This window comes from Achromobacter sp. 2789STDY5608615, assembly GCF_001298995.1.
GTDB lineage: Bacteria > Pseudomonadota > Gammaproteobacteria > Burkholderiales > Burkholderiaceae_B > Achromobacter > Achromobacter insuavis.
Window position 1 is genome coordinate 94,036 of sequence record NZ_CYTY01000009.1, and the last position, 46,868, is coordinate 140,903.

Annotated in this window: 42 protein-coding genes and 1 pseudogene; 26 read left to right on the forward strand and 17 right to left on the reverse strand. The window is 69.3% G+C overall.

What is annotated here, in order from left to right:
• A partial coding sequence (locus AOZ49_RS32950; RefSeq protein WP_082380385.1) for an ABC transporter permease occupies window positions 1-608 on the forward strand: 608 nt, incomplete at its 5' end.
• Window positions 609-621: 13 nt separating this feature from the next.
• Here the strand turns inward: AOZ49_RS32950 and AOZ49_RS10130 are convergent.
• A complete protein-coding gene (locus AOZ49_RS10130; RefSeq protein WP_197286716.1) occupies window positions 622-1,086 on the reverse strand; it encodes a surface-adhesin E family protein in 465 nt (154 codons plus the stop codon).
• Window positions 1,087-1,371: 285 nt separating this feature from the next.
• Between AOZ49_RS10130 and AOZ49_RS10135 the strand changes: the two genes are divergently transcribed.
• Window positions 1,372-2,748 carry a beta propeller repeat protein gene (locus tag AOZ49_RS10135; RefSeq protein WP_054430578.1) on the forward strand — a complete coding sequence of 459 codons (1,377 nt, stop codon included), beginning with the start codon at window positions 1,372-1,374 and terminating at the stop codon, window positions 2,746-2,748.
• 37 nt (window positions 2,749-2,785) lie between these two features.
• On the opposite strand, the gene AOZ49_RS10140 is transcribed toward AOZ49_RS10135, so the two are convergent.
• Window positions 2,786-3,475, reverse strand: a complete 690-nt coding sequence (locus tag AOZ49_RS10140; RefSeq protein WP_054430576.1) for a GntR family transcriptional regulator — start codon at window positions 3,473-3,475, stop codon at window positions 2,786-2,788.
• 157 nt (window positions 3,476-3,632) lie between these two features.
• On the opposite strand from AOZ49_RS10140, the gene araD reads away from it, so the two are divergent.
• From araD to AOZ49_RS10155, 3 genes are all read left to right on the forward strand, one after another.
• Entirely contained in the window at window positions 3,633-5,363 is a 1,731-nt protein-coding gene (gene araD, locus AOZ49_RS10145) for an L-arabinonate dehydratase (RefSeq protein ID WP_054475066.1), read from the forward strand.
• 47 nt (window positions 5,364-5,410) lie between these two features.
• Window positions 5,411-6,121 carry a ribonuclease activity regulator RraA gene (locus tag AOZ49_RS10150; RefSeq protein WP_054430574.1) on the forward strand — a complete coding sequence of 237 codons (711 nt, stop codon included), beginning with the start codon at window positions 5,411-5,413 and terminating at the stop codon, window positions 6,119-6,121.
• A gap of 64 nt (window positions 6,122-6,185) precedes the next feature.
• Window positions 6,186-7,175 (forward strand): Bug family tripartite tricarboxylate transporter substrate binding protein, encoded by a 990-nt coding sequence (locus AOZ49_RS10155; RefSeq protein WP_054430573.1) that lies wholly within the window; start codon window positions 6,186-6,188, stop codon window positions 7,173-7,175.
• A 101-nt stretch (window positions 7,176-7,276) separates the two neighbouring features.
• On the opposite strand, the gene AOZ49_RS10160 is transcribed toward AOZ49_RS10155, so the two are convergent.
• Complete coding sequence (locus tag AOZ49_RS10160) at window positions 7,277-8,251, reverse strand: tripartite tricarboxylate transporter substrate binding protein (RefSeq protein WP_054416944.1); 975 nt, start codon at window positions 8,249-8,251, stop codon at window positions 7,277-7,279.
• Window positions 8,252-8,264: 13 nt separating this feature from the next.
• Window positions 8,265-9,168, reverse strand: a pseudogene (locus tag AOZ49_RS33950) (dihydrodipicolinate synthase family protein).
• 278 nt (window positions 9,169-9,446) lie between these two features.
• Here AOZ49_RS33950 and AOZ49_RS10170 point away from each other — a divergent pair.
• The gene (locus AOZ49_RS10170) at window positions 9,447-10,169 is read left to right on the forward strand and encodes a GntR family transcriptional regulator (RefSeq protein ID WP_231690294.1); all 723 of its coding nucleotides are present in this window, start codon (window positions 9,447-9,449) and stop codon (window positions 10,167-10,169) included.
• 1 nt (window position 10,170) lies between these two features.
• Here AOZ49_RS10170 and AOZ49_RS10175 read toward each other — a convergent pair whose 3' ends face one another.
• Window positions 10,171-11,157 (reverse strand): tripartite tricarboxylate transporter substrate binding protein, encoded by a 987-nt coding sequence (locus tag AOZ49_RS10175; RefSeq protein WP_054430571.1) that lies wholly within the window; start codon window positions 11,155-11,157, stop codon window positions 10,171-10,173.
• An 82-nt stretch (window positions 11,158-11,239) separates the two neighbouring features.
• Window positions 11,240-12,364, reverse strand: a complete 1,125-nt coding sequence (locus tag AOZ49_RS10180; protein ID WP_054475068.1) for a muconate/chloromuconate family cycloisomerase — start codon at window positions 12,362-12,364, stop codon at window positions 11,240-11,242.
• A 107-nt stretch (window positions 12,365-12,471) separates the two neighbouring features.
• Here AOZ49_RS10180 and AOZ49_RS10185 point away from each other — a divergent pair, with 107 nt between their 5' ends.
• Window positions 12,472-13,356 (forward strand): LysR family transcriptional regulator, encoded by an 885-nt coding sequence (locus AOZ49_RS10185; protein ID WP_054475069.1) that lies wholly within the window; start codon window positions 12,472-12,474, stop codon window positions 13,354-13,356.
• An 82-nt stretch (window positions 13,357-13,438) separates the two neighbouring features.
• Here the strand turns inward: AOZ49_RS10185 and AOZ49_RS10190 are convergent, their stop codons facing one another.
• From AOZ49_RS10190 to AOZ49_RS10215, 6 genes are all read right to left on the reverse strand, one after another.
• Window positions 13,439-16,576, reverse strand: a complete 3,138-nt coding sequence (locus AOZ49_RS10190; protein ID WP_054475072.1) for a CheR family methyltransferase — start codon at window positions 16,574-16,576, stop codon at window positions 13,439-13,441.
• Between the two features lie 148 nt (window positions 16,577-16,724).
• The gene (locus tag AOZ49_RS10195; RefSeq protein WP_054475074.1) at window positions 16,725-17,393 is read right to left on the reverse strand and encodes a class I SAM-dependent methyltransferase; all 669 of its coding nucleotides are present in this window, start codon (window positions 17,391-17,393) and stop codon (window positions 16,725-16,727) included.
• A gap of 179 nt (window positions 17,394-17,572) precedes the next feature.
• Complete coding sequence (locus AOZ49_RS10200; protein ID WP_054475076.1) at window positions 17,573-18,754, reverse strand: hypothetical protein; 1,182 nt, start codon at window positions 18,752-18,754, stop codon at window positions 17,573-17,575.
• Window positions 18,755-18,989: 235 nt separating this feature from the next.
• Window positions 18,990-20,108 (reverse strand): siderophore-interacting protein, encoded by a 1,119-nt coding sequence (locus AOZ49_RS10205; protein ID WP_054475077.1) that lies wholly within the window; start codon window positions 20,106-20,108, stop codon window positions 18,990-18,992.
• 3 nt (window positions 20,109-20,111) lie between these two features.
• Window positions 20,112-21,227: an ABC transporter substrate-binding protein gene (locus AOZ49_RS10210; RefSeq protein WP_054475080.1), complete on the reverse strand. Its 1,116-nt coding sequence runs from the start codon at window positions 21,225-21,227 to the stop codon at window positions 20,112-20,114.
• Window positions 21,228-21,237: 10 nt separating this feature from the next.
• On the reverse strand, window positions 21,238-23,388 hold the full coding sequence (locus AOZ49_RS10215) for a TonB-dependent siderophore receptor (protein WP_054430563.1): 2,151 nt from the start codon (window positions 23,386-23,388) through the stop codon (window positions 21,238-21,240).
• Window positions 23,389-23,598: 210 nt separating this feature from the next.
• On the opposite strand from AOZ49_RS10215, the gene AOZ49_RS10220 reads away from it, so the two are divergent.
• Both AOZ49_RS10220 and AOZ49_RS10225 read left to right on the forward strand, forming a co-directional pair.
• Window positions 23,599-24,300: a TetR/AcrR family transcriptional regulator gene (locus AOZ49_RS10220; protein ID WP_231690295.1), complete on the forward strand. Its 702-nt coding sequence runs from the start codon at window positions 23,599-23,601 to the stop codon at window positions 24,298-24,300.
• A 4-nt stretch (window positions 24,301-24,304) separates the two neighbouring features.
• On the forward strand, window positions 24,305-24,913 hold the full coding sequence (locus AOZ49_RS10225; RefSeq protein WP_231690296.1) for a class I SAM-dependent DNA methyltransferase: 609 nt from the start codon (window positions 24,305-24,307) through the stop codon (window positions 24,911-24,913).
• A gap of 26 nt (window positions 24,914-24,939) precedes the next feature.
• Here the strand turns inward: AOZ49_RS10225 and AOZ49_RS33430 are convergent, their stop codons facing one another.
• Together AOZ49_RS33430 and AOZ49_RS10235 are read right to left on the reverse strand one after the other, a co-directional pair.
• Window positions 24,940-25,233 (reverse strand): hypothetical protein, encoded by a 294-nt coding sequence (locus AOZ49_RS33430; protein ID WP_231690297.1) that lies wholly within the window; start codon window positions 25,231-25,233, stop codon window positions 24,940-24,942.
• A gap of 338 nt (window positions 25,234-25,571) precedes the next feature.
• Window positions 25,572-26,531: a LysR family transcriptional regulator gene (locus AOZ49_RS10235; protein ID WP_054475085.1), complete on the reverse strand. Its 960-nt coding sequence runs from the start codon at window positions 26,529-26,531 to the stop codon at window positions 25,572-25,574.
• Between the two features lie 136 nt (window positions 26,532-26,667).
• Here AOZ49_RS10235 and AOZ49_RS10240 point away from each other — a divergent pair, with 136 nt between their 5' ends.
• Window positions 26,668-27,066, forward strand: a complete 399-nt coding sequence (locus tag AOZ49_RS10240) for a RidA family protein (RefSeq protein ID WP_054430560.1) — start codon at window positions 26,668-26,670, stop codon at window positions 27,064-27,066.
• Between the two features lie 84 nt (window positions 27,067-27,150).
• Here AOZ49_RS10240 and AOZ49_RS10245 read toward each other — a convergent pair whose 3' ends face one another.
• Together AOZ49_RS10245 and AOZ49_RS10250 are read right to left on the reverse strand one after the other, a co-directional pair.
• Window positions 27,151-28,692: a hypothetical protein gene (locus AOZ49_RS10245; protein ID WP_054430559.1), complete on the reverse strand. Its 1,542-nt coding sequence runs from the start codon at window positions 28,690-28,692 to the stop codon at window positions 27,151-27,153.
• A gap of 247 nt (window positions 28,693-28,939) precedes the next feature.
• Window positions 28,940-29,506: a hypothetical protein gene (locus tag AOZ49_RS10250; protein WP_054430558.1), complete on the reverse strand. Its 567-nt coding sequence runs from the start codon at window positions 29,504-29,506 to the stop codon at window positions 28,940-28,942.
• Window positions 29,507-29,810: 304 nt separating this feature from the next.
• Between AOZ49_RS10250 and AOZ49_RS10255 the strand changes: the two genes are divergently transcribed.
• Complete coding sequence (locus AOZ49_RS10255) at window positions 29,811-30,644, forward strand: DUF4189 domain-containing protein (protein ID WP_054430557.1); 834 nt, start codon at window positions 29,811-29,813, stop codon at window positions 30,642-30,644.
• Between the two features lie 84 nt (window positions 30,645-30,728).
• Here AOZ49_RS10255 and AOZ49_RS10260 read toward each other — a convergent pair whose 3' ends face one another.
• Window positions 30,729-31,655, reverse strand: coding sequence for a LysR family transcriptional regulator (locus AOZ49_RS10260; RefSeq protein ID WP_054475086.1), 927 nt, complete (start codon window positions 31,653-31,655; stop codon window positions 30,729-30,731).
• Between the two features lie 93 nt (window positions 31,656-31,748).
• On the opposite strand from AOZ49_RS10260, the gene pcp reads away from it, so the two are divergent.
• The 15 genes from pcp to AOZ49_RS10335 form a co-directional block, all read left to right on the forward strand.
• Window positions 31,749-32,396, forward strand: a complete 648-nt coding sequence (gene pcp / locus AOZ49_RS10265; protein WP_054430555.1) for a pyroglutamyl-peptidase I — start codon at window positions 31,749-31,751, stop codon at window positions 32,394-32,396.
• Between the two features lie 13 nt (window positions 32,397-32,409).
• Window positions 32,410-33,297 (forward strand): alpha/beta fold hydrolase, encoded by an 888-nt coding sequence (locus AOZ49_RS10270; RefSeq protein ID WP_054475088.1) that lies wholly within the window; start codon window positions 32,410-32,412, stop codon window positions 33,295-33,297.
• A gap of 124 nt (window positions 33,298-33,421) precedes the next feature.
• The gene (locus AOZ49_RS10275; protein ID WP_082380386.1) at window positions 33,422-34,447 is read left to right on the forward strand and encodes a Bug family tripartite tricarboxylate transporter substrate binding protein; all 1,026 of its coding nucleotides are present in this window, start codon (window positions 33,422-33,424) and stop codon (window positions 34,445-34,447) included.
• Between the two features lie 105 nt (window positions 34,448-34,552).
• A complete protein-coding gene (locus tag AOZ49_RS10280; protein ID WP_054430553.1) occupies window positions 34,553-35,392 on the forward strand; it encodes a transporter substrate-binding domain-containing protein in 840 nt (279 codons plus the stop codon).
• Between the two features lie 31 nt (window positions 35,393-35,423).
• Window positions 35,424-36,284, forward strand: a complete 861-nt coding sequence (locus AOZ49_RS10285; RefSeq protein ID WP_054475091.1) for a transporter substrate-binding domain-containing protein — start codon at window positions 35,424-35,426, stop codon at window positions 36,282-36,284.
• The gene (locus AOZ49_RS10290; protein ID WP_054430551.1) at window positions 36,281-37,702 is read left to right on the forward strand and encodes an FAD-binding oxidoreductase; all 1,422 of its coding nucleotides are present in this window, start codon (window positions 36,281-36,283) and stop codon (window positions 37,700-37,702) included. The genes AOZ49_RS10285 and AOZ49_RS10290 overlap by 4 nt, the downstream gene beginning before the upstream one ends.
• On the forward strand, window positions 37,699-38,943 hold the full coding sequence (locus AOZ49_RS10295; RefSeq protein ID WP_054475093.1) for an aminotransferase class I/II-fold pyridoxal phosphate-dependent enzyme: 1,245 nt from the start codon (window positions 37,699-37,701) through the stop codon (window positions 38,941-38,943). Before AOZ49_RS10290 ends, AOZ49_RS10295 begins: the two co-directional genes overlap by 4 nt.
• The gene (locus tag AOZ49_RS10300; RefSeq protein WP_054430549.1) at window positions 38,940-39,677 is read left to right on the forward strand and encodes an amino acid ABC transporter permease; all 738 of its coding nucleotides are present in this window, start codon (window positions 38,940-38,942) and stop codon (window positions 39,675-39,677) included. The genes AOZ49_RS10295 and AOZ49_RS10300 overlap by 4 nt, the downstream gene beginning before the upstream one ends.
• On the forward strand, window positions 39,667-40,485 hold the full coding sequence (locus AOZ49_RS10305; protein WP_054475095.1) for an amino acid ABC transporter permease: 819 nt from the start codon (window positions 39,667-39,669) through the stop codon (window positions 40,483-40,485). Before AOZ49_RS10300 ends, AOZ49_RS10305 begins: the two co-directional genes overlap by 11 nt.
• The gene (locus AOZ49_RS10310; RefSeq protein WP_054416963.1) at window positions 40,472-41,323 is read left to right on the forward strand and encodes an amino acid ABC transporter ATP-binding protein; all 852 of its coding nucleotides are present in this window, start codon (window positions 40,472-40,474) and stop codon (window positions 41,321-41,323) included. Before AOZ49_RS10305 ends, AOZ49_RS10310 begins: the two co-directional genes overlap by 14 nt.
• 26 nt (window positions 41,324-41,349) lie before the next feature.
• Window positions 41,350-41,976 carry a cysteine dioxygenase family protein gene (locus tag AOZ49_RS10315; protein WP_054430546.1) on the forward strand — a complete coding sequence of 209 codons (627 nt, stop codon included), beginning with the start codon at window positions 41,350-41,352 and terminating at the stop codon, window positions 41,974-41,976.
• Window positions 41,973-43,178: a cystathionine beta-lyase gene (gene metC, locus AOZ49_RS10320; RefSeq protein ID WP_054475097.1), complete on the forward strand. Its 1,206-nt coding sequence runs from the start codon at window positions 41,973-41,975 to the stop codon at window positions 43,176-43,178. The genes AOZ49_RS10315 and metC overlap by 4 nt, the downstream gene beginning before the upstream one ends.
• A 122-nt stretch (window positions 43,179-43,300) precedes the next feature.
• Entirely contained in the window at window positions 43,301-43,648 is a 348-nt protein-coding gene (locus AOZ49_RS10325) for a VOC family protein (protein WP_054430684.1), read from the forward strand.
• A 40-nt stretch (window positions 43,649-43,688) separates the two neighbouring features.
• The gene (locus tag AOZ49_RS10330) at window positions 43,689-44,618 is read left to right on the forward strand and encodes a CysB family HTH-type transcriptional regulator (protein ID WP_054475099.1); all 930 of its coding nucleotides are present in this window, start codon (window positions 43,689-43,691) and stop codon (window positions 44,616-44,618) included.
• Between the two features lie 148 nt (window positions 44,619-44,766).
• Window positions 44,767-46,868: rhodanese-like domain-containing protein (locus AOZ49_RS10335; RefSeq protein WP_054475167.1), on the forward strand; the 2,102-nt coding region annotated here is incomplete at its 3' end.

The following is a 46,868-nucleotide window of genomic DNA, read 5'->3' on the forward strand; positions in this document are numbered from 1 at the left end:
GGGCCCTGCTGACCGGCTCGGACCTGCCGCTGCACGTGCTGGTGAGCCTGCGCCGCGTGGCGGTGGGCCTGGGGCTGGCGCTGGCGATCGGCGTGCCGCTGGGCCTGGCCATCGGCAGCTACCGGCGGCTGGAGGCGGCGCTGTCGCCCGCGATGCAGTTCCTGCGCATGATCTCGCCGCTGTCGTGGATGCCCATCGCGGTGATGGTGTTCGGGGTGGGCGACGACCCGGTTTATTTCCTGCTGGCCTTCGCTGCCGTCTGGCCGATCGTGCTGAACACGGCCGCCGGCGTGCAGCAGCTGGACGCGCGCTGGCTGCTGCTGGCGCAAAGCGTGGCCGCGACCCGCTGGGAGACCCTGCGCCACGTGATCCTGCCGGGCGTGCTGGGCCACATCCTGACGGGCGTGCGGCTGGCGATCGGCATTCTCTGGATCGTGCTGGTGCCGTGCGAGATGCTGGGCGTCTCGGCCGGCATGGGCTATTTCATCCTCGACACCCGCGACCGCCTGGCCTATTCCGAGCTGATGGCCATGGTGCTGCTGATCGGCGCGCTGGGCTTCCTGCTGGATGCCGCCGCCCGGGGCCTGTACCGCTACTGGCGCGGGTAGGCCGGCGCCGCCGCTATTTGCGCGAGGACTTGCCGGCCGGGCAGATCACGCCGCGCAGCTGCCGCTGCACCGGGTCGCGCGCCACCGGCGCGTTGGAAATGCCGGCCACCGGCAGCGATTCCACCAGTTCCCCGGTGGCGTTGGGGCCGGCGTAGTGCTGGGTTTCGGTGATGGTGTAGGTGTTGTTGCTGCAATTGATGGTCACGGGCTGCGTCACCGAGCCGTAGGGCTGGCCATTGGCCTCGGAGACCCGCGGCTGCGCATAGAACCACGCCACCGTCGCCAGCATCACCAGCGGCCGCTCGGTCAGCTGCACGATCGAGTCGCGGTCGTAGAACACCCCGGGCATCGACTGCGGCGCCAGCGGCTGCCAGGCCGGCGCGCCGCCGAAGACGATGCCGCCGGTATCCGGCGTGGCCGGCGCGATGCTGACGGCGCAGGCGTCGGGCGGGACCGGATCGCCTTGGCGGACCGTCACCACCGCGCAGGTATCGGCCGGCGTGGCCGGCTCCGCGCTGCCCGCCTGGGCCCAGGCAGGCCCCCCCCAATACCGCCAGGACGAGGGTGAGTTGCGCTTGCCTTGCTGTCATGGGGCCTTCCCTGTGGGACATCGGTGTGGAGTCACCCCAGTATAGAGAAAGAAATCATGACGGCCGGAACCCGGCGGCAAGCGCGGCGCGGGGGTATAGTCTCGTCCGTTCGACAAGCGATGCCGACGCCGTGCCACGGGGCGCCGGCCGGGGTCGGAGGAGAGGCGACGACGATGAATATCAGGGTGCTCGCCGGCGCGGCGGCCATCGCCGTGACCGGGGTGCTGGCTTACGGGTTCTACCAGCTCATGCCGGAAGGCGAGCCGCTGGCGCGCAGCGAAGTCATCGGCGAGCTCGATGGCCCGCCGCTGGCCGGCTACTCGCGTACGCGGCTGTACCGCTATGGCGAGCATCAGTTCCTGGTCGGGCAGCTGATCGCGGGCGACAAGGATATCGCCGGCCTGGCCAAGGCGCCGGTGCTGGACGCGCTGCTGCCGTCCGCGGCGGACTGCTGCCAGGCGGACGGGGCCGCGCGCGCCGAGGCCGCGTCGGCCGATCCGACGCAGGGCATGCTGCAGGCGGCCGCCTCGGCGCGTGATGTGCGCAACCTGGTCTATGGCGGCCGTGACAATGGCCGCTACGCGCTGCTCGGCTCGATCGGCGGCGACACCGGCGTCACGCTCCTCGGCGGGCCGCAGGGGCAGACCATCTACCTGGTGGGCGGCAGCCAGCGCCGCGGCCATGACGGCGACGCTTCCAGCGGGTGGGACGTCTGGCGTTCCGACGACCAGGGCGCCAATTGGCGCTACGCGCCTGACTTGCAGCTGGGCGCGCCACGGCGGTTCACCGTGTTCCTGACCGATGAGCGGGCCATGGCGCTGACCGACGGCAGCAATGGCGCCGGCGACGAACGCCTGCTGGTCAGCGAGGACGGCGCGCGCCACTGGTCGGCGCTGTCCTTGCGCGAGCAGGTCTGGCCCGACGCCGACAGCTATGGCCGGGCGTTCCTGGAACACCTGGGCCCGGGCCGAGCCGCCACCGATCAGCTGGTGTACGGCTGGTCGCTCTATCCGCTGGCCGCCGACCGCGCCGTCGGCTGGAGCTGGCGCGACCGCGTCACGGTCGGCGTGGCGCGCCGCATCGAGACCCGGCGTTTCGAGGTGCGGTTCCAGGACGGCGCTTCGCCCGCGTTCCGCATCACCCACGACGTGCCGCCGGTGCCGCCGCAGGATCCGCGCTCGCAGCCGCGGGTGGGGCAGCCTGAATACGCCACCGACGACAACCGCATCTATCGGCTCGATCCGGCCGACAGCAACTGGCATGAGCTTGCCGCCATGCCGGCCGTGCGCGGCCAGCGCACCTGGATCGGGCAGGCCTGGTTCGGCCGCAACGGCTGGGTGGTGCAGACCTATGCCGACCACCTGTTCTCGTTCAAGGATTACACCCGCACCTACTTCCACACGCGCGACCAGGGCAGGACCTGGCGGCCGTTCCAGCTCTCGCCCGACCAGGAGCGCGGCCTGCTCGGCCTGGACGCGGCGGGCGAGGGCGTGCTGGTGCACGTCGATCGCGGCGGCAAGACCATCATCGTGCGCTATGCGCTGGAGTGAGGCATGACGCTGACGATACGCGCGGCGGCCGTCGGCCTCAGTCGGCCTGCACGTAGTCCGGATAGCGCTTGCAGATCTCGGCCACCTGGCTGAGCGTGCCCGACAGGTGCTCGCGCAACGCCTGCTGCGCGCGCGGCGCATCGCCCGCCGCGATGGCGTCCAGCACCCGCTGGTGGTCGTCCATGATGCGTTCGGCCTTGCCGGCTTCCGGCAGGTGCAGGCGGCGCAGGCGGTCGACGTGGCCGCTGTAGCGCTGTTCCATGTCCCACAGCGCCGTGACGCCCGCGGCCGCGTGCATGTCGCGGTGGAAGGCCTGGTCGGCCGCCATGAATTCCTGGTACTGGCCGGCGGCGTGGCAGACGCGCTGGCGGTCGATGCTGGCCTGCAGCCGCTGGACCAGCAGGGGATCGGGTTGCTGCGCCAGCACGTGCACGATTTCCAGCTCGATCGACCGTCGCAGGAAGTGCGCCTGGCGCGCCGCGGCGATGTCGATGCGGCTGACCACCGTGGTGTGCTGCGGATAGATCTCGACCAGGGCTTCCTCGGCCAGTTTCATGAGCGCGTCGCGGATCGGCGTCTGGCTCAGGCCGTAGGCCTCGGCCAGCGTCACGCGCGACAGCGGCGCGCCGGGCGCCAGTTCGAGGGACATGATCTGTTCGCGCAGATGTTCGAAAACCTGCGGCGCGGCGTGCCGCGAGCGATCCAGTCTGAGCTTGTGGCTGGGCATCGGAGCGAAGTTCGGTAAAGGGTCGGAACGGTCGGTGGTGGAAGCGGAGTGTAGCGGGTTTTCACCTAGCTGACGCACTAATGTATTAGTGTTTAAATGGTCCGGTCAATGATTTCGTCAGTTTCATTCCACCGCCTTCCTGGACCCCGCTTCCCCTATGAAACGCACCTACGAAAGCCTGCGCAGCGCCGCCTGGATGGCCAAGGACGACCTGCGTTCCTTCGGTCATCGTTCCCGCATGATGCAGATGGGCTACGGCCCCGACGACTGGGTCGGCCGCCCGATCATCGCCATCATCAACACCTGGTCCGACCTGAACCCCTGTCACAGCCACTTCAAGCAGCGCGTCGAGGACGTCAAGCGCGGCGTGTTCCAGGCTGGCGGCTTTCCGGTGGAACTGCCGGCGATCTCGGTGTCCGAATCGTTCGTCAAGCCCACCACCATGCTGTACCGGAACATGCTGGCGATGGAGGCCGAGGAACTGCTGCGCAGCCACCCGGTGGACGGCGCGGTGCTGCTGGGCGGCTGCGACAAGACCACGCCGGGCCTGCTGATGGGCGCCATCAGCGCCGGGCTGCCCTGTGTCTACGTGCCCGCCGGCCCGATGCTGCGCGGCAACTGGAAGGGCAAGATCCTCGGTTCCGGCTCCGACGCCTGGAAGCTGTGGGACGAGCGCCGCGCCGGCAAGATCACGCAGGAACAATGGACCGAGGTCGAAGGCGGCATCGCCCGCAGCTACGGCACCTGCATGACCATGGGCACGGCCAGCACCATGACCGCCATCGCCGAGGCCATCGGCATGACCCTGCCGGGCGCCTCGTCGATCCCGGCGGCCGACGTCAACCACATGCGCATGTCGGCCGAATGCGGCCGCCGCGTGGTCGAGATGGTCTGGGATGACCTGACGCCGCAGCGCATCCTGAGCCCGGCCTCGTTCCACAACGCCATCAACGTGGCCATGGCCATGGGCTGCTCGACCAACGCCATCATCCACCTGGTGGCCATGTCGCGCCGCGCCGGCCATCCGGTGGGCCTGGACGACTTCGACGCCGCCAGCCGCAAAGTGCCGGTCATCGCCAACATCCGGCCCAGCGGCGACAAGTACCTGATGGAAGACTTCTTCTACGCCGGCGGCCTGCCGGCGCTGATGTCGCGCCTGGAAGGGCACCTGGACCTGTCGGCCATGACCGTCACCGGCAAGACGCTGGGCGAGAACATCGCCGGCGCCGAGGTCTACAACGACGACGTCATCCGCAAGCTCGACACCGCCATCTACGATGAGGGCGCGCTGGCGGTCCTGCGCGGCAACATCGCGCCGGACGGCTGCGTCATCAAGCCCAGCGCCTGCGCGCCGCAATACCTGCAACACACCGGCCCGGCGCTGGTGTTCGACGACTATCCCAGCATGAAGGCCGCGGTCGACGACGAGAACCTGGACGTCACCGCCGACCACATCATGATCCTGCGCAACGCCGGCCCGCAGGGCGGCCCCGGCATGCCGGAATGGGGCATGCTGCCGATCCCCACCAAGCTGGTCAAGCAGGGCGTGCGCGACATGCTGCGCCTGTCCGACGCCCGCATGAGCGGCACCAGCTACGGCGCCTGCATCCTGCACGCCGCGCCCGAAGCCTACATCGGCGGCCCGCTGGCGCTGGTCAAGACCGGCGACCTGATCACCGTCGACGTGCCGGCCCGCAGCATCCACCTGAACGTCAGCGACGAGGAACTGGCCGCGCGCCGCGCCGCCTGGACGCCGCCGCCCAGGCGCTACGAGCGCGGCTACGGCTGGATGTACTCGCAACACATCCTGCAGGCCGACGAGGGCTGCGACTTCGACTTCCTCGAGACCAGCTTCGGCGCGCCCGTGCCGGAACCGGAAATCTTCTGAACCCGCCATCCCCTGAATCGCTTTCCCTGGAGTTTTCCGTGTCAGACATGAATCCCGCCACCCGCGCCAAGCTGGCCGGCATCAGCACCGCCACGCTGTGCACCGCCTTGTTCAAGCGCGGCCTGCGCAACCAGTTCATCCAGGACGTGCGGCCGCTGAACGCGACGCTGCCCAACATGGTCGGCCCGGCCTTCACGCTGCGCTACATCCCGGCGCGCGAGGACCTGAACACCATCAAGGTGTTCGAGGACCGCGCCCACCCGCAGCGCGCCGCGGTCGAGACCTGCCCGCCCGGCGCGGTGCTGGTGATGGACAGCCGCAAGGACCCGCGCGCCGCCTCGGCCGGTTCGATCCTGGTGACCCGCCTGATGAAGCGCGGCGTGGCCGGCGTGGTCACCGACGGCGGTTTTCGCGACTCGCCCGAGATCGCCGAGCTCGGCTATCCCGCGTACCACAACCGTCCGTCCGCGCCGACCAACCTGACGCTGCACCAGGCGCTGGACATCAACGCGCCCATCGGCTGCGGCGACGTGGCCGTGTTCCCCGGCGACATCGTGGTGGGCGACCGCGAGGGCGTGGTGGTGATCCCCGCGCACCTGGCCGACGAGATCGCGGACGAAGCGGTGGAGATGACCGCGTTCGAGGACTTCGTCACCAGCCAGGTGCAGGCCGGCGCGTCGATCCTGGGCCTGTATCCGCCCACCGATCCGGGCACCAAGGACAAATTCGCCGCCTGGCGCAAAGAACAGGGCCGTTGAGCCTTGGCGCCGGCCGACCGGCCGGCGACCCATGCCTATAAAACACAGAGGGCAGGAGACAAGCATGAACAAGCAACGTCGCAGCGCGCTGGCCGCGCTGCTGGCAGGACCGCTGCTGGGCGCGTGGGCGCTGCCGGCCACGGCCGCCGAATGGCCGGCGCAGAAGCCGATTTCCTACGTGGTGCCGTTCACCGTGGGCGGCTCCACCGATGTGGTCGGCCGCGTGCTGGCGCAGAAGCTGGGCGACAGGCTGCACCAGAACGTCATCGTCGAGAACAAGCCTGGCGCGGCCGGCGGCATCGGCGCCACCTACGTGGCCAAGGCCGCGCCCGACGGCTACACGCTGTTCGGCGGCACCATCAGCACCCACGCCATCAACGCCAGCCTGTACAAGAACCTGAAGTACGACCCGGTCAAGGACTTCGAGCCGGTCTCGCTGATCGCCTATCTGCCGAACGTGCTGCTGGTCGATCCGAACCTGGGCGTGAACTCGGTGGCCGACCTGATCGCGCTGCTCAAGAAGGATCCGTCCAAGCGCACCTTCGCGTCTTCCGGCGCCGGCACCTCCACCCACCTGGCCGGCGAACTGTTCGCCAGCATGATCGGCGTGCCGCTGACGCACGTGCCGTACAAGGGCACGCCGCCCGCCATGGTCGACGTGTCCTCGGGCGCGGTGACGTTCATGTTCGACCAGATGACCGCCGCCTTGCCGCTGCTGCAGACCGGCAAGCTCAAGCTGCTGGCCGTCACCACCAAGGACCGCATCTCGCTGGCCCCCGACGTGCCCACCATGCAGGAGGCCGGGGTGCCCGGCTTCCAGATGGCCTCGTGGCAGGCGGTGTATGCGCCCAAGGGCACGCCCAAGCCCATCCTCGACAAGCTCGCCGCCGAGATCGCGCTGATCCTGAAGGAACCCGACGTGCAGGAAAAGCTCGGCAAGACCATGGGCATGGAACTGGTCGGCAGCACCCCCGACGAACTGCGCGCCCTCATGGCCACGGAGATTCCGCGCTGGGCGGAGGTGGTGAAGAAGTCGGGGGCGACGGTGGAGTGATGGCTGCCAATGGGCGCAAGCCTACGCCCCATCATGTAAGACCTGATTCCCACCCCGGCCTGGAGCCGGGGCTTTTGTTTTCCGCGCCCGGATTCGCCGCGTCAGGGTTTCAGGTTCAGCTTCGGCACCAACGCATTGAAGGCCTGTTCCTGCCGCGCCACGTCGGCCGCGAATTGCGGTTGGTCGGCGTATGACGGCGTCAGGTTCTGCTTGCGCATCAGCGCCTGGAAGTCCTGCGACTGCGCCACCTGGCGCGCGGCGGCGCGCCATTTTTCGATGGCGTCGGCCGGGGCCGACTTCGGCAGGCCGATGCCGCGCCAGACGCTGAACTGCAGGTCAGCGCCGCGTTCCTTCATGGTCGGCACGTCCGGCAGGGTGTCGAGCCGCTTCGGCGCCATCACGGCCAGGGTGCGCAGCTTGCCGGTGTCCACGTGCTGCTGCAACTCGGCATAGGCCACCGTGGTGGCCTGCACGTCGCCGGACAACAGGCCCATGATGGCCGGGGCCGATCCCTGATAAGGCACGTGCACGAACTTCACGCCGGTCTGCTCGCCCAGCGCCGCGGCCGCCATGTGCGGCACGGTGCCGATGCCGGCGTTGGACACCGCCACCCGTTCCGGATTCTTCCGGGCGTAGTCGAGGAATTCCTCCACCGTCTTCCACGGCGCGTCGGCGCGCACCGTGACCGACGACGGATCGTCGGTGAAGCGGGCGATGGGCTGGAAGTCCTTGACGGTGGTCTTGCCGATGCCCATCAGCGGCACCACCAGCATTTCCGGCGTCATCAGCACCAGCTTGTAGCCGTCGGGCTGGGCGTTGGCCACGTACGACCAGCCGATCGAGCCGCTGGCGCCGGGCTTGTTGATGACCACGGTCGGTTGCGCCAGCAGGGGCGGCCGGACCGCCTCGGCGATGGCGCGGGCGGTGTTGTCGCTGCCGCCGCCGGGCTGGTAGGCGACCACCAGCTCCATCGAGCGGCTGGGGTAGTCGGCCGCCATCGCGGCGGGGGCGGCCGCGACGCAGGCCAGGAAGGAGAGGGCGCTGAAGGCCAGCGCGGGCAGGCGGGTGCGGGTCATGGTGGCTCCGGTATCAGTAGCCCAGGGCTGAAAGATCCGCCAGTGTCTGGCGGGTGATGGCGAGGGTGCGTTCGCGTTCGGCGCCGGCCAGGTCCAGGCGCGGCGGCTTGACGGTTTCGGCGCTGCCGGTGATCAGGTGTTCGGCCAGCTTGATGTGCTGCACCAGCTTGACCACGGTGTCCAGATGGAACAGCGGCGTCAGCGCGGCATACAGCTTGCGAGCCCGGACGAAATCGCCCTCGGCCGCCAGCCGCAGCAGGTCCACCGAGGCCTTGGGCACGGCGTTGGCCATGCCCGAGACCCAGGCGGTGACGCCCAGCGCGGCGCTTTCCAGCACCAGGTCGTCGACGCCGCAGACCACCGCCAGGCGGTCGCCGAAGCGCGTGATCAGGTCGGTTACGCGGGTGGTGTCGTAGGACTCCTCCTTGATCGCGACGATGGTCGGTTCTTCCAGCAGTTGCGCCACCAGGTCGGGCGTCAGGTCGACGCCGTAGCCGCGCGGGTTGTTGTACAGCAGGATCGGCAGGGGGGCTGGCCTGCGCCACGCTGCGATAGAACGCCACCGTTTCGCGCTCGTCCGACTTGTACGTCAGGCCGGGAAACACCATCAGCCCGTCGACGCCGATCTCCGCCGCCTGGCGCGCGAAGGCGGCGGCGCGCGCGGTGCCGGTCTCGGCCACGCCCGACACCACCGGCACGCGGCCGCGCACGGTCTCGACCGCGAGGCGCAGCACCGCCTGTTTTTCTTCGGGGGCGAGCTGGGCGTTCTCGCCCACCATGCCCATCATCACCACGCCGCCCACGCCGTTGGCGATCAGGCGCTCCAGGCCCTGGCGGATGGCATCCGGGTCGAGCGAGAAATCGGGCTTCAGTTTGGTGGTGACCGCGGGAAATACGCCTTGCCATTGAATGCTCATGCTGCCGCTCCTGTTGCGTGATCCGCCCGGTTTGTACTGTCGGGCTATTGATTGGATATTGGATCCAAAATAAAAAGGCCAGAAAAACGAGGCGCGCGGCCTCGAACCATCGCCCGGGTCAGGGCGCTGATATCAACTGGATCATGGATCCAATATACTCACATTAAACGGGCTGCGGATGCCGGCTGTCTCTCGGGGTTTTCCTGGGCGTGGCGCACGGTTTCCGCGATTCCGTCGCCCCCCGGCATCCGCCGGACGGCAACGCCACCGGATGTGACGTGTCCCAGAATTCCTCTTCCGCCAGCGCTCCCCAGCCTCGTTCCGCCGCCGGATCCGCCGGCCGGCTGATCCGCAAGACCGCCGTCGACCTGGTGGTCGACGCCTTGCGCGACCGCATCCTGTCCGGCGCGATTCCGCCCGGTTCCGCCTTGCGCCAGGAACTGCTGGCCGAGGAACTGGGGGTGAGCCGGCTGCCGGTGCGCGAGGCGATCCGGCAGCTCAGCGCCGAAGGGCTGGTGGACATGATCGCGCACCGCGGCGCGTACGTCTCGATGCTGTCGCGCGCCGAAGTGCAGGAGTTCTTCGATATCCGCCTGCGGCTGGAGCCCTGGCTGCTGCGCCTGGCGGTCTCGCAGCACGCGCCCGAGGACCTGGACGAGGCGGCGCGCATCGTGGCGCTGATGGACAGCGCCGAGCCGCAGCAGTGGGGCCGGCTCAACTGGCAGCTGCACGAGTTGCTGTACCGCGCCGCGCAGCGCCCGGCGGCGCTGGCCATGGTGCGCGCGCTGCATGAAAAATCCGAACGCTATTTCCGCTTCCAGATCGTCAACGCGCCGATCCGCCAGCAGGCCCACGACGAGCACAGCGCCCTGATCGCGTTCTGTCGCCAGGGCCGCGCCGGCGAGGCCGAGGCGGCGCTGGAACGCCACATCGCCGAAGCCGCCGAGCAGATCCTGGCGATCGTCGATCACCTGCTGGATACGACCGCTGCGTCGGCGTAACTCAGTTGATCTTGATATTGCGTTCCTTCACCAGGACCTTCCACTGCGCGGTTTCCTTGGCCAGGTAGTCGCGCAGTTCGTCGGGCGTGCCGCCGATGGATTCGGCGCCGATCGAGTCCAGCGTCGCCTTGACCTTGGGCTCGTTCAGGGCCTGGCGCATGGCGGCGTTGAGCTTGGCCACGACCTCGGGCGGCGTGCCGGCCGGCGCGAAGGCGGCGAACCACGGCATCAGCTCGTAGCCGGGCAGGCCGCTTTCGGCCACGGTGGGCACGTTGGGCAGCGCGGCCGAGCGCTTCGCGGTGGTCACCGCCAATGCGCGCAGCTTGCCGGCCTCGATGTGCGGCTTGGCCGACGTCACGCTGTCGAACATGTAGTCCACCTGGCCGCCCAGCAGGTCGGCGATGGCCGGGCCGCTGCCCTTGTAGGGCACGTGCAGCATGTCGATCTTGGCCATGGAGACGAACAGCTCGCCCGCCAGGTGGATCGAGGTGCCGACGCCGGCCGAGGCGTAGGTGTAGTGGTTGGGCTGCGCCTTGGCCTTGGCGATCACTTCGTCCACGCTCTTCACATCGTTGCGCGCGGGGTTGGTGACCAGCACGTTCGGCACCACCGCCAGCAGCGAGATCGGCGCGAAGTCCTTGATCGGGTCGTAGTTCAGGTCGGCGTACAGCGCCGGGTTCACGGCCATGCCGTTGGCCACGATCAGGATGGTATAGCCGTCCGGCTTGGAACGCGCCACGCTGGCCGCGCCGATGTTGCCGCCGGCGCCGGCGCGGTTCTCGACGATGAACGAGGTGTTCAGTTGCTTGCCCATCGACTCGCCCAGGGTGCGGGCGATGCTGTCCATGGCGCCGCCCGGCGGGAACGGCACGATCCACTTGACCGGCCGGTCGGGGTAGCCGTCGGCCATCGCGCCGCTGGCGGCGCCGAGCAGGGCCAGGCCCATGCAGGCCCGGGCGAGGTGTTTGAATGCGTAGCGCAATGCCATGTCGTGTCTCCGTGTGCTTGAATTATTTTTCCGCGCGCCGATGCGTGGCCGGCGCGCGGGAACAACCGTGGGGCAGGGCGCGTCAGCGGTCCCTGCGGTAGAAAGCCAGTTTGTCTTCGTCCAGTTCCAGGCCCAGGCCCGGGCCGGTGGGGATCTCCATCTCGAAATCGGCGTAGCGCGGCGGGTTGGCGACGATGTCGTCCTTGAGCAGCAGCGGGCCGAACAGTTCGGTGCCCCACGACAGCCGCGGCAGGCAGGCGAAGCCGTGCGCCGAGGCGATCGAGCCGACCGAGCCTTCCAGCATGGTGCCGCCGTACAGCGACATGCCGGCGGCGTCGCCGACCGCGGCGGTGCGCAGCATTTCGTGGATGCCGCCCGACTTGGCGATCTTCAGCGCCAGCACGTCGGCCGCGCCCAGGCGCGCGATGGCCAGCGCGTCCTCGGGACCGTTGACGGCTTCGTCGGCCATGATGGGCACCACGAAGCGCGCCGCCAGCCGCGCCATGCCGGCGAGGTTGGCGCGCGGGATCGGTTGTTCGATCAGGTCGACGCCGGCCGCTTCCAGGCGCGCGATGGCGCCGGCCGCGTCGGCCTCGTTCCAGGCCTGGTTCACGTCCACCGTGACGCGGGCGCGGTCGCCCAGCGCCTGCTTGATGCGCGACACGTGGGCCACGTCGTCGGCCACGGCGCGGCGGCCGACCTTGAGCTTGAAGGTGTTGTGGCGGCGGCTGGCGAGCAGCGATTCGGCTTCCTCGATGTCGCGCGCGGTGTCGCCGCTGGCCAGGGTCCACAGCACCGGCAGGCTGGCGCGCACGGCGCCGCCCAGCAGGGTCGAGACCGACACGCCCAGGCGCTTGCCCTGGGCATCGAGCAGCGCGCTTTCCAGCGCCGACTTGGCGAAGCGGTTGCCGCGCGCCACGGTTTCCAGGCGCCGCATGGCGGCGTGGAGGTTGGCCGCGTCCAGGCCGGCCAGCGCCGGCGCCAGGTAGGTGTCGATGGCCAGCTTGATGCCTTCCGGGCTTTCCTCGCCGTACGACAGGCCGCCGATGGTGGTGGCCTCGCCGATGCCCTCGATGCCGTCGCTGCAGCGCAGGCGCACGATCACCAGCGTCTGGCGCTGCATCACGGCCATGGCGAGCTGGTGGGCGCGGATGGTCGGCAGATCCACCAGGATCGCCTCGACCGAGTTTATCGTTACCGGATTCATACTTTCCAAAGCAGGTTCTTCAGGTGAAGCGCAGTATCGCTTGCGTCAGACCGCCAAGTCCAAGACTATATGGGTCTCCATTTATACCTTTAAGGTTTGTATAAACCATGGAACTCAGGCACCTGCGGTATTTCCAGGCGGTGGCGCGCGAGGGCAGCTTCACCCGCGCCGCCGAAGCGCTGCACATGGCGCAGCCGCCGCTCAGCCGCCAGATCCGCCAGATGGAAGAGGAGCTGGGCGTGGCGCTGTTCGAACGCACCACCCGCGCGTTGCGCCTGACGGAAGCCGGGCGCTTCCTGCTGGAACAGTCGCGGCTGCTGACCGCGCGGCTGGACGAAGTGCTGGAGGGCACGCGCCGGCTGGGCCAGGCCCGGCGGCGCTGGTTCGGCATCGGCTTCGTGCCGTCGACGCTGTACGGCTTCGTACCCGAGCTGATCCGGCAATTGCGCGGCGCCGACGCGCAGGTGGAAGTCGGCCTGGCCGAGATGACCACCTTGCCGCAGCTGGAGGCGCTCAAGGCCGGCCGCATCGACCTGGGCATCGGCCGCATCCTGCTGGACGATCCGGCGATCGAGCGCCGCATCCTGATGACCGAGCCGTTGATGGCGGCCGTGCCGTTGCACCACCCGCTGGCCGGTTGCGCCAGCGTCTCGGTCGACCGGCTGGCGCAGGAGCCGTTCCTGCTGTATCCGGCGCGGCCGCGGCCCAACTTCGCCGACCATGTGCTGGACCTGTTCCGCGCCGCCGGCCATGCGCCGCAGGTGGCGCAGGAGGCCAACGAGCTGCAGACCGCGATCGGCCTGGTGGCGGCCGGCCTGGGGGTGACGGTGGTGCCGGCCTCGGTGCAGCGCCTGCAGCGGCGCGACGTGGCCCACGTGCGCATCGACGCCGAGGCCTTCGTGTCGCCGGTGATTGCCAGCTATCGCAAGGACGACGCCTCGCCGTTCCTGGCGCAGGCGCTGGCCCTGGCGGCGCAGCTGGCGAAGGGGTAACCAGCGGAGGCGGGCCGGTCGCGGCGGGTCGGCAAGGCGATCGGGCTGTCCGGGCTGAGGGATTTCGGCGGGCGCTGCCGCTTCAGGCCGGACCTGGCGGCTCGGCCGCGCCAGTGTCGTTTTCCAGGGGCACTTCGATGTGGCAGGCAATGCCGTCCTGCCGGAATGCCAGCGTGGTCTTGGCGGCCAGGGTGAACCCCAGCGCGTGCTCGATCAACTCGCGGCCATAACCGCGGCGGCTGGCGTCGGGCGCCACCGGCAGGCCGGTTTCGACCCAGTCGAGCACCAGCACTTCCCGGTTGTCCTGGCGGGCCAGGCGCCATTGGATGTCCAGGCGCCCGGTGTCGTAGTTCAGGGCGCCATACTTGACCGCGTTGGTGGCCAGTTCATGGATGGCCAGCGCCAGCGTCTGGATCCGGTCCGCGCGTAGCGGCACGGGCGGACCGGCAAGCGAAATCTGGTGGCCGTTGCCGACGGCCTCCAGTTCGCGGCGCATCATGTCGTGGAATTCGATGCGCTCGCCGCCGGTTTCTCCCAGCAGGCCCTGAACGCGATCCAGGGCGGCGAGCCGGGTGTCGAAGCGCTTGAAGGGTTCACCTTCGCCCAGCGTGCGCCGGGCCACGTTCTTGACCAGCGCCAGCAGGTTGCGGGTGCGGTGCTGCAATTCGGAGATCAGGATGCGATGGCGCCGTTCGACGCGGGTGATCTGGGTGATGTCGATGAAGGTCACGACCACGCCGTCCACCCGGCTGTCGCTGCCGCGGTAGGGCACCAGCCGCAACAGATAGTGCTTGCCGTCCAGCGTTCCGGCGATGCGCCGTTCGATCGGCTGATAGCGGTCGTAGACGTGCTGGATGTCACTGGCGAACGAGGGCAGGTCGAAACGGCTGGCCAGATCGGTGATCGGCCGGCCGCAGTCGCTGGGCAGGATGTTGAACACGTCGCCGACCGCGGGGGTGAAGCTGCGGATGATCAGATCGTGGTCCAGGAACAGCGTGGCGATGGCGGTGCTTTCGAACAGGTTGTGCAGGTCGCTGTTGCTGCGGTCCAGCTCGTCGACCTTGCCATGCAATTCGCCATTGACCGTATGCAGCTCTTCATTGAGCGATACCAGTTCTTCCTTGGAGGCTTCCAGTTCCTCGTTGGTCGATTGCAGTTCCTCGTTGACGGACAGCAGTTCCTCGTTCGAGGATTTCAGCTCTTCCAGGGCGGTTTCATATTCCTCGATCATCGATTGCAGGCGCTCGCGCGTGTCGCGCAGCTCGGTTTCCATGTGCTGGGCGGCGCCTTGCCGCAACGCATGCGCATGGACCTGGGCTTCTTCGCGCGTCAGGACCGGCCCCTGGTCGGTGAACAGCACCAGGTACAGCGGTTCCGTGTCGTGGCGGGCGGCCAGCGGCTCGACGGTCAGCGACACGCGCTGCACGCGGCCCTCGTCGTCCTCCACCGCGACGTCGCGGCGCACCGCCGGCATGCCGTTCTCGACCGCGGCGTGCAGCAGGGTGCGCAGATCCAGCCGCAGGCCCTTGCGCGCCAGCGTCAGGATCTGGCGTGTGGGCGCGCCGGCGGCCGCCTCCAGGTATTTGCCGGTGCGGCCCGAGTAATAGACGATGTCGCCGTCCCGATTGACCAGCACGTGGGCGGGCGCATGCTGCGCCAGCACCTGGGCATCGACCGCCTGGCGCAGCGCGGCGGCGCCCGGTTGCGGGCGCGGAGGGCCCGCGCTGGGCTGGCCGCGGGACTGCAGGGATGCCAGCGGCAGCGCGGGCCGGGGCGGCGGGGCGATGTCGGCGCGGCGCTGGAAGATGCGGTGCCGTTTCTCGACCGGACTGAACAGTTCGCTGAACTGGCTGACGTTCTCGGACATGCCCAGGAACAGGTAGCCGCCGGGCCGCAGCGAATAATGGAAGGTGGGAATGACCTGCTTCTGGATCTCGCCGCCGAAGTAGATCAGCAGGTTGCGGCAGGAAATCAGGTCGATGCGCGAGAACGGCGGGTCGCGCAGCACGTTGTGCGGCGAGAAGATACACAGTTCGCGCACCTGTTTGTTGACCACGTAGCCGTCGCCGTCGGCGACGAAATGGCGGTCGCGCCGCTCCTGCGGCATGCTGTCGAGCAACTGGCCGGGATAGCGCGCGGCCCGGGCCACGGCCAGCGCGCGGTCGTCGATGTTGGTGGCGAACAGCTGGATCTGCGGCGTGGCCGCCATGCTGTCCATGTGTTCACGCAGCAGGATGGCCAGGGAATAGACTTCTTCGCCGGTGGCGCAGCCCGGCACCCAGATGCGCACCGATTCGGACGTGCCACGGTTTTCCAGCAGCTTCGGGATGATCAGGCGCTGCAGCGACTCGAACGCCTGGGCATCGCGAAAGAAATTGGTCACGCTGATCAGCAGGTCCCGGAACAGCGCGCTGGCCTCCTGCGGGGAGGCTTTCAGGAACTCGACATAGGCCTCGAGGCTGCCGATCTGGTTCACGTGCATGCGCCGCTGCACGCGGCGCATGAAGGTCCTGTTCTTGTAGCCGCTGAAGTCATGGCCGACCCGCGCGCGCAGCAGATTGCTTATTTCGAGTCCGGCCGCATCCAGCCGCACCGCGCCGCTGGCCTGCGTCTCGGTCGTCGCGTCCGGCAGCGTGGGCAGGCCCTGGGCGAACTCCACCAGGCGTTTTCCCATCTCTTCGGCCGGCAAGGCGAAGTCGACCAGGCCGCTGGCGATGGCGCTGTCCGGCATTTCCGGATTGCGCGGTCCATAGCCGTCGGCGGCCTGCGCCAACGTCAGGCCGCCGTGTTCCTTGATGGCCTTGATGCCCAGCGTGCCGTCGGAATTGCCGCCGGACAGGATCACGCCGGCGGCAAAATCGCCGCAATCACGCGCCAGCGCGGAAAAGAACAGGTCGATGGGCCTGCGTCCGGGCAGATCCGCGGGACGCTTGAGCACCCGCAGGCGGCGATGGCTCACGGACATGAGCGCATCGCGCGGCAGCACGTAGACGCTGTTGATCTCGATCTGCTGGTTGTCGACGGCGGTCAGCACCGGCAGCGAGGTGTAGCGCGAGACCACCTCGGACAGATGGCTTTCGCGCGAGGGGCTCAGATGCGTGACCACCACGAACGCCACGCCTGGCGCGGGCGGGATACCGCGGAAAAAGCCTTCCAGCGCCTCGACGCCGCCCGCGGACGCGCCTACCCCGACGATGGGGAATTCCGGTGTGAGGGTCATGGTTGTGCGCGCCGGCCGTACCGGGCGGATGAGAGAGGTGGCAGCATCATGCCGACAGTAACACGGGCGTGCGCCTTTTGTGCTTCCCCCAATCCGCGCCGTTGTGTTCCCGGTTTCCTGTCCATGGCCCTGGACCCAAGGGGGCGGCTCACGTTTTGCGGCAGAGCCAGCCCTGGAATGTCAGCGCGGCGTAGAACCGCTCGATATCGGTGAAGCCGGCCTCGCGCAGGATGGCTTCGTCTGCCTGCGGCGCCAGCACCGGCAACTTGTCGCGCATTGCCCGCATGCCGTTTTGGGCCTGTTCGGCGGGCACGCCCGCGGCGGTCACGAAGGCGGCATTGCGGGCCAGCCAGGCATCGCGCCGTTCGGGTGGAAAACTGTGGTGCACCGCGATGAAGGGCGCGCCGGGCTTGAGCCGGCGGCTGATTTCGCGAACGGTCCGAAGGCGTTCGGGCGCTGCCAGGAAATGCAGCGTCAGCAGGCAGGTGGCGCCGTCGAAGGGGCCTTCGGGCGCGTCGTCGATATAGCCCTGGTGCAGCGCCGCGCGCGGGGCCAGGTCGCCCAATGTGGCGATGGCCTGGCGCAGCATGTCAGCCGACGGATCGACGCCGTCCAGGCGCCAGCCTGGCCGCGTCTCGGCCAGGGCCTTCAACTCCAGTCCGCCGCCGGCGCCGAGCACCAGGAGGCGGCCGTCGTCCGGCGTCAGCTCGGCCATCAGCAGGCCGATCATGCGGTGCAGGTCGCGCAGGCCGGGGACGTGGCGCGCGACCCGTTCGGCGTAGTCGTCCGAGGCGCCGGGCGTATTGGTGAAGGACATCGATGACTCCGGGCGGGACGGCGGCCAGGGCGGCGCGCCGTCATCATGAAACATATGATGTTGCATGATAGCGTCGGCGTCAAGCGGCGACGACCGCGATTGGCCTGGTGGCGGCCGGCCAGGGGGTGGCTCAGGGGCTGCCGCCCGCAGAGGAATTCAAACCGAGCGGCTTGGGGGATTCAGGCCGCGATGGAGAGCGCCCGCGCCGCGCCGGGAAAGTCCGGCAGCACGATGTCGCAATGGCCGGGGCGCACCCAGCGCACCCGCTCGCGGGTGGCGTCGATGCAGCCGCCTTCGGCGTACACGCCCTGGGGGTCGCGGATCCGCATCATGCGTTCAAGGATGACGGCGGTGGCCTCGGGGTCGGCCAGGGTGGCGTGCACGTGTTCCTTGACGATCTGTTCGTCGATGTAGCGCTTGCCGGCGGCGTCGGTGCGCAGGCCGTGGCGCCAATGGTAGATCTCGACGCACTTGGACGTCAGCGTGTACGGCACGCCGCGTTCCCAGAAATTGTTGAACAGGCCGCCGCCCAGGTAGAACACCCAGGACCCTTCGTAGCCTTCGACGTCCGACGATTCGGCGTCGGGGTTGCGGAACCAGAGCCGGTCGCCCGGCACGTAGAAGCGCTGCGGCAAGGGCGCGTCGAGCGCGCCGTATTCGTGCAGGAAGGTGTCGTGGAAGCTGCCGGACATGACCGCGCGCGTTTCCCATTGGCGCTGCAGCCGGCGGCCGAGGTCGGGGTTGGCCGTCTGCAGTTCCTGCGCGATGCCGAGCACGGTGACGTATTCGGTGGCGCGGTAGCACGAGAACGAATACAGCTGGCCCGAGGCCTCGGGCTGGGTGGCCTTGCGCAGCCCATCGATCAGCGAGCGGCCCGGCAGCACCGTGAAGCCGCGCGCCTCGTCGTAGGTCCAGTAGTCCTCGGGCCGCTCGGCGTGTTCGGTGTCGAAGGCCAGCGCGGTCTTGCCGGCGGCCTGCACGATGTAGCGGCGGATGCGCACGGCCGAGGCCAGTTCCGCCACGCTGGGGAAGTCGAAGGCGACCGAGCTGGCCAGCATCGCCAGCACGATCTCGCGGTCCAGGTCGGCTTCGTTGGCGTCGGTGCGCAGGCTCAGCGCCCGCGCCACGCGGGTGGTGTCGTGATCGGGCAGGTAGCTGGCGGCGAAACCGCGATTGAGCGCGGCATGCACGCCGGGCGTGGCGGCCTTGCGCAGGTCGCAGCGGGCGGCGGCGCGCAGGCCGAGGTCGGACAGGTATTGCTGCGTGGCCTCGAGCGCGGCGGCGGCCTGGCCGGCGTCGGCGGCGAGGATGCGGATCCCGCCCTGATCGGGATGATTCGGTGACTGCTGGGAAGACGGCATGGGAAGCGAATCGGTAGCGGCGGACAGGGTATGGATAGGCGCGAGGCGGGGTGAGTTCCCGTCAAGCTGCAAGAGGGGGTGAAGAACTATTTCAGCCCCTTTGACGCCTTGCGGCCGACCCCTGGCGAGCCCTTGTGGGGCCCGCCGGATTGTAGGGGCGCTTCCTTAATAATAGCTGTACAAAACGGGCCGCAATGGTCACCGTTCTGTCACCCTGCTGTCATGCCGGCCGGGCCTATTCGGCCAGATAGGCCGGCGCGCCGATCTCGATGATCTGCTCTTCGCTCAGGGTGCGGTGCCAGTACGAATACAGCACCTGCCGGTCGGCCGGCAAGCCGAGGTCGTGGCGCAGGTAGCGGTGGATGGCGCGGAACGCCTTGTGCTCGCACCCGCCCCAGAAGAACGCGTCGTCGAGCGCCGGCGGCCACGACACGGCGCGGACCGCATCGGGCAGCAGCGTGGTGGCGCCGGCTGGCGCGCCATCGCGGTGCAACCACTTCAAGGTGATGCCGGCGGGCCTGGCCAGCGGCAGTTCCTCGCTGGCGTCGTGCACCTCGATAAAGGCGTGGCCCCGCGCATCGGCGGGCAGCGATTCGAGGATGCGGGCGATGCCGGGCAGGCCGGTTTCGTCGCCCGCCAGCACATGGAAGGCCGCGGGCTTGGGACCGCCGGCCGCGGGGCCGACGACGCCGACGCGGTCGCCCGGCGCGGCCGCCTGCGCCCAGCGCGTGGCGGGCCCGGCATCGGCATGCAGCGCGAAGTCGATCGTCAGCGCGCCGGCGGCCGGGTCGATGGCGCGGATGGTGTAGACGCGGGTCGGCATCTTGCCGCCGGGCCAGGTGACGCGCCCGTTGCCGTCCAGCATCGGCCAGGCCACGTCGGCCTCGCCCTTGGGCGCGAAGATCAGGCGGCAATGCAGCTGGTCGGCGCGGTCCAGGTGGGCCAGATTGACGCCCTGCAGCACGATGCGGCGCAAGTGCGGGGTCAGGTCGCGCACCGTGACCACGCGCAGGATGCGCAGGTCGTCCAGCGGCGTCAGGCCGCCGGCGTCGCCGCGCCACTGGATGTCGAGCCGCTCCTGCGCGGCGATGAAGCCGATCGGGCCGGCCAATGCGTGCTTCATGCGATTCAGGGCGGCGGGGTCGGCGGCTTCGATCTCGATATGCAGCGCGCCCGGGCGGACCCGCAGCGTGGCGCTGCCGAAGGCGGCGGTGACGGCGTGGTGGTCGGATTCGGCGCGCACGGTCATGTCGTGCGTGGCGATGGCGGCCAGGATCGGTTCGAGATAGTCGGCCAGCCTGGGAAAGGCGATGACGGCCGACGCCGTACAGGACGGCGCGGAGGGGTTGGACAAGGTTTACTCCTGGAGGGAGACCCACAGCGGGCCGTCGATCGGCTCCTGCAAAAAGCGGCGGTTGATCGTCGCCAGGGTCTCGGCGGGGTCGAAATCGGCAAAGCGGTCGGGGTGCAGCCACTTGGCGGCGGCCTCGACGAAAAGCGGGTTGAACGGCGCGACCGTGATGAGGCCGGTCCAGATGCCATGCACGCGCCCCTGGCGTACGCTGGGCAGCGCGGCAAAGCCGGTGCGGGCCACCAGCCGCCGCAGGCCGGCGCGGCCCTGGGCCGGGTCGATGCCGGGGCCGATGGCCGGCCGCCCGCCCGAGACCCAGCCGCCGCCCGAGGCGATGTAGACGTCATGCGGCGTGGCCAGCAGGTATTCGAGCTGCAGCTTCTGGTACCAGGGCGCGGTCACGCCGGGCAGGCTCTGGCCGCCGGCCAGCGCCAGCAGCTCGCCCCAGACCTGTTTGCCGGCGGCCCAGCAGCAGTCGTCGGGCGTGGATTGCACTTCCAGATAGGTAGTTACCGGCTTGGCGCCCGCCAGCCGCCGCGCGACCTCGGCCAGGCGCTCGTCGGCGAACGCAGAATAGGCCGCGGCCCGGTCGCCGGCATCGAGGATGTCGCCCCACATGCGCAGGTTGCGGTGCAACGTGTCGATCGGGCCGGCCGTGGCGGACGCCGCGGCGTTGCTGGCGACATCGCTGTAGGCCACCGGGATGCCCAGGGCCGTCAGGCGCTGCAACAGGCCGCCGGCGCCATCCTCGGGCGTCATGAACGAGCTGGTCACCACCAGATCGGGCGCCAGGTTGACGATGCCTTCCAGCGAGATCGTGGTGGGCGCCTGCTTGCCGATGACCGCGATCGGCCGCTTGCGCTCGAAGCGCGCCTGCAGCGCCTCGCTGTCGATGCGGTCGGCGGCGGCCCAGCCCACCACTAGTGACGCCGGATCGGGATGCAGCAGCGCCATGGTGAGGATGTCGCGCGCCTCCAGCAGCACAATGCGGCGCGGCGCGGCGGGCAGCCGCAAGGCGCGGCCCGCCATGTCGGTCAGCGTGCGCGGCGGGCTGGCGAGGGCGGGCAGGGCGCCGCCCAGTCCGGCCAGCGCGAGTCCCGCGCAGAAGCGGCGTCGATGCATCGTCGGCTCCTTACCAGCGGTAGCTCAGGCCGGCGATGATCTGGCGGCCATTGCCGTATTGGCAGAAATAGTCGGAGCTGCAGCTGGAGTAGTAGGTCTTGTCGAACAGGTTGTTGATGTTCAGGCGGCCTTCCAGGCCCTTCAGGCTGGGGCTGGCGGCGCCGAAATCGTAGCGCAGCGCGGCGTCGATCAGGGTGTAGCCGTCGGCCTTCACCTTGTTGGCGTTGTCGGCGTAGCTCGAACCCACCGTGCGCACGCCGGCGCCGACCTTGAAGCCTTCCAGCGCGCCGGCGCCGAAGCGGTAGTTGGCCCACACCGAACCGTAGTACGTGGGCACCGCCTGCGGCCGCTTGTCCTTGTTGGCCTCGACCGCGGCCTGCGTCACCTTGGTGTCCAGCAGCGTCAGCGCGGCGATCAGCTCCAGGTTGTTCGTGACCTGTCCGCGCGCCTCGAACTCCAGGCCGCGCGAGCGGATACGGCCTTCCTGCGTGTTGAAGCCGAAGGTGTCAGGCACCAGCGCGTCGCGCTGGCGGATGTCGAACGCCGACACCGTGAACAGCGCGTCCACGCCGGTCGGCTGGTACTTCAACCCGACTTCATACTGGCTGGCCTTGCTCGGCACGAACGGCGCGCCGCTGGCGTTGACGCCGACGTTGGGCTCGAACGAGGTGGCGTAGCTGACGTAGGGCGCGAGGCCGTTGTCGAACAGGTACAGCAGGCCGGCGCGGTAGCTGGTGGCTTCGCTGGACTGGTTGGTGGCGCTCTTGGCCAGGCGGTTGTCGGAATCCTGCTCGGTCCAGTCGTGGCGCACGCCCAGCAGCGCGCGGAAGCCGCCGAAGCGGAACTGATCCTGCACGTAGGCGCCGGTCTGGCGCAGCGTCTGGCCGCTGTCGATGATGGTCGTCAGCGGGCCGATCGGCTGGCCGTACTGCGGATTGGCGACGTTGATGGACGGCGCGGGGCCCCAGTTGTACTGCCAGTTGCTGCGGGTGTGCTGGTAGTCGATGCCGGTCAGCACGGTGTGCTGCACCGTGCCGGTGGCGAAGTCGATCTGCGCCTGGTTGTCGAGCGCGACGCCCTTGACGTCCTCGATCGAGCGCAGCGCCTGGCGCGCGATGGTGCCGTCGGCGGCCAGCGGCGCGGCCATCTGCAGCGAGCGGAAGTCGACGTCGACGTCCGAATAGCGCAGGCGCGAGCGCAGCGTCAGCGCCGGGCTGACGCGGTGTTCCAGCTGGTAGCCGATGCCGTGCTGTTCGCGCTCGAACGAATCGAACTTGGGGTCGCCGACGTTGAAGCGGCGGCCGAGGTCGTCCTTGTACCGGGACGGCGCCAGGAACTTGGGATAGACCGAGTTGAAGTAGCCGCCGTCCGGGTCCTTCTGATAGTACGCGGACAGCGTGAAGGTGGTGTCGGCGTTGGGCCGCCAGGTCAGCGACGGGGCCACCGCGTAGCGGCTTTCGTGCACGCCGTCGTAGCGGCTGTCGGCGTAGCGGCCAACCGCGCTCAGGCTGTATTGCAGCGTGCCGGCCTCATTCACGGCGCCCTGGCTGCTGAAGCCGGCGCGGGCGCGGCCCTCGTTGCCGCCTTCGAGCAGGATCTCGTGCGTGGCCTGGTCGGACGGCCGGCGACTCACCTGGTTCACCAGGCCGCCCGGGCTGACCTGCCCGTACAGCAGCGCCGACGGTCCCTTGAGCACGTCGATGCGGTCCAGCAGGTACGGGTCGATGGCCGCCTGCGCGAAGGCCTGGCCGCGCGGCAGCTTGAGGCCGTCGAGGAAATTGACGTAGCTGGTGGCGGTGCCGAAGGCGCCGAAGCCGCGCAGGAAGACCGAGTCGTAGCGCGAGTTGGTGTCGCGGTCGGACAGCACGCCGGCGGTGTAGCGCAGGGCTTCGCTGACGGTCTGCGGCGCCTGGTCGTCCAGCTGCTTGCGGGTGATGGTGGAGATCGACTGGGCCGTTTCGAGCACCGGGGTGCCGGTCTTGGTGGCCGAGGTGGTGGTCGGGAGCAGGATGCGGTCGCTGCTGTCGGCCGGGTCGGCGGATTCGCCCTTGACCACCACCGGACTGAGTTGCACCGCTTCCTGCTGCGCCTGGGCCGCGCCGGCCGCCAGCAAACCAGAAACCGCCCCGAGGATCACGGCTTCCCGGACATCAATCGCCATTTCAACACCTGTTGCAAATGAAAAGAAATCTCAATTGCAATCATCATCACATAAACGGGACGGTAACGTCCAGTTAATTTGGAAAAAATAAAACCCTTGACGTGCTTTCTGCCTAGGTGATAACGGGACTTTTGCGTTTGGTTATTTGCCGTGCGGCGCGCGCTGCGGGACAATAGGGGCCTTCAAGACTGCCAGCCACGGACCGATTGGATGCCCGCGACCCCGCCCAGCAAGACCGCCACCCCCGCCCGCCGCGTCGCCGCGACGTCGCCCGCCGGCGAGACGGCGCGCAAGGCGCCGGGCGGGCGGCCGACCCGGGAAGCGGCGGCGCAGCTGGAGCGCCGCATCCTCGCGGTCGCGGCCGAGTTGTTCGCCGCACAGGGCTATGCCGCGACGTCGATGGAGCAGGTGGCCGAGATCTGCAAGGCGGGCAAGGACACGCTGTATCGCCGCTACGCCTCCAAGGCCGCGCTGTTCGGCGCGTTGATGGACACGTTCCGCGGCGCGATCGTCGAGGAACTGAACGCCTGTATGGCCGAAGCGGGCGCGCCCGAGCAGCGCCTGCGCCGCTACGCGCGCGCCTTGCTGGACATCAACCTGCGTCCGCAACTGGTGGCGCTGAACCGCGTGGCGCTGGGCGAGGCCTTGCCGGCCAAGGGCGTGCAGCCCACCCCCGGCGCCGACGATCCCTTCCTGCGGCGCCTGGCCGATATGGTGACCGAGGCGCAGGCGGCCGGGACGCTGGGCGGCGGCGACGCCGCGTTCATCGCCGAGCAACTGCTGTACGCCACCTCGATCAAGCCGCTGGTCGCCACCATGCTGGGCGAGACGCGCTTTGCCGATCCGGCGGCGCAGCAGGATTACTTCGACCGCGCATGGGACCTGTTCATGCGCGGCGCCGCGCTGGGTTGAGGCCGTGTCCAATCCCTTGTCCCGCAACGTGATGGCGCTGTACCAGGCGCATGCGGCAGCGTTCGAGCGCGACCGCGGCGCCGCGTTGATCGAGCGCGCCTGGCTGGCCGACTTCCTGGCGGCGTTGCCGGCGGCCGCGCCGCGGGTGCTGGACATCGGCTGCGGCACCGGCGTGCCGATCGCCGGCCACCTGATCGAACACGGCTGCCGGATTACCGGCGTCGATAGTTCGACCGCATTGCTGGCGCGCGCCGCGGCGCGCTTTCCCGAGCAGGCGTGGATCGCCGCCGACATGCGCCAGCTGCCTTGCGCCGGGCCGTTCGACGGCCTGATCGCGTGGCACAGCTTCTTCCATCTGTCGCCCGAGGACCAGCGGCCCATGTTCGCGCAGTTCCGGCGCCTGGCCGCGCCGGGCGCGGCGCTGATGTTCACCAGCGGCACGACGCTGGGCGAGGCCATCGGCCAGCTCGACGGCCAGCCGCTTTATCACGGCAGCCTGGAGAGCGCCGAATACCGCGAGCTGCTCGCCGCCAACGGCTTCGAGGTATTGCGCCACGTCGAATGGGACGCCGCTTGCGGCAACGCGACGGTGTGGCTGGCCAGGCGGACCTGAGCCAGGCGGGGCGACGGGCCGTCAGGTCATAGATGCGGATCGCGCAGGATCGCCCGGATCCTGAGGAAGGCGTAGGCGGCGCAGCCCAGTGCGATCAGCACCACGAGCCAGGCATACGCCTTCTTGCGCTGCTTGGTGGACCAGGCTCTATCGTAGGTGGCCACCGGATCCCACAACACCTTGCCGTCCATCTGGCGCAGCCCATAAACCCTGATGGGCACGTGCACGCTGAACATCTGGCCCTCGTAGACGTTCTTCAGGTCGTCCGGCTCGCGGTCGGTCAGCAGTTCCAGGGTCCGTGGCAGGACGAGGCCGGTCACAACGGCGCTCGCCTCGAACGCCACGTCGGGATAGTCGTTCGAGAAATAGCAAAGAGGCCTGTAGCCGCTGTTCTGCCGGGAGCCGGCGGTCCGCGAGTAGGGGCATACGGCCAACTTGTCCACGCGCACGGCGATGGCGTGCAGCGTGGCGGGATCGGGGGCAGGTACGCCTTGTTCGCGGCGTCGAAGAGATCGCGGGACAAAATCAGTAGCATCAGGCAGAGGAACAGCGCACTTAGCGGGCGCTTGAAGCGCGCCTTGATCTCGCTCCATTCGCTCATCGGTGTGGCCTCGTAGCGCGGGGGGTTGCGGTAGTCATGCACATCCTTGGTTCAGGCTCAAGGCCTCTTCGATTGCCGTATTGTAGGTGGCGGGTGTATGCGAGTGAATTCGGGCGGTGCATGCAGCGCCATCAGTTCCGCCACCCAGTCGATGAACACCCGCAGCTTGGCGCTGACGTGGCGGTTGGGCGGGAAGGCGATGTAGAGCGGCATCGGGTCCAGTTGCCAGTCCTCGAACAGCGGCGTGAGTTCGCCGCGCGCCGCATGCTCGCGCGCCATGTAGTCGGGCAGCCACAGCACGCCCATGCCCGCCAGGCCCGCCGCCAGATAGGCGTTGCCGTCATCCACCGCGACCACGTAACGGCCGTGCGCGTGGACGCGCTCGTCGCCGCGCCGCATGGCGTAGGGCAGGGGCTTGCCGCTGCGCGACCAGAGGAAGCCGACGATGCGGTGATGGCTGTCCTCGAGGTCGCGCGGATGATCGGGCGCGCCGGCCCGCTGCAGGTAGGCGGGCGCGGCATAGACGCGCAATTGCAGGTCGCCGACGCGTCGCGCCATCAGTGATTGGTCGGTCAGCTCGCCGCCGCGCACCACGCAGTCGACGTTCTCGCCGATCACGTCGACGATGCGGTCGCTCACGCCCATATCCAGCTGGATATCCGGGTAGCGCGCGTGGAAGGCGGGCAGGGCGGGCACCAGGATCATGCGCGCCAGCGGGCTGGGCACGTCGACCCGCAGGCGGCCGCGCGGCACGGCCGCGGCGACGGACAGGCTGGTTTCGGCGTCGTCCATGTCGGCCAGCAGCCGCAGCACGCGCTCGTAGTAGACCGCGCCGTCGGCGGTGACGTTGACCTTGCGGGTGGTGCGGTTGAGCAGCCGCACGCGCAACCGCGCCTCGAGCTGCTGCACCAGCTGGGTGACGCTGGTCTTGCTCATGTGCAGCGTGTCGGCCGCTTTGGTGAAGCTGCCGGTTTCCACCACGCGGGCGAAGGCCTGCATTGCGTCGAAACGGTCCATCGCCACTCCAGGATCAGGGGATTGTTTGCATTTTACAAACAGTGATGGACAAGCTTGCCCATTTATCGGCGGCGGCGCCGTCCGTACAGTGCCTGCATCATCAATACGGGCCGAGGCCCGAGACAGGAGAATGAGTATGGCAACGCGTGATGTGGTTTTTCCGGCCGGGCGCCAGGCGCTGTATGAACGCAACCGCTATTCGCCCGCGGTGCGGTCCAATGGCTTTCTGTTCGTGTCGGGCCAGGTGGGCAGCCGCGAGGACGGCTCGCCCGAACCCGACCTGCAGGCGCAGGTGCGGCAGGCGTTCGACAATCTGAACGCGATCCTGAAGGCGGCCGGCGCCAGCTTCGAGGATGTGATCGACGTGACGGTGTTCATGGTGGATCCGGCGTCCCGCTTCGAGACCATCTGGCAGGTGGTGCCGGAATACTGGGGCCAGGCGCCGCATCCGACGCTGACGGCGGTGGGCGTGACCTGGCTGTACGGCTTCGATTTCGAGATCAAGGTGATCGCGAAACTGCCGCAGGACGCCTAGCCGCCCCTGGCGGCGGGGCAAGAAAAGCGACGGGGCAGGCCGGCGGGATCGCCGGGCCTGCCCCGTTTTGCGTGCCTCGTCGTATCAGCCGCGCAGGCGGGCCACGGCTTGCGCCAGGTCTTCCTGCTTGCGGATCAGGGCGGCCTCGACCTGATCGCGCGGGGTGCGGGTGTCTTCGCGGTGGCTGGTCAGATCGGCCGCGCGCAGCAGGCCCATCAGGTCCTGGGTGCGGGTCTGGGTCGTGGGCGTGATGCTGCTCTGGTCGACCAGCTTGCCCTTGATGAACTTGGTCACCAGGGTGGACATCGTGCTGGACTCGGTGAACGAGGCCTTGGCCAGTTCGCCGTCTTCGTAGGCGATGTCGGTGCGGTTGCTGTAGTCGTCGCGGATCTGGTAGAACGCGTAGTTCTGCGACTCGGGATCCGTGGTCAGGTTCAGCTTCTGATCGGGCGTGAGCGCGCGGTGGAAGCTGGCGTTCAGCGACGACTGCTGCTGTTGCGTGATCGCCAGGTCGAGTTGCGGGCGGCCGCTGGAGCTGGTGTTCTGCGAGGTCTCGTACGAGAAGGTGTCGAGCTCACGCGCCTGCAGCGGATTGGACGCGACCGGCGCCTGATTGATCGAGGCGGAGAAGTCGGCCAGGCCGGACAGCATGGTGCGATGCACTTCGGCCGGCATGCCCAGGCGCGTCGTGGTCTTGGCTTCCGGCGCCCAGTCGCCGTAGCTCTTGTGCAGGTCCGCGAAACCGGACTTGAACAGGGCCATCAGCGTGGCATCGCCTTCGCCGCGCGTCTGGGCGCTGTCGAACTTGGTCAGGTAATTGTTGATGGCGGTCGTCTGCTGCTGGCTGCTGCCGAACTGGCTGGGCTTGCTGGCGTCGACGTTGATCTGGGCCGAGCCGGCCACGGTCTTGACCGTCAGCGAGCGTTGGCCCGCATCGGCCTGGAAATTGAAGCTGACGCGATCGGGGCCCTCGGCGCCGACCGTGGCTTCCAGAGACACCGACGACAGCACGCTGGTGTTGAACTTGGCCAGCGCGCCCAGCGCCAGCTTGGGCGGCACCGAGGTCAGGCCGTCGACGGCGTCCTGGAACGACTTGGACAGGCCGGCGATGGCGGTGCGTTCTTCTTCGGTGAGCTTGGCGTCGCCCACGTCGATCTGCACGCCCAGGCCCTTTTCATTGCTTTCGAGCGTTACCGTGACCTTGGCGCCGCTGGCGGTGGTGATGCGCAACGCGACCGAATTGTCGGCCACGGCCGGACCCTTGGGCGCGGCGACGCCGTCCACCGGCGCGGCGGCGCGGGCCGACGGGATCGACAGCGAGTAATTGCCGCCATCGTTCTGCATGCGGCCAAGCAGGGCCGCGGCCAGGCCCTTGAACTGGCCGGTCAGCGACGAGGCGCGGACGTTGTCGGACATCAGCGAGGACAGGGCGTCGGGTTCCTGCACCTGGCCAGCGGCGACGGATTCGGGCGAATAGGTCAGCACGTTGGCCGGCTGGCCCAGCGTCACCGAAGTGGACGCGGGGATGTCGGGACTGCGGTTGACGGTGGTGACGCGGGACACCCCGGTCGCCGGCGCCTGCGGGGCGATGACGAGCGGCGGGGTGTAGCTGGAGATCGTGGTCATGTCAGTGGTATTCCTGGCGGGCAACAGCTGCCCATGAGGCTTGCCGGGGAGTATCACCATGACTAACGGCAGGCGCGGCGGAAAATTAATCGGCCGACGTTATTTATTTTTGCGTTTTTGAGGTTATTTATATTCAGTTAAATGACAGCTTTGGAAGTGATTTCCAAAATAATGTCGACAAAATAAATACCGAGCGCCGCGATTATCGGCCCGTGCGGGCGGCGCATCTCTCGCGCCGCCTCGCGCCTTATTTCACGACATAATTCTTCGCTTCATTTTCACCGGCCCATTTACGCAGCGCGGCGATGAATTCCGGGCAGACGTTGCCGTCGACGGTGGAATCGACGATGACGCTGTCCTTCATGCGCATCAGCACCTTGCATTCATAAATGCGGGTGCGGCCCTGGTAGTAACCGCTGCTGCTTTGCTGAAACACCGGCGTTGCCGCGGTCGTGTTGGTGGCCGGGATCATGCCGACCACCTGCTGGCTGGTGCCGGTCGTGACCCATTCCTGGTAGGGCGCGGACTGGTAGTCGGACCACTCCAGCTCCATGGTGTTGCCGATCGCGCGCTTCTTGGAAGGCTCGCCCAGCGCCGCGATGGCGTCGTTGATCGAGCGGCCCTGCATGTTGCGGGCGACGTTGACGCTGGGGGAGAACGACAGGCCTTCCGAGAAGACCCGGCTCAGCGACGGCAGCGACGAACTGCCGCCGCTGGGCATCGGCGCGCAGCCGGCCAGGCTGGCGGCGGCGATCAGGCTGGCGGCCAGGCGCAGCGGCGGGCGGCGGGCGGAAAGGGGCAGGGGGAACGTCATGGCGTGCGGTCGGTGCTCCGTGGCGGCCGGACGCGGCGGCGGTGATCGCGGCCGGGCGCCAGGCGTTTTGTGTCTCTTCGTGACAGGCCGGGTCGGCAGGGCTTGTGACGGGAGAGTGATTGCAGACTGACAGCCTGCTTACGAAATGTCCGCCATTTTTACCGGAAAACGGGGCCAGCTTCCTTGCGCCAATGGTGAAATTTGTTACTCAATATGCCCGCGCCGCCTTGGCAGAGGGGACGGAGCGGGTAAACCGCTTGCTAAGATCGTGGCCGCTGAATCCACCCGATCCGGAACCCGAACGATGATATTTGCCCGATTTTCTCCGATTATCCGCGCGGCGCTCGGCGCGCTGGCGTTGATGGCGGGCCTGTTCGCGCCACAGGCGCATGCCGACAAGCTGTACGGCGGCATCGCGACGGATGGCAAACACGCCAAGATCTATTGGGCGCTGCCCGAGGATTCGGAAAAGGCGGCCGAATCGGCGGCGCTGGCGGCCTGCCGCAAGGGCGGCGGCAAGGACTGCAAATCGCTGAGCTGGTTTTCGGACAGCTGCATGACCTACGCCCGCAATACCTCGAACGACCTGTTCCCCGGCAACAGCGTGTCGCCGGAAATGGCGGCCAAGAAGGCGGTCCGCCGCTGCACCGCCGGCAGCCCCGACGGCAAATGCTGGCTGACCACGATGCCGCTGTGCGTGGGGCCGGGTTACAGCGCGCAGGACGTGGAGGCGGCCAGGAAGGCCACGCCGGCCGAGCTGGAGGCCCTGTCCGCCAAGCTCAACGATCGCGAGTACTGGGGCGCCGTCGCCGAGATGAACACGGGCGACCTGACCTATTCGGATGGCTACCCCAACGAGAAGGACGCCATCAACAAGCTGCTGGAATGGGAGGACTGCATCGGCTGCACCAAGGTCCTGACCTACCGCGACAGCTGCGTCGGCCTGGCCTGGGCCAAGGGCGTGAAGGGGCGCGGCACCAGCTACACCGCGCTCGATCCCGACCCGAAGGCGGCGCGCGATGCGGCGCGCAACACCTGCAGCGCCAAGAGCGGCCTGCCCAATTGCGTGGCGATGGTGCGCTGCTCGGGCCGTCCCTACATCAGCGGCTATGCCGGCGAGGACGAAAAGGCCAATTGAGATCGCCATGAGGCGGCCGCGCGCCGCCCGGCACGGCAAGCCGGCGCCCGTACAGGGGGGCCGGCTTTTTTCATGGGCGCCCGGTCAATCGGCCAGCCGCGCGGCGGCGTCGCGGACCACCTGCTGCAGCCATGCCAGCGCCGCGTCGCCGGGCGCGCGCCGGCTGCACACCATGTCGATATCGAAGGGGCCGGGGTCGACCTCCGGCGGCAGCGGCCGCAGCGTCAGGCCGGGGCCGGCCAGCCGCAACGCGGCGCGCCGCGCCAGCGTGGCGACCAGGTCGGTGCCCTGCACGGCGTGCGGCAGCGCGACGATGTGGGCGAAGGTGCAGGCCACCCGGCGCCGTTGGCCCAGCCGCGCCAGGCTGGCGTCCACCACGCCGCGGGCCGAGCCGTCGTCGCTGGGCGTGAACAGGGCGTGCGGCAGCGCCACGTAGCGCGCCAGGTCGAGCTTGCGGCCGCGCAGCGCCGGATGATGCCTGTCGGCGATGCAGACGAAATGCTCCTGGTACAGGCGTTCGCGCAGCATGCGCTTGGGCGGCGCCAGGTGGCCGCCGATGGCCAGGTCGACGCTGCCGTTGTCCAGCTGCTCGTAAAGGGCGGCGCGGTCGAGCCGCGCGATGCGCAGGTCGATGCCGGGGGCGTCGCGCCGCAGCGCCGCGACGATGTGCGGCACGATCACCACGTCGGCGTAGTCGCTGGCCGCCACGGTGAAGCGGCGGCCGGCGGCGGCCTGGGGATCGAAGCTGGCGCCTTGCGTCAGCGCCTGGCGGATCTGGTCCAGCGCCGCGCTCACGGCCGGCATCAGCGCGGCGGCCTTGGGCGTGGGCTGCATGCCGTCGGCGGTGCGCAGGAACAGCTCGTCCTGGAACAGCAGGCGCAGGCGGCCCAGCGCGCTGCTGACCGAGGGCTGGGCGCGGTTGATGCGCTGGCCGGCCAGGGTCACGTTGCGGGTGTCGTAGAGCGCCTCGAAGGCGACCAGCAGGTTCAGGTCGACGGCGGAAAGATTCATGCCATCAATAATACGAATAGCGATTATGGATTTCAACAATTCCATGGCGCGGTCCTACCATGGCTGGCAGCAATTGAATCGAAGGACTGCGCAATGACGACCGTACTGATTACCGGCATCGAACCGTTCGATGGCGAAACCCTCAACCCTTCTTGGGAAGCCGCGCGGCGGCTGGATGGCGCGCAAGTGGCCGGCGCCACCCTGGTGGCGCGCCAGCTGCCGTGCGTGATCGGCAAGGTGGTGGGCGTGCTGCGCCAGGCCATCGAGGACACGCAACCGGATCTGGTGATCTGCCTGGGCCAGGCCGGCGGTCGCGGCGACGTGTCGATCGAGCGCGTCGCAATCAACGTGGTGGACGCGCGCATCCCCGACAACGAAGGCCGCCAGCCGATCGACGAACCGGTGGTGGCGGGCGGCCCGGCGGCCTATTTCTCGACCCTGCCGATCAAGGCCATCGTGCGCGACCTGCGGCGCGCGGGCGTGCCGGCGTCGGTGTCGTCGACGGCGGGCACCTACAACTGCAACACCATCTTCTACGGCCTGTCGCACTACATCGCCACCGAGCGCCCGGCGTTGCGCGGCGGCTTCGTGCACGTGCCGTACCTGCCGGAGATGGCGGCCCATCACCCCGGCCAGCCCAGCCTGGCGCTGGAGACGCTGATCGAGGGCGTGAAGGTGATGGTGGCGACCTCGCTGGCGGTCACGGCGGACGTCAAGGAAGGCGGCGGCGCGCTGCATTGAACGGAGACGGACGATGGATACTTTCAAGGACGCCGACGCCTTCGCGCTGGACGGCGTGCCGTTCCTCCACCGGCAGGCGCGGGTGGACGGCCTGGGCTATCACGTGGTGGAAGGCGGCGCCGGGCCGGCGCTGATCCTGCTGGCGGGGTTTCCGCAGAGCTGGTACGCGTGGCGCCGGGTCATGCCGCTGCTGGCGCCGCATTTCCGCCTCTATGCGGTAGACCTGCCCGGGCAGGGCGACTCGGACAAGCCGCTGGACGGCTACGACACCCGCACGGCGGGCGAGCGCCTGCGGGCGCTGTTCCACACGCTGGGGCTGACGCGCTACGCGCTGGCCGGGCACGACATCGGCGCCTGGATCGCCTATCCCTACGCGGCGCGCCACGCCGACGAGGTCGAGCGGCTGGCGCTGCTGGACGCCAATATCCCTGGCGTGACGCTGCCCGCCAGCTTCGAGCTGGGACCGGACAACTGGAAGCGCTGGCATTTCCTCTTCAATACCGTGCCGGACCTGCCCGAAGCGCTGCTGCGGGGCCGCGAGCGGGTGCTGATCGAGTGGTTCTTCAGCCGCAAGACCGCCAACAAGCCGGGCGTGTTCAGCCGCGCCGACCTGGATGAGTACGAGCGGGTCTACCAGACGCTGGGCGGCTTGCGCGGCATGCTCGGCTATTACCGCGCGGCGCACCAGTCGGCCGAGCAGAACCGGGCGCTGCGCGAGACGCCGTTGACGCTGCCGGTGCTGGCGCTGGGCGGCGAGCACGGCAGCGCGCCCGACCTGCACCAGGCGCTGGGGCCGCTGGCGCGCGACTTGCGCGGCGGGGTGCTGGCCGATTGCGGCCACTATCTGCCGGAAGAGCAGCCGCGCGAACTGGCGCGGCGCATGCTGGCGTTCCTGGCGTAACCGCCGCAGCGTACGGCTGCCCCAGCATAGGGCTGCCCCAGCATTTCCACATTGCGTATCGGTATTTGTCCGGCGCACGGCGCGCTCCTATCCTGGCTTGCTTGGAATTTCCGCAGGGAGCAGGATGATGGGCAATCGACGCAGGTCCCTCTTGAAGGCCGCGCTCGGCCTGGCCGGTGGCGTGGTGGTGGGCGCGGGCCTGTTGAGCAACATGACCGGCGCCGCGCCGGCCGCCACGGACGACGCCACGCGCTATCCGAGCCGGCCGGTCAAGCTGATCGTGCCGATCGCGGCCGGCGGCAGCGCCGACAAGCTGGCGCGCACCGTGGCGCAGAAACTGAGCGAGAAGTGGGGGCAGAGCGTGGTGGTGGAGAACCAGCCGGGCGCCAGCAGCGCCATCGGCAATGCCGCGGTGGCGCATGCGCGCGGCGACGGCTACACGCTGCTGCTGGGCGGCGATGCCTTGTCGCTGAACGCGCTGCAACCCGGCAAGCCGCTGTACGACCCGTTGCGCGACCTGCGCGGCGTGACCAAGGCGGTGGTGAATCCGCAGCTGCTGGTGGTGCGCCCGGGCCTGGGCGTGAAGACCTTCCAGGAATTCGTGGCGCTGGTGCGCAGCCGGCCCGGCGAGATCTCGCTGGCGCTGCCCGGCGGCAACGGCAGCCTGCAGCACCTGGCGGTGGAACTGCTCAACGAGCGCATCGGCGCCAAGACCAACCAGATTCCCTATCCAGGCGGCGGCCCGGCCACGCTCGACGTCCTGGGCGGCCACGTGGATGCCATGCTGATCACGCTGGCCGCGGCCACCGAGAACGTGCGCTCGGGCAAGCTGGTGGCGCTGGCGGTGACCACGCCGTACCGCTCGAAGGCGCTGCCTGAGGTGCCGACCATGCAGGAGGCGGGCCTGGCCGATTACGCGGTCGAGAGCTGGCAAGGCTTCGTGGTGCCGGCCTCGACCCCGCCGGCGTTGGTCGAGCGCATCCATCGCGATGTGGTGGCGGTGCTGCGCGAACCGGAGACCGCCACGCTGCTGGAGAACCTGGGCTTCGCCATCGCCGCCAGCACGCCGGAAGCCGTGGACCAGACCGTGCGCGACGACATCGCCACCTATCGGCGCGTGATCGCCACCGCCGACGTCAAGCTCCAGTAGGCGCGCCGCAACAGCGGTTTCATATTCATATCTGAAAGTCTTCTTTGTGTTGTGCGGCGCCGGACCGCAGCATAGAACTCCGTTCAATGCCTACGACACAACAACATGAAGACTCGCAATATCTCCGGCCGTATCCTGCAGGCGGCCGTCGCGCTGGCCCTGGCGGCCGGCGCCGCCGGCGCCCATGCCGATGCCACGCTGGACAAGATCAAGGAACGCGGCACCGTCACCATCGGCGTGCTGGCCAACGGCGGCGTGTTCGGCTCGATCGACCCGGCCACGCAGCAACTGGTCGGCTGGAATCCCGACCTGGCGCGTGAACTGGCCAAGGGCCTGGGCGTGAAGGCCGAGCTGGTGCAGGTGCAGACCGCCACCCGCACGCAGTTCCTGATCTCGGGCAAGGTCGACCTGCTGATCGCGTCAATGGAGCTGAACCCCGAACGCGCCGAGATCCTCGGCTACGCGCCGACACCGTTCTTCCGCGTGGGCGGCGCGGCCGCCACCCGCAAGGACAGCGGCATCGCCAAGTGGGAAGACCTGCGCGGCAAGCCGGTCTGCGTGTCGCAGGGCAGCAGCTTCGCGCGGCCCCTGCAGGCCGACTACGGCGCGGTGGTCAAGGGCTACAAGAGTTCTTCGGACTCGCTGCTGGCGCTGCGCGGCGGCCAGTGCGTGGCCGCGGTGCACGATTCGACCCTGATCCATCCGCTGCTGCGCACCAATCCCGAATGGGCCGACTATCACGCGCCCATCGCCACGGAAGTGCTGCCGGCCAATTCGGTGGTCTGGACCCGCAAGGGCGAGGCCGACACCATCGCCGCCGTCGACAAGGTGATCCAGGGCTGGCACCGCAGCGGCTGGCTGATCGCCACCGAGAAGCGCCTGGACATCCAGCCGCCGCAGCCGCTGCTGCAGGAACTGCACGACAAGTACAAGCAGGGCAGCTGAGCCTCGCGCCCGCCCGTGTTGGAAAAGACCGATGAATAGACAAGCAATCAAGTGGGGCGCCGCGCTGGCGCTGGCGGCCCTGGCGACGGCGGCGCACGCCGACGCCACCCTGGACCGCGTCAAGCAGCGCGGCAAGCTGGTGGTGGGCGTGGACGGCGCCAGCCCGCCGTTCGGCCTGCTCGATCCGGCCACCGGCAAGGTGGGCGGCTTCCAGACCGAGCTGGGCGGCGATATCGCCCGGCGCCTGGGCGTGACGCTGGAGACGGTGCCGGTGACGGCCGCGACCCGCGTGCAGTTCCTGCAGGCCGGCAAGGTCGATCTGCTGATCGCCAACATCCAGTGGACCCAGGAACGCAGCGAGATCCTGAGCTACGCGCCGACGCCCTACAACCTGGTCGGCGGCGCGGCCATGGTGTCCAAGCGCAGCGGCATCAAGCGCTGGGAGGACCTGAAGGGCAGGGTGGCCTGCGTGTCGCAAGGCAGCAATTTCGCCAAGCCGCTGCAGGACACCTACGGCGCGGTGGTCAAGGGCCTGCGCAATATCCCGGAATCGCTGCTGGCGCTCAAGGGCGGCAGCTGCGACGCCTCGGTGCACATCCAGCCGGCGCTGTACGAGACGCTGCACGGGCCCAATGGCAAGGAATGGGAAGGCTTCGAGCTGGCCACCCCGGACCAGTTGATCCCGTCGCCCACGGTGATCTGGACCCGTCGCAACGAGGCCGATACGCGCGCCTTCGTCGATGGTGTGATCCGCGACTGGCACAAGTCCGGCCTGTTGGTGAAAGAGGCCGACAGGTTCGGCGTGCCGGCCGATTACCTGCGGCAGGCCAACGCCGACGCGCAGGCCGGCAAGTTCGATAGCGCGCCGTCCGAGGCCCAGGCCAAGCCATGACGACGGCCGCCGAGGACACGCTGCTGGCCGCGCTGCGCGCGCGGCTGGGCGCGGACTGGGTCGCGACCGGCGCGGACGCGGCGCCGTTCCTGACCGACCAGCGCCGCGTGCTGCACGGACAGGCGTTGGCGGTGGCGCGTCCGGCCGACGCCGAGGGCGTGGCGGCGGTATTGCGCCTGTGCCGCGCCGCGCGGGTGCCGGTGGTGCCGCAAGGCGGCAATACCGGGCTGATGGGCGGCGCCACGCCGGACGCCAGCGGCCAGGCCGTGGTGCTGTCGCTGGGCCGCCTGAACCGGGTGCTGGGCATCGATACCGACAACGACACCATCACGGTGCAGGCCGGCTGTGTGCTGGCGCAGGTGCAGGAGGCCGCCAGCCAGGCCGGCCGCCTGTTCCCGCTGAGCCTGGGGTCCGAAGGCAGCTGCACCATTGGCGGCAATCTCGCCACCAACGCCGGCGGCACGCAGGTGCTGCGCTACGGCAATGCGCGCGAGCTGACGCTGGGGCTGGAGGTGGTGACGGCCGAAGGCGAAGTCTGGAACGGCCTGCGCGGCCTGCGCAAGGACAACACCGGCTATTCGCTGCGGGACCTGTACATCGGCAGCGAGGGCACGCTCGGCGTGATCACCGCGGCCACGCTCAAGCTGTATCCCAAGCCGGCCGAGCAGGGCAGCGCCCTGGCCGGGCTGCCGTCGATCGAGGCGGCGCTGGGGTTCCTGTCGCTGGCGCGGCGGCGCCTGGGCGCGCAGCTGACGGCGTTCGAACTGATCGGCCGGCCGGTGCTGGAACTGGTGGCGCGCCACGTGCCGGACCAGCCGCAGCCGCTGCCGGCGCTGGCGCAACCCTGGTACGCCTTGCTGGAGGTCTCCGCCAACGAGGCCGGCGCGGCGGACGCCTTGCAGCGCCTGGCCGAGGCGGCGCTGGGCGAGGGCTTGCTGGAGGACGCGGCCATCGCCCACAGCCTGCAGCAGGCCGCCGCGTTCTGGCGGCTGCGCGACGAGGCCATCGGCCTGGCGCAGGCGCGCGACGGCGGCAACGTCAAGCACGACATCTCGGTGCCGGTCTCGCGGATTCCGGCCTTCCTGCAGGGCGCCGCGCAAGCGCTGCGCGCGCTCGACCCGGGCCTGCGGCCGATGGCGTTCGGCCATCTGGGCGACGGCAACCTGCATTACAACGTGTCGCACGACCCCGCCGGCCCGGTGGCGCGCCTGTTCGCCAACGAGGCCCGCATCCATGACCTGGTGCACGCCCAGGCCCATGCGCAGGGCGGCTCGATCAGCGCCGAGCACGGCATCGGCCAGGTTAAGCGCGACGCCTTGCCCCATTTCAAGAGCCCGCTGGAACTGGCGCTGATGCGCCGCGTCAAGCAGGCGCTCGATCCCCTGAACCTGATGAATCCCGGAAAGGTCCTGTCATGACTGAATCCCTGTTTCCCGGCGTGTTCTCGCGCCGCGCCCGCGGCGTCGAACTGTCGCCCATCGCCGCGGCCGGCGCGCGCGCCGCGCGGCTGGCGGCCGAGGGCCGCTCGATCGTGGTGCTGACCTCGGGCGAGCCCGACTTCGACACGCCCCAGGCCATCAAGGACGCCGCCGCGCTGGCGCTGGCGCAAGGCCAGACCAAGTACACGCCGACCGCCGGCACCGCCGCGCTGCGGCGCGCCGTGGCCGATGGCTATCGCCAGCGCCACGGCCTGCCCACCGAGGCGGCCCACGTCATCATCTCCAACGGCGGCAAGCAGGTGATCTACCTGGCCCTGGCCGCCACGCTGGACGAGGGCGACGAGGTGATCGTGCCGACGCCGTACTGGCCCACCTTCCTCGACTCGGTGCGGGTCAACGGCGGCACGCCGGTGCTGGCGCCGACGGCCGAGGCCGATGGCTTCAAGCTCACGCCGCAGGGCTTGCGCCAGGCGCTGACGCCGCGCACCAAGTGGCTGATCCTGAATTCCCCCGGCAATCCGTCGGGCGCGGTCTACAGCGAGGCCGAGCTGGCGGCGCTGGCGGCGGTGCTGCGCGAGCACCCGTCGGTGCTGGTGCTGTGGGACGAGATGTACGAGCAGATCTGGTTCGACGAGCCGCCCGCGCACCTGCTGCGCGTCGCGCCGGACCTGGCCGGACGCACGCTGGCGGTCAACGGCGTGTCCAAGGCCTATGCCATGACCGGCTGGCGCATCGGCTGGGGCGTGGGCCCGGCGGCGCTGATCGGCGTGCTGGAGGCGGTGCAGTCGCAGGTGTCGTCGGGCCCCAGTTCGCTGGGCCAGGCCGCCGCGCTGGTGGCGCTGCAGGGCGTGGCCGACGACTTCGTCGAGAACGCGCGGCTGGCCTATGCGCGCCGGGCGCGGCTGATCGTCGACGGCCTGGGCGCGGTGCCGGGCCTGCGCGTGGCGGCGCCGCGCGGCTCGTTCTTCGCCTGGATCGGGGTGGCCGGCCTGATCGGCCAGGTCCGACCCGACGGCGGCGTCATCGCCGACGATGGCGACGTGGTCGACTGGCTGCTCGAAGCCGAAGGGGTGGCGGTGGTGCGCGGCGCGGCCTACGGCCTGTCGCCGTACCTGCGGCTGTCGTTCGCCGCGTCGGACGCCAAGCTGGCCGAAGCCGTGACGCGCATCGGCCGCGCCGTGGCGGCGCTGCGGCCGGCGGCGCTGGAGGCGGCCGCATGATCGAACAGGCATTGCAGGCCTGGGTCCATTTCTTCAAGCCCCTGGGCCTGAATTACGGCTTCGTGCTGGATCCGGGCGAGCTGTCCGCCTTCGGCCACGGCCTGCTGGTGACGCTGCAACTGTGCGCCTGGACCATCCCCGTCAGCCTGCTGTTCGGCGTGCTGATCGCGGCCGGGCTCACCAGCGGTCGCGGCTGGCTGGCGCGGCCGCTGCAGGCCTTCGTCGAACTGACCCGCAACACGCCGACGCTGGTGCAGCTGTATTGCGCCTTCCTGGTGCTGAACATGCTGATCACGCAGAAGCTGGGCGGCGGCAGCCCGATCACGCCGTTCATGTGGGTGGTGATCGTGGTGGCGCTGCACAAGGGCGTGTTCCACGCCGAGGCGCTGCGCGCCGGTATCGAGGCGGTGCCGGCGGTGACGCTGGAGGCCGCGCGCTCGCTGGCCTTCTCGCGCCGCCAGATCCTGACGCAGGTGCAACTGCCGCTGGCGCTGCGCTTCGCGCTGCCGGCGCTGGTCAACAACCTGGTGGATCTGGTGAAGATGACCGCGATCGCCTCGGCCATCGCGGTGGGGGATGTGACCTACGAGTCCATCATGATCTGGTCGCACCGCGACAACGTGCTGGAACTGTTGCTGCTGATCCTGCTGTATTTCGGCCTGCTGACCTGGCTGGTGAGCGTGGGCGGACGCTGGCTGGAAGCGCGCTTGAGGATGCCCGGCTATGGCCAATGAACTGGTATTGAATGGCGCTGCCGCGCATCGCGCGGGCGGCGGCTGGCGGGCGCTGCTGCGCGATCCGTGGGTGCTGCTGCTGCTGGCGCTGGTCTCGCTGGGCGTCGCGTGGGCCCTGACCGACAGCGCGCCGGCCGCGGTGCGGCACCTGTGGCACTGGTCGCCGGCGTTGCTGCGCGGCCTGGGCATGAACGTGCAGATCAGCGTGCTGGCCATGGCGCTGGGCACGGCCGTCGGGCTGGTGGTGGGCGCGCTGTCGCTGTCGCCGTCGCCCCTGTTGCGGCGCTTGACGCGGATCTACGTGCTGGCGTTCCGCAACGCGCCGATCCTGGTGCTGGTGTACTTCACGACCTACGTGTTTCCGTTCGAACTGAACCTGGGCGGCTGGAACCTGCCGTTTCCCGACTGGATCAAGGTGGTGATCGGGCTGGGCCTGCCGGCCAGCGCCAACGTCGCCGAGATCTTCCGCGGGGCGATCCAGTCGATCCCCGAGGCGCAATGGGAAGCGGCGCAGTCGCTGGCGTTCCGGCGCTCGCAGATCTTCCGCATGATCGTGCTGCCGCAGTGCGTGCGGCGCATGCTGCCGTCGTGGATGAACCTGTACGCCAGCATCACCATGAGCACCTCGCTGGCCTCGCTGGTCGGCGTGCACGACCTGGTCGACACCGCCACGGTGGCCAGCAACACGGTGGCGCGCAGCGACTTCACCATCCTGGTCTATTTCACGCTATTGGCGCTGTTCTTCGCCTATTGCTATCCCATCGCGCGCTGGACGCGCCATCTGGAACGACGTTATGCGCATTACTGACAGCGGCGGCCACGCCGCGACCGACACCCCGCTGGTGAGCCTGCGGGACGTGCACCTGGCATTCGGCCAGACCGAGGTGCTCAAGGGTATCGACGTCGAGGTCCGGCCCGGCAACGCGGTGTCCATCATCGGCCCGTCGGGTTCGGGCAAGTCGACCATCCTGCGCTGCATCACCGGCCTGCTGCGGCCGCAGCGCGGCGAGATCGAGGTCGGCGGCGTGCGGGTCGACGCGCTCAAGACCGAGTCCGAGCTGATCGCCCTGCGCAAGCGGGTGGGCTTCGTATTCCAGCAATACAACCTGTTCCCGCACCTGAGCGTGCTGGAGAACCTGGTGATTTCGCCCATCAAGGTCAACGGCCAGCCGCGGGCCCAGGCCCAGGCGCTGGCACGCGAGCTGCTGGCCAAGGTGCGCATGGACCACAAGGAAAACGCCTACCCGGGCGAGCTGTCGGGCGGCCAGCAGCAACGCGTGGCCATTGCCCGCGCGCTGGCCCTGCGGCCCGAACTGATCCTGTTCGACGAAGTGACCTCGGCGCTGGATCCGGAAATGGTGGGCGAAGTGCTGACCGTGATCCGCGACCTGGTGCAGGACGGCCTGACCTGCGTGCTGGTGACGCACGAAATGCGCTTCGCCCAGGAGGTGAGCGACACGGTGTACTTCACCGAGGCCGGCCGCATCGTCGAGCACGGCCCGCCGGCCCGCATCTTTGGCCGGCCCGACAGCGAACGCACCCGCGCCTTCCTGCAACGCGCCTCGGCCGAGCCGCCGGTGCGGCGCGCCCAGGCCGATCCGATCGACGCCTACCTGACCTTTGACCCGCTGCGCCTCGCAGTGTGACGCGCTTTGCGCAACCCGGAGCCGACATGACCACCGAATCTTCCGTTTCCCTCGAACGCCGCCAGCAGGTGCAGGACGCCCTGGCCGACATCCGCGGCCTGCTGGCCGCCGCGCCGCTGTCGCGCGACTTGCTGGCGCGGATCACCACGCGCCTGGAACAACTGGCGCAACAGCGCGCGCTGTTTCCCGCGGCCGAATTCGCGCCGCCGGCGCCGGGGCAGGGCGTGGGCGCCTCGACCCGCTACCGCCTCAATCCCGACGACGCCGCCGGCGAACCGGCGCTCTACCTGAACTCGATCAACCCGGGCAAGACCACCTTGCCGCACAACCACACCACCTGGGCGGTGATCGTGGCCCTGTCGGGCCAGGAACTGAATCGCGTCTACCGCCGCAGCGACGACGGCTCGCAGGCCGGCCGCGCCACGCTGGAACAGGTGCGCGAAGTGGTGGTGCAGCCGGGGCAGTCGGTGTCGTTCCTGCCGGACGACATCCACAGCATCCATGTCACCGGCGATGAGCCGACCCTGCATTTCCACCTGTACGGCCAGCCGCTGGAGACGCTGTCGGGCCGCATCGGCATCGACCTGGCCACCGGCGAGATCGTCAACTACAACGCCACCCAGATGAAGCCGGGCCAGGAGCAGCGCGCATGAGCCTCGATCACGCCCACGTGCAGACCCGGCTGGTGCGTGCCGGGAGTCCCGACCTGAAGCAGGGCGCCGGCCCGGTCAATGTGCCGGTGGTGCGCACCAGCACCGTGCGCTTTGCCGACACCGCCACGCACGCGGCGCTGAACGCGCAGCGCGCCGCTGGCGAACGCGTCGCCACCTACGGCCGCCATGGCCTGGACACGCACCAGGCGCTGGAAGCTGCGGTGGCCTCGCTGGAAGGGGGCCATCGCAGCGTCCTGGCGCCGTCCGGCCTGTCGGCCATCGTGCTGGTGCTGCTGGCCACGCTGGCGCCGGGCGAGCACGCGCTGGTGTCGGACAGCGTCTATTCGCCGGTGCGGCGCGTCGACAAGGCGCTGCTGCAGCGTTACGGCATCGAGGTTGAATACTTCTCGCCCGGCCGCGACGATCTGGCCGAACGCTTCCGCCCCAACACGCGGCTGCTGTACCTGGAGTCTCCCAGTTCGCTGCTGTTCGAGGTGCTGGACCTGCCGGCGCTGGCGGCCCAGGCGCGCAGCCGCGGCGTGGTGGTGGCCACCGACAACACCTGGAGCGGCGGCCTCTACTATCAGCCGCTGGCGCTGGGCGCCAACATCTCGATCCAGGCCGCCACCAAGTACCTGGCCGGCCATTCGGACGTGATGATGGGCGTGGTCACGGTCGACAGCCCCGAGCTGGCGCGGCAGGTCGGCGCCACCTACGACGCGCTCGGCCTGGCGGTGGGCGCGGACGATGCCTACCTGACGCTGCGCGGCCTGCGCACGCTGGACGTGCGGCTGGCGCGCCACCACCAGAACGCGCTGAGCGTGGCGGAATACCTGTCGCGCCACGCGGACGTCGAGCGGGTCTATTACCCAGCCTTGCCGCAGCATCCCGGCCATGCGCTGTGGCGGCGCGATTTCAGCGGCGCCAGCGGCCTGGTGTCGTTCGCGCTGCGGGCGGACCAGCCGGGCGCCGCGGCGCGCTTCATCGACGCGTTGCGCTATTTCTCCATCGGCGCGTCCTGGGGCGGCTACGAGAGCCTGGCGCTGGAAGCGGCGCCGGAACGGCTGGCCGAACACAGCGTGTGGCAGGGCGGCCATGAAGTGGTGCGCCTGCACATCGGCCTGGAGCATCCGCTGGACCTGGTGGAAGACCTCGATCGGGCCTTCGGCGTGGTCCGCGACGGCCTGCGCCGCAGCGCCTGACGCATATGCAAATGACTGCGTTTCCTTAGGGATTCTGATTATGTAGAAGCAATTACAACCTCTTTGTCCGGTTGTACCCCCGGGGTCTAGAATTTGCCTTGTTCCAAGGTTGGCGGCAGGGCATGTCTTCTATTTCTTCGATCGGATCGGTACAGCTTTCCTTCGCGGCGCGGCAGCTGGACGCCGTGCGCGAGTTCTACCGCGGCACCCTCGGGCTGGATGAAATGCCAGTCCCGGACGGGCGCCTGCTGTTCGCGCTGGGCGACGCGACCCTGTCGCTGTCGCCGGTGGCCGAGGTCAGCCGCGAGGTCAGGGCCGACTACCTGGCCATCCGCACCGGCGCCTACGACGACATCCTGCTGCGCCTGCGCGATGCGGGCTTTCACCCGGTCTGTTCGCTGCCCGACGCCTTGCCGCGCGTCATGTACGTCAAAGACCCCAGCGGCAACCAGCTGGCATTTCTCGGCTAGGCCTCGTGCTCGGCTCCCTCACACAGGCCTCGGCGATTCCATGAACTTCCAGCAACTGCGTTCCGTGCGCGAAACCGTGCGCCGCGATTTCAACCTGACCGACGTGTCGGAAAGCCTGCACACCTCGCAACCCGGCGTCAGCCGCCAGATCCGCGAGCTGGAGGAAGAGGTCGGCGTCGACATCTTCGTGCGCTCCGGCAAGCGCCTGATCGGCCTGACGCCGCCGGGCGAGCAGATCCTGCCGCTGGTCGAGCAGATCCTGCAGTGCGCCGACAACATCCGTCATGCCGGCGCCGAATACGCCGAAAGCCGCAAGGGCGTGCTGTCGATCGCCGCGACCCATTCGCAGGCGCGCTATGCCTTGCCGCCGGTCATCAAGGAGTTCCGCCAGCGCTATCCCGAGGTGGTGCTGCACCTGCACCAGGGCTCGCCGCGGCAGGTCTCGGAAATGCTGCTCGAAGGCGAGGCCGACATCGGCGTCGCCACCGAGGCGGTGGCCGACTATCCCGGCCTGCTGAACCTGCCGTGCTACCGCTGGAGCCACAGCATCATCGTGCCCAAGGGGCATCCGCTGGGCGCGGTGGAAGGCGGCATCAGCCTGTCGCAGCTGTCGCGCTATCCCATCATCACCTATGGCCGCGGCTACACCGGCCGGGCCCACATCGACGAAGCCTTCGCGCGCGCCGGCATCACGCCCGACATCGTCATGACCGCGATGGACGCGGACGTCATCAAGACCTACGTCGAGCTTGAACTGGGCGTGGGCATCGTGGCCGCCGTGGCCTGGGACGCCGAGCGCGACACGCGCCTGTGCGCCATCGACGCGCGCCATCTGTTCGAGATCAACCTGACGCGGCTGGCCATCCGCCGCGGCGCCTGGCTGCGCGGCTACGCCTTCCATTTCATCGAGATGTTCGTGCCGACGCTGACGCGCGCGGTGGTGGACCAGGCGCTCAAGGGCGAGGCCTGACCGCGGCGCGCGCGGTCCGCCTGATCGGCCAGAGGCCGGTCACGGGCCGCGCAGTCGCCGCATATCCATAGACGCATTTCTACGTTGTCCGCGCCGGGCCGCGGACGTAGGCTGATCCGGTTCTTCAACCCCAGGAATTCCGGATCCCATGAGCACCCATTCCGACGCGGCCGCCGCCGCTTTCCGCCACGACACCGAACGCGCCCGGGCCGTGCGCGACTTCATCGCGCAGGTCAAGGCCCTGGTGCCGGACCCCGCGCGCGCCACGCCCGATCAACTGGCGCCGGTCGCCCGCCTGCTCGAAGCGCTGGGCCGCCGCGCCGAGCTGTTTCCGCCGCAGGCTTTTGAAGTGGTGCCGGGCCGGCCCACCGCGATCTACCGCCTGGCCGAGGACGCCGACGGCGCCTACGCGCTGTACCTGTCGCTGGGCGAGGCGGGCAAGGCCCAGCCGCCGCACGACCACACCACCTGGGCCATCATCGCCGGCGTGTCGGGCAACGAGCGCAACGAAGTCTATGCGCGCAGCGCCGGCGCCGAGCCGGGCCGCGACGTGCTGACCCACGTGCGGCGCGTCGACGTGGCCGCGGGCGACTCGATCGTGCTGGGGCCGAGCGACGTGCACACCATCGAGCTGGTGGACGGCAAGCCCGGCGCGCACCTGCATTTCTACGGCCTGGCGCTCGACCGTCTGCATGGCCGGGTGGTGTTCGAGAGCACCGCCGGCGGTTCCTACCGCACCTTTTCGCCGCCGGCCGCGATCTACCATGCGCGCCTGTCGCCCGCCGGGTTGCAGGAAGCGCTGCGCGGCGAGGCCGAGATCGCCGTGCTCGACGTGCGCGAAGCCGGCCGCTACGCCCGCCGCCACCTGCTGTACGCGGTGCCCGCGCCGCTGTGGCGCCTGGAGGTGCTGGCCGACCGCCTGGTGCCGCGCCGCGACACGCGCATCGTGCTGGTGGATGACGACGAGACCCTGGCGCACCAGGCCGCGGCCAAGCTGACCCGCCTGGGCTGGACCGACATCTCGGTGCTGGCCGGCGGCACCGACGGCTGGGAGCGGGAAGGGCGCGAGCTGTTCTCCGGCACCAACGTGCCCAGCAAGGCCTTCGGCGAAGTCATCGAGCACGAGAAGCACACGCCCTGGATCGACGTCGACGACCTGCACGAGCGCGTCGCGCGCGGCGACGACATCGTGGTGGTCGACAGCCGCACGCCGGAGGAATTCCACAACTTCACGCTGCCGTTCTCGCACAGCCTACCGGGCGCCGAACTGGTGTACCGCATCCGCGAACTGGCGCCGGATCCCAAGACCTTCGTGGTGGTGAACTGTGCCGGCCGCACGCGCAGCATCGTCGGCGCGCAGACGCTGATCGACGCCGGCATCCCGAACCGCGTGGCGTCGCTGCGCAACGGCACCATGGAATGGCTGCTGTCCGGCCGCGAGCTGGCCTATGGCCGCCAGGCGGCCTTGCCGGAACCGTCCGCCGACAGCGCCGCCGCGGCGCGCGTGCAGGCGCGCGGCGTGGCCGAACGCGCCGGCATCGGCCATATCGACGCCGCGACCTTGCGAGCGTTCGAGGCCGAGCAGGGCACGCGCACGCTGTACAAGTTCGACGTGCGCACCCGCGAGGAATACGAGACCGGCCACCTGCCGGGCTGGCGCTGGGCGCCGGGCGGCCAACTGGTGCAGGCGACCGACGAGTACCTGGCGACGCGCCGCGCGCGGGTGGTGCTGGTCGACTGGGACGGCGTGCGCGCGCAGACCACCGGCGCCTGGCTGGCGCAGCTGGGCGCGGTCGAGGTCTATCTGTACCAACCGCCGGCGCTGGCGCCGCTGGAACGCGGCGCCGAGCCGCGCCGCGTGCTGCGCCACCGGCCCGACGCGCCCGCGCTGCGGGCCCAGGCCTTGCGGGCGGCGCTGGATGCCGGCGCCGCCGAACTGTTCGATATCGAGTCGCGGCTGGCCTACGAGCGCGGCCACGTACCGGGCGCGCGCTACGCCGCGCCGGATCGCCTGCAGGAGTTTCTGCCGACCGACACGCAACGCCCCATCGTGCTGACCTCGCCCGACGGCGTGCTGGCCGCGGTGGCGGCGGCCGAACTGGCCTGGCGCAGCGGCCGTCCGGTGAGTTACCTGCTGGGCGGCACGCGCGCCTGGCAGGCGCAGGGCCTGCCGCTGGCGCAAGGCGCCGAGGGCGTGCTGACGGGCGACGACGACCAGAGCATCAGCCCGTATCTGTTCGACGACCTGTC

Bases quoted from the DNA above. Each gene is read 5' to 3' on its own strand.
- pcp (WP_054430555.1), top strand. From the start codon at position 31,749: ATGACGACCGTACTGATTACCGGCATCGAACCGTTCGATGGCGAAACC.
- AOZ49_RS10200 (WP_054475076.1), bottom strand. From the start codon at position 18,754: ATGCCGTCTTCCCAGCAGTCACCGAATCATCCCGATCAGGGCGGGATC.
- AOZ49_RS10270 (WP_054475088.1), top strand. From the start codon at position 32,410: ATGGATACTTTCAAGGACGCCGACGCCTTCGCGCTGGACGGCGTGCCG.
- AOZ49_RS10280 (WP_054430553.1), top strand. From the start codon at position 34,553: ATGAAGACTCGCAATATCTCCGGCCGTATCCTGCAGGCGGCCGTCGCG.
- AOZ49_RS10215 (WP_054430563.1), bottom strand. From the start codon at position 23,388: ATGGCGATTGATGTCCGGGAAGCCGTGATCCTCGGGGCGGTTTCTGGT.
- AOZ49_RS10285 (WP_054475091.1), top strand. From the start codon at position 35,424: ATGAATAGACAAGCAATCAAGTGGGGCGCCGCGCTGGCGCTGGCGGCC.
- AOZ49_RS10220 (WP_231690295.1), top strand. From the start codon at position 23,599: ATGCCCGCGACCCCGCCCAGCAAGACCGCCACCCCCGCCCGCCGCGTC.
- AOZ49_RS10190 (WP_054475072.1), bottom strand. From the start codon at position 16,576: ATGACCCTCACACCGGAATTCCCCATCGTCGGGGTAGGCGCGTCCGCG.
- AOZ49_RS10235 (WP_054475085.1), bottom strand. From the start codon at position 26,531: ATGGACCGTTTCGACGCAATGCAGGCCTTCGCCCGCGTGGTGGAAACC.
- AOZ49_RS10295 (WP_054475093.1), top strand. From the start codon at position 37,699: ATGACTGAATCCCTGTTTCCCGGCGTGTTCTCGCGCCGCGCCCGCGGC.
- AOZ49_RS10310 (WP_054416963.1), top strand. From the start codon at position 40,472: ATGCGCATTACTGACAGCGGCGGCCACGCCGCGACCGACACCCCGCTG.
- AOZ49_RS10155 (WP_054430573.1), top strand. From the start codon at position 6,186: ATGAACAAGCAACGTCGCAGCGCGCTGGCCGCGCTGCTGGCAGGACCG.
- AOZ49_RS10160 (WP_054416944.1), bottom strand. From the start codon at position 8,251: ATGACCCGCACCCGCCTGCCCGCGCTGGCCTTCAGCGCCCTCTCCTTC.
- metC (WP_054475097.1), top strand. From the start codon at position 41,973: ATGAGCCTCGATCACGCCCACGTGCAGACCCGGCTGGTGCGTGCCGGG.
- AOZ49_RS10140 (WP_054430576.1), bottom strand. From the start codon at position 3,475: ATGCCCAGCCACAAGCTCAGACTGGATCGCTCGCGGCACGCCGCGCCG.
- AOZ49_RS10185 (WP_054475069.1), top strand. From the start codon at position 12,472: ATGGAACTCAGGCACCTGCGGTATTTCCAGGCGGTGGCGCGCGAGGGC.
- AOZ49_RS10150 (WP_054430574.1), top strand. From the start codon at position 5,411: ATGAATCCCGCCACCCGCGCCAAGCTGGCCGGCATCAGCACCGCCACG.
- AOZ49_RS10245 (WP_054430559.1), bottom strand. From the start codon at position 28,692: ATGACCACGATCTCCAGCTACACCCCGCCGCTCGTCATCGCCCCGCAG.
- AOZ49_RS10260 (WP_054475086.1), bottom strand. From the start codon at position 31,655: ATGAATCTTTCCGCCGTCGACCTGAACCTGCTGGTCGCCTTCGAGGCG.
- AOZ49_RS10305 (WP_054475095.1), top strand. From the start codon at position 39,667: ATGGCCAATGAACTGGTATTGAATGGCGCTGCCGCGCATCGCGCGGGC.
- AOZ49_RS10325 (WP_054430684.1), top strand. From the start codon at position 43,301: ATGTCTTCTATTTCTTCGATCGGATCGGTACAGCTTTCCTTCGCGGCG.
- AOZ49_RS10330 (WP_054475099.1), top strand. From the start codon at position 43,689: ATGAACTTCCAGCAACTGCGTTCCGTGCGCGAAACCGTGCGCCGCGAT.
- AOZ49_RS10250 (WP_054430558.1), bottom strand. From the start codon at position 29,506: ATGACGTTCCCCCTGCCCCTTTCCGCCCGCCGCCCGCCGCTGCGCCTG.
- AOZ49_RS10255 (WP_054430557.1), top strand. From the start codon at position 29,811: ATGATATTTGCCCGATTTTCTCCGATTATCCGCGCGGCGCTCGGCGCG.
- araD (WP_054475066.1), top strand. From the start codon at position 3,633: ATGAAACGCACCTACGAAAGCCTGCGCAGCGCCGCCTGGATGGCCAAG.
- AOZ49_RS10195 (WP_054475074.1), bottom strand. From the start codon at position 17,393: ATGTCCTTCACCAATACGCCCGGCGCCTCGGACGACTACGCCGAACGG.
- AOZ49_RS10135 (WP_054430578.1), top strand. From the start codon at position 1,372: ATGAATATCAGGGTGCTCGCCGGCGCGGCGGCCATCGCCGTGACCGGG.
- AOZ49_RS10275 (WP_082380386.1), top strand. From the start codon at position 33,422: ATGATGGGCAATCGACGCAGGTCCCTCTTGAAGGCCGCGCTCGGCCTG.
- AOZ49_RS10210 (WP_054475080.1), bottom strand. From the start codon at position 21,227: ATGCATCGACGCCGCTTCTGCGCGGGACTCGCGCTGGCCGGACTGGGC.
- AOZ49_RS10180 (WP_054475068.1), bottom strand. From the start codon at position 12,364: ATGAATCCGGTAACGATAAACTCGGTCGAGGCGATCCTGGTGGATCTG.
- AOZ49_RS10300 (WP_054430549.1), top strand. From the start codon at position 38,940: ATGATCGAACAGGCATTGCAGGCCTGGGTCCATTTCTTCAAGCCCCTG.
- AOZ49_RS10240 (WP_054430560.1), top strand. From the start codon at position 26,668: ATGGCAACGCGTGATGTGGTTTTTCCGGCCGGGCGCCAGGCGCTGTAT.
- AOZ49_RS10315 (WP_054430546.1), top strand. From the start codon at position 41,350: ATGACCACCGAATCTTCCGTTTCCCTCGAACGCCGCCAGCAGGTGCAG.
- AOZ49_RS10290 (WP_054430551.1), top strand. From the start codon at position 36,281: ATGACGACGGCCGCCGAGGACACGCTGCTGGCCGCGCTGCGCGCGCGG.
- AOZ49_RS10175 (WP_054430571.1), bottom strand. From the start codon at position 11,157: ATGGCATTGCGCTACGCATTCAAACACCTCGCCCGGGCCTGCATGGGC.